Here is a 57334-nt window from a genome sequence, read left to right on the forward strand (position 1 = left end):
GCGTTCTCGACCAAGGGTGATGAGCTGACGCAGCACGCCGAGGAGCAGGACACCACCTCGAACCAGCAGTGAGCTGAGCGGTTCTTCGTCGCGAAGGCCCCGTCCCCCCGTCATCGGTGGGGGCGGGGCCTTCGCCATGCCCGGGACCATCCGGCGGGCACGTGCTCCGTCCCGCGACTCAGGCCGTGACCGTGCCGGCCTCGCGCGCGCCCGCTGTGGCCGCGATGCGACGCAGATCCTCGAGCACCCGGTCCGGCTCGGCGCCGAGCGGCAGGGTGTCCGGGTCGAGAGCGCCGTCGACCTCCCCGGGGACGTCGGTGCGGAGCCCGGCGAAGAGCGAGTCCAGCTGCGACTGCTCCGGGCCGCGCTCGGCGACCACCTCGAGGGTCAGGCCGATCGCGTCGGCCGACGTGTGGGCCGCGAGCAGTACCCGGGCGAGCTGCTCGCGGGAGATCGCGCCGTCGGCCGGGGAGCCGCCGCGCCGACCATCGCCCTGGCGGGCGACGAGCCGGTGCTCGTCCTGCGCCTCGTAGTCGAACCAGCCCGGACGCACGATCGTGCACGGCAGACCGCTGACGCGCAGCAGGCGCTCCGCGCGATGCCTCCAGGTGGCCAGACCCGTGACGCGGTCGTGCGAGGAGTCGTGCACCGTCACACCGAGCGCCGACATGAGGGTCACCCGCACCGGGTGCCCGGAGGCGAGGACGCTCTCGACGAGCACGCGGACGATCCCGTAGTCCACCGCCTCCGCCTCGCCCGGGGCGCCGTGCGAGCCGTGGACGAGGATCACCCCGCCCGCTCCCTCGAGAGCGCGCGCCATGTCCGCGGGCCTCGTCGCCTCGCCGGCCACCAGCTCCGTCTCCACGGGAAGCAGCCGGGTGGCCCGCTCCGTGCTGCGCACGAGGGCCCGCGGGTGCAGTCCTGCCTCGACGGCCCGCCTCACCACGTGGCGACCGACCCCTCCGGTCGCCCCGATCACCAGGATCGTGCCGCTGGTCATCGCTCGCCTTCCCTCGACGGATCCGCGCCGCGCAGCATCCGCGCGCGGAGATCCGAACATATCCAGAGCGGTGCGGGGGAGGGAGGAACTGCCAGTGCCTGGACGCGACGCACCCCCGTCCCGACGGCGCGGGAGCGGGGGCGGCGAAGCGGGGCCCAGCGACAGCTGGGCGCCCGGAGGTCAGCGGTAGTTGATGAACTGCAGCGCGACCTCGAGGTCCTTGCCCTTGAGCAGGGCGATGACGGACTGGAGGTCGTCGCGGCTCTTGGAGGAGACGCGCAGCTCGTCCCCCTGGATCTGGGCCTTGACGCCCTTGGGGCCCTCGTCCCGGATGATCTTGGCGATCTTCTTCGCCTCGTCGGTGCTGATGCCCTCCTTGAGCGAGGCCACCAGGCGCACCTCCTTGCCGGACTGCTTGGGCTCGCCCACGTCGAGGGCCTTGAGCGAGATCCCGCGGCGGATCAGCTTGGACTGGAGCACGTCCAGCACCGCGAGAACGCGCTCCTCGGCGTTGGCGGTCATCACGATCTCGTCGCCGCCGAGGGTGATCGAGGCGTCGGTGTTGCGGAAGTCGTAGCGCTGGCCGACCTCCTTCACGGCCTGGTTCACGGCGTTGTCGACCTCCTGGCGGTCGAGCTTGCTGACGATGTCGAACGATGAATCGGCCATCGGGTCCTCCTCCGGGCGGCCCGCGCGGGCCGCCACCACGTCGAACGGGCGGGTCTGTCCAGTGATCGTCCCACGGCCGGGCACGGAGCGCGCCCCCGGGGTCGCGGGCCGGTCCGAGCGGACGCCGGGGGCGAGCCCGTCCGGATCGCGGGGGCTGCTCGGCGGACGTCTCGGGCTCGGCTGAACGGGGGCGTCACCAGCGGCGGGACGGCTGTGACGCCTCTCATGCCCCGAGAGCCCCTTCTGGGTTCGCGCCGCGGCCAGGACCCCGCTATGCTGTTTCGAGTCCGCTTCCGGCGGCCGCGGGACGAGAGCCCGGCGGGTGGCGGGAGAGGGTCGCGGCAGATTACCCGAGCGGCCAAAGGGAGCTGACTGTAAATCAGCTGGCATTGCCTACGGGGGTTCGAATCCCTCATCTGCCACGCGGAGGATCCCTGTGATCCGAAGCACGGGGACCGCCCCTCGAATTGCCTCTGGGCAGTGAGGCGGGTAAGGTTCACCGGGTTGCCCTGATAGCTCAGTCGGCAGAGCGTCTCCATGGTAAGGAGAAGGTCAAGGGTTCGATTCCCTTTCAGGGCTCTGATGGATGCGGCGGCCCGGTCTCATTCGAGATCGGGCCGTTTCATCGGTCACGCCGGGGTAGCTCAGACGGTTAGAGCGCACGACTCATAATCGTGAGGTCGCGGGTTCGATCCCCGCCCTCGGTACCACACCGGTCCCCACCGGAGTGCAGATTCCACATCCCCCGAGCACGGGGACCCACGAGGCGCACCGCCGGGTGCGTCACCCGGACGAAAGAGGCGAACCGTGGCGAGCAAGAGCTCTGACGTGCGTCCCAAGATCACCATGGCGTGTGTCGACTGCAAGGCGCGCAACTACATCACCAAGAAGAACCGTCGCAACACCCCGGATCGGCTGGAGCTCTCGAAGTTCTGCCCGACCTGCGGCAAGCAGACGGCGCACCGCGAGACCCGCTGAGCGGTCCCGCCGCAGCATCCACGAAGGCCACCCGGCACCGCCGGGTGGCCTTCGTCATGTCCGGCCCCCGTGCCTCGCGCCGGCCGCACCGCAGGGGAGCGGAGGCGGTGAGATGATCGTGGGGACCGCATCCGTCGGCCCTCCGCCGACCCGACCTCGGGAGACACAGTGACCACCAGCCCCGATCCCGCCTTCGCCGGCCGCACCTACCCGGCGGGCCCCGTGCACACCGTCTCGGCCGCGAAGATCGTCGAGTTCGCCCGAGCCACCGGCGCACCCTCCCCGCTGCACACCGATCCCGAGGCCGCCCGCGCCGCCGGGCACGCCGACGTCGTGGCGCCGCCCACGTTCCTGGTCTCCCTCGCCCAGGCCACCGAGGCGCAGTACGTCGAGGACCCCGCCGCCGGCATCGACTTCTCCCGCGTGGTCCACGGCGAGGAGTCCTTCACCCTGCACCGTCCCGTCATCGCCGGCGACCGCCTCGTGCCGACCCTCACCGTCGAGTCGGTCCGCGCCGCCGGAGGCCACGCCATGGTCACCACCCGCGTCGACCTCGCCGACGAGGACGGCGCCGAGGTCGCCGCCGTGCGCAGCATGCTCGTCGTGCGCGGGGACTGAGCCCGCCGCCTCGCCCCGCGGCGACCCGACGCCGTCGCCCACGCACCTCGCGGCCCCGCCGCAGACGCCACACCAGGAGCACCGATGACCACCAGCCCCACCCCCGACGCCCGCCCGATCGACCTCGCCGCCCTGTCCGTCGGCGACGAGCTCTCCCGCACCGTCCACACCCTCGACCGCGATGCGCTGGTCCGCTACGCCGGCGCCTCCGGCGACTTCAACCCGATCCACTACAACGACGCCGTCGCCGAGCAGGCCGGGCTGCCCGGCGTGATCGCCCACGGCATGCTCACCATGGGCACGGCCATCACCGGCCTGCTCGAGGCCGTCGGCGACCCGACCCTGGTCACCGCCTACTCCACCCGCTTCACCGGCATGGTGCCCGTGCCGGCCACCGGCGAGGTCGCGCTCGAGGTCGTCGCGACCGTCGGCGCGATCGACGAGTCCGCGGGCACCGCACGCGTCGACCTCGCCGCCGTCGTCGACGGGGAGAAGGTGCTGGGGCGGGCCCGCGCGACCCTCGCGCTGCCGCGCCTCACGCAGGACGCCGAGGTCGGGACCGACGCGGCAGGAGCGGCATGAGGCTCGCCGACCTGACCACCCTCCGCATCGGCGGGGAGATCCGGAACCTCGTCGAGGCCCGCACGGCCGACGAGGTGATCGCCGCGGTCTCCGCCGCGGACGAGGCAGGGGAGCCGCTGCTCGTCCTCGGCGGCGGCTCGAACCTCGTCGCCTCCGACGAGCCCTTCGAGGGCACCGTCGTGCTGCTGCGCGATCCCGAGGACCCGCCGCTGCTGGACGCGACCTGCGAGGTCGGCGCCTCCGGCGAGCCCGACGGGATCCCCGTGGACCCGGCCGATCTCACCCCGCTGGACCCCACCTGCGGCGGGGCGATCGTCGAGTACTTCGCGGGCGTGAACTGGGACCGGGCCGTGCGCTACGCGATCGCCCGCGAGATGGTCGGCATCGAGGCGCTCTCCGGCATCCCCGGCACCGTCGGCGCCACCCCGATCCAGAACGTCGGCGCCTACGGCCAGGAGGTCGCCTCGACGATCTCCCGCGTGCGCACCTGGGACCGCGAGAAGGGGGCCGTGCGCACCTTCTTCGCCGCCGACTGCGACTTCGCCTATCGCGACAGCGTCTTCAAGCGCACCCGGTACAGCGGGCCCGTCCCCTCGGCGACCGGCCGCTACGTGGTGCTGTCGGTGACCTTCCAGCACACCCTCGGCTCCCTCTCCGCCCCGATCCGCTACGCCCAGCTCGCCGCGGAGCTCGGCGTCCAGGTGGGGGACCGGGTGCCGATGAGCCAGGTGCGCGAGGCGGTGCTGCGCGTGCGCGGCAGCAAGGGCATGGTCCTGGACGCCGCCGACCACGACACCTGGAGCGCCGGCTCCTTCTTCACCAACCCGATCCTCTCCGCGGCGGACGCCGCGGCCCTGCCCGAGCAGGCGCCGCGCTACGACGCGGGCGGGGGCAGGGTCAAGACCAGCGCCGCCTGGCTCATCAGCCACTCCGGGATCGAGCGCGGCCATGCGGTGGGGGAGCGGGCCTCCGTCTCCACCAAGCACTCCCTCGCGCTGACCAACCGCGGCGGCGCCTCCAGCGAGGACCTCGTCGCCCTCGCCCACGACGTCCAGTCGCGCGTGGAGGACCGCTACGGGATCCGTCTCGAACCGGAACCGGTGCGCCTCGGCCTCGCCCTCTGACCTGGGAGGACATGCCCCGGCACCCGTCCCGTGGCGGGCGGGCGCCGATCCCTGGATGCGACGTCCTCCACAGCCGTCCCCGGCCTAGAATGACGGGACGGCTGCTCGCCGCCCCCTCACACCGCCACAGGAGGCCACGTGAACGTCCTCGACAAGTCTGTCGCCGACATCGATCCCGAGATCGCCCAGGTGCTCGACCGCGAGCTGGCCCGACAGCAGGGCACGCTCGAGATGATCGCGTCGGAGAACTTCGTTCCCCGCTCGGTCCTGCAGGTACAGGGCTCGGTCCTGACCAACAAGTACGCCGAGGGCTACCCCGGCAAGCGCTACTACGGAGGCTGCGAGGAGGTCGACGTCGCGGAGCAGATCGCGATCGACCGCGCGAAGGCCCTGTTCGGCGCCGAGCACGCGAACGTCCAGCCGCACTCGGGCGCGACCGCGAACGCCGCGGTGATGCACGCCCTCGCCCGCCCGGGCGACAAGCTCATGGGCCTCTCCCTCGCCCACGGCGGCCACCTCACCCACGGCATGAAGATCAACTTCTCCGGCCGTCTCTACGACATCGTCGCGTACGAGACCGAGCCGGGCACGGGCCTGATCGACATGGACAAGGTGCGCGAGCTCGCGATCGCCGAGCAGCCCAAGGTCATCGTCGCCGGCTGGTCCGCCTACACCCGCCAGCTCGACTTCCCCCGCTTCCGCGAGATCGCCGACGAGGTCGGGGCCGCGCTGTGGGTCGACATGGCGCACTTCGCGGGCCTCGTCGCCGCGGGCCTGCACCCCAGCCCCGTCCCCTACGCGGACGTCGTCTCCACCACCATCCACAAGACCATCGGCGGCCCCCGCTCCGGCATGATCCTGTGCAAGGAGAAGTGGGCGAAGAAGATCGACTCGGCCGTGTTCCCCGGCCAGCAGGGCGGCCCGCTCATGCACGTCGTCGCCGCGAAGGCCGTGGCACTGAAGATCGCCGCCTCGGAGGACTTCAAGGACCGCCAGGCCCGCACCCTAGAGGGTGCGCAGATCCTCGCCGACCGCCTCCAGCAGGAGGACACCAAGGCGGCGGGCGTCAAGGTCATCTCCGGCGGCACCGACGTGCACCTGGTGCTCGTGGACCTCGTCGACTCCGAGCTGGACGGCCAGCAGGCGGAGGACCGCCTGCACGAGGCCGGCATCACCGTGAACCGCAACGCGGTCCCCAACGACCCGCGCCCGCCGCGGGTCACCTCGGGCCTGCGCATCGGCACCCCGGCGCTCGCCACCCGCGGCTTCGGCGCGGCGGAGTTCACCGAGGTCGCCGACGTGATCGCGCTGGCGCTGACCGGCGGGGCCGACGTCGAGTCGCTCAGGGCCCGCACCGCGAAGCTCGCCGATTCCAAGCCGCTCTACCCCGAGCTGCAGCAGTCCTGATCCCCGCGGGCGGGGTCCGGAGGCCGCGGTGCCCGGACCCCGCCCGTCCCGCATCGGCCCGCCGGTGCTCGGGGCGGGACCGCCCTAGACCAGGGCACCGGTCCCTTGGGCGGACCTCCCGGGCACACCCCACCGACCACCTCACCGAGACCCCTCATCGAAGGAGAGCGTCATGACCGCCCAGATCCTCGACGGCAAGGCCACCGCGAAGGCGATCAAGCAGGAGCTCGCCGAGCGCGTCACCCGCCTGGTCGACGCCGGTCACCCGCGTCCCGGTCTCGCGACCGTGCTGGTCGGCGACGACCCGGGCAGCGCCGCCTACGTACGCGGCAAGCACCGCGACAGCGAGCAGATCGGCCTGAACTCGATCCAGAAGCACCTCCCGGCCGACGCCACCCAGGAGGAGGTCGAGGCGGTCGTCGACGAGCTCAACGCCGACCCCGCCTGCACCGGCTACATCGTCCAGCTGCCGCTGCCGAAGCACCTCGACACCGATGCGATCCTCGAGCGGATCGACCCGGCCAAGGACGCCGACGGCCTCCACCCCACGAACCTCGGCCGCCTGGTCCTGAACGCCTACTCGCCGATCAATACGCCGCTGCCCTGCACGCCCCGGGCCGTGATCGAGCTGCTCATGCGGCACGACCTCGACCTCAAGGGCAAGGACGTGGTCGTGATCGGCCGCGGCGTCACCGTCGGCCGCTCGATCGGCGCGCTGATGACCCGCCGCTCCATCAACGCGACCGTCACCCTCACCCACACCGGCACGACGGACCTCCCCGCGCACCTGCGCCGCGCCGACGTGATCGTCGCCGCCGCGGGAGTCGCCCACCTGGTCCGGCCCGAGGACGTCAAGCCCGGCGCGATCGTGCTCGACGTCGGCGTCTCCCGCCAGGAGGACCCCGAGGGCGGGAAGGCGAAGCTCGTGGGCGACGTCGACCCGGCCGTCGCCGAGGTCGCCTCGTGGATCAGCCCCAACCCCGGCGGCGTCGGCCCCATGACGCGCGCGCTGCTGGTCAACAACGTCGTCGAGGCGGCCGAGCACGCCGCCGGCATCGAGGCCTGAGGCCCCGGAGTCCTGACACCCCGGTGGGGCGGGCAGGGACGCCCGCCCCGCCGCCCGCGTCGCGGCCGTCCGGCCCCGCTGACATACTGGTGGGCATGACTTTCACCCTCGCCACCGTCAACGTCAACGGCCTGCGGGCCGCGGCCCGCAAGGGCATGGCCGACTGGCTCGCGACCACCGCGGCCGACGTCATCACCCTGCAGGAGGTGCGGGCGCCGGAGGAGCTGCTCGCCGATCTGGTGGGGGAGGACTGGACCATCGTCGGCGAGGCCTCCGAGCTCAAGGGCCGCAACGGCGTCGCGATCGCCGCCCGCACCTCGCTGGAGAGCATCGACCTCGAGGGCGTCCGCCGCGGCCTGCCGGGCCTGACCGAGCCCACCCACACCGGCCGCTGGCTCGAGGCCGACCTCGAGGACCCGCTCGGCGACGACACCGGCCTCACCGTCATCTCCTGCTACATGCACTCCGGCAACACCGAGAAGCCGCAGACGATGATCGACAAGTACGCCTTCCTCGACGTGGCGATGGAGCGTCTGGACGCGCTGCGCGCCGACGGCCGTCACGTGGTCCTCACCGGCGACCTCAACATCGCCCACGCCAACAACGACATCAAGAACTGGAAGGGCAACCTGAAGTCCGCCGGCTTCCTGCCCGAGGAGCGCGCCTATCTCGACCGCCTGCTGGTCGAGGGCGACTGGGTGGACGTCCAGCGCCGCCTCGCCGGCGACGTGCCCGGCCCGTACACCTGGTGGTCCCAGCGGGGAAAGGCCTTCGACAACGACTCCGGCTGGCGCATCGACTACCAGCTGACCACCCCGGCGCTCGGCGAGAAGGCGACCGCGGCCCAGGTCGATCGAGCCCCCAGCTACGACACCCGCTGGTCCGACCACGCACCGCTGGTGGTCACCTACTCCTGAGCCCGCACCGGGCACCGTCGGCGCGGCTCTCCCGGCCGACGGCACCCGGGCCGCCCAGCGCTCGTGACCGTGCGCAGGCGCGGGCGGGACCGCGGACCGCGGGCCGAACCTGTCGCCGATCGCCCTTCTCCTCGTCCGGGCACGGTCCTACGCTGTGCCCATGGAGGCCCGCACCCTGTCCCTGCCCGACGCCGAGATCGTCCATGAGGTGCACGGCCCGCTGCCCCCGGCCGACGGCAGAGAGGTGCTGCTGGTCATCGGCCAGCCCATGACCGCCGACGGCTTCGCCGACCTGATCGCCGAGCTCCCGGACCGCACCGTCGTCGCCTACGACCCGCGCGGGCTCGGCCGCAGCACCCGCAGCGACGGCAGCACCCTGAACGACCCGTCCCTGCAGGCGGAGGACCTCCACGCCCTGATCACCGATCTCGGCGCGCCGGTGCAGATGTTCGCCAGCAGCGGCGGCGCCGTCGCCGTGCTCGCCCTGCTCACGGCGCATCCCGAGGACATCAGCCGGGTCGTCGCCCATGAACCTCCCGTCACGGGCGTCCTGCCCGATGCGGAGTTCGCCGAGCGCGCGAACGACGCCGTCGGCCGTGCCTACCAGGAGCGCGGCTGGGGCGCGGGGCTTGCCGCCTTCCTCGCCATGAGCATGTGGCAGGGCGAGTTCACCGAGGAGTTCCTCGCCCAGCCCCTGCCCGATCCCGCCCGGTTCGGCCTGCCCGATCAGGACGACGGCACACGGGAGGACCCGCTGCTGTGCGGGACGAGCGCGCCCGTGACCTCCTATCAGCCGGACCTCGAGGCGCTGCGCGCCGCGGGGGACCGTCTGGTCCTCGCCGTGGGGGAGCAGACGGGGGAGGCGATCACCGCCCGCACGACGCGCGCCCTCGCCGAGGCGCTCGGCACCGAGCCTCTCGTCTTCCCGGGCGACCACGGCGGCTTCGCCGTCGGCGACCCGTCCCATCCGGGCGACCCCGCCGCCTTCGCCGCCCGGCTGCGCGAGGTCCTAGCCGCCCGCGGCTGACCGCACCGACGACGACAGGGGCCCCTCCGCCGCGGCGGAGGAGCCCTGTCGTCGTGCTGAGCGCGGGATCAGACGCGGCCGCGGATCACGGCCTGCTTCACCTCCGCGATCGCCTTGGTCACCTGGATGCCGCGCGGGCACGCCTCGGTGCAGTTGAAGGTGGTGCGGCAGCGCCACACGCCCTCCTTGGAGTTCAGGATCTCCAGGCGCTGCTCGCCCGCGTCGTCGCGCGAGTCGAAGATGAAGCGGTGCGCGTTCACGATCGCGGCCGGGCCGAAGTACTGCCCGTCGGTCCAGAACACGGGGCAGGACGAGGTGCACGCGGCGCAGAGGATGCACTTGGTGGTGTCGTCGAAGCGCTCGCGCTGCTCCGCGGACTGCAGGCGCTCGCGGCTGGGCTCCTGACCGCCCGCGACCAGGAACGGCATGACCTCCTTGTAGGAGTCGAAGAACGGCTCCATGTCCACGATGAGGTCCTTCTCCACCGGCAGGCCCTTGATCGGCTCGACCGTGATCGGCTTCGAGATGTCGAGGTCCTTCAGGAGCGTCTTGCAGGCCAGACGGTTGCGGCCGTTGATCCGCATCGCGTCCGAGCCGCAGACGCCGTGGGCGCAGGAGCGGCGGAAGGTCAGCGAGCCGTCCACGTGCCACTTGATCTCGTGCAGGGCGTCGAGCACACGGTCGGTGCCATGCATCGTGACGGTGAAGTCCTCCCAGTGGACGCCCTTGTCGTTCTCCGGGGTGAAGCGTGCGATGCGCAGCGTCACCTCGAACGAGGGGACCGCACCGGCATCGGACTCGGCCTGGGGCTTCTCGGCGACGGCAGTCATCAGAACGTGCGCTCCTTCGGCTCGTAGCGGGTGATCACGACGGGCTTGGTGCCCAGACGGATCGGGGTGCCCTCGACGCCCTCCTCACCCGGCAGGGTGCGGTAGGCCATGGTGTGCTCGAGGTAGTTGACGTCGTCGCGCTTCTCGAAGTCCTCGCGGAAGTGGCCGCCGCGGGACTCCTTGCGGTTCAGCGCGCCGAGCGCCACGATCTCGGCCAGGTCCAGCAGGAAGCCGAGCTCCACGGCCTCCATCAGGTCGAGGTTGTAGCGGCGGCCCTTGTCCTGGATCGCGACCGTCTCGTAGCGCTTCTTGAGGTCCTTGATGCCGGCCAGCGCGGTGCGGCAGGTCTCCTCGGTGCGGAACACCTGGACGTTGGCGTCCATCAGCTCCTGCAGGTCGGTGCGGATGTTCGCGATGCGGTCCTCGGTCGCGGGCCGGTCGCGCAGGCGCTCGAGCAGCTCGACGGTGGGGGTCTCCACGCCCTCGGTAAGCTCGGGCAGGTCGACCTCCGCGGCGTGCTCCGCGGCGGCGATGCCGGCGCGGCGCCCGAAGACGTTGATGTCCAGCAGCGAGTTGGTGCCCAGGCGGTTGCCGCCGTGCACGGACACGCACGCGGTCTCGCCGGCGGCGTACAGGCCGGGGATCACGTCGGTCGCGTTGGCGAGGACCTCGCCGCGGATGTTCGTGGGGATGCCGCCCATGCCGTAGTGCGCGGTCGGGAAGACCGGCACCGGCTCGGTGTACGGCTCCACGCCCAGGTAGGTGCGCGCGAACTCGGTGATGTCCGGGAGCTTCGCGTCGATGTGCGCGGGCTCGAGGTGGGTGAGGTCGAGGTAGACGTAGTCCTTGTTCGGGCCGGCGCCGCGGCCCTCGCGCACCTCGTTCGCCATCGCGCGGGCGACCACGTCACGGGGGGCGAGGTCCTTCAGCGTCGGGGCGTAGCGCTCCATGAAGCGCTCCATCTCGCTGTTGCGCAGGATGCCGCCCTCGCCGCGCGCCGCCTCCGACAGCAGGATGCCGAGGCCTGCCAGGCCCGTCGGGTGGAACTGGAAGAACTCCATGTCCTCCAGCGGGATGCCGCGGCGGAACGCCATTGCGGGGCCGTCGCCGGTGAGGGTGTGGGCGTTCGAGGTGGTCTTGAAGATCTTGCCGAAGCCGCCGGAGGCGAACACGACCGACTTCGCGCGGAAGACGTGGATCTCGCCGGTGGCGAGCTCGTAGGTGACCACGCCGGAGGCGCGCACTCCCTCGTCGGAGCGGGGATCGCCGGTCATCAGCACGTCGAGCACGTAGTACTCGTTGAAGAACTCCACCTGCTGCTTCACGCAGTTCTGGTAAAGGGTCTGGAGGATCATGTGGCCGGTGCGGTCCGCGGCGTAGCAGGCGCGGCGCACGGGCGCCTCGCCGTGCTCACGGGTGTGCCCGCCGAAGCGGCGCTGGTCGATGCGTCCCTCGGGGGTGCGGTTGAAGGGCAGGCCCATCTTCTCCAGGTCGAGCACCGCGTCGATGGCCTCCTTGGCCATCACCTCGGCGGCGTCCTGGTCCACCAGGTAGTCGCCGCCCTTGACGGTGTCGTAGGTGTGCCACTCCCAGTTGTCCTCCTCGACGTTGGCGAGGGCCGCGCACATGCCGCCCTGCGCCGCGCCGGTGTGGGAGCGCGTGGGATAGAGCTTGGTGACGACCGCGGTGCGGGCGCGCTTGGAGGACTCCAGCGCCGCGCGCATCCCGGCGCCGCCGGCGCCGACGATCACCACGTCGTAGTTATGGGTCTGCATGTCGGGTGACTGCTCCGTTCCGGGAAGACCGTGAAGTGCGTGAGGAAGAGGAGGGGCGGCCGGGGGTCCGGCCGCCCCGGGGGCGTCAGCCCTCGCAGAAGGAGGGCAGCAGGCTCGGCTCGGCGCCGACGGGGCAGGGATCGAAGGTGAAGATCACCAGGGTGCCCAGCACGATCGTGACGACGACCGCGAAGTACAGCAGGGCCTTCAGGACCATGCGGGTGCGGTCGCCGCGGGCGTAGTCGTTGATGATCGTGCGCACGCCGTTGCCGCCGTGGATGAGGCCCAGCCACAGCATCAGCAGGTCCCAGACCTGCCAGAAGGGGGAGGACCACTTGCCGCCGACGAAGGCGAAGTCGATGCCCTTGACGCCGTCGCCGAGCCACAGGTTCACGAAGAGGTGGCCGAAGACGAGGATGACCAGCAGCGCGCCGGAGCCGCGCATGAACATCCACGAGAGCATCTCGGCGTTCAGGCCGCGCTGCCCGGTGCGGCGGTAGCGGGTGGAGGGATCCGGGATCGAGGTGGTGGAGGTCGACATGGGGATCACGCTCCGAACATGTGCATGAGGTGGCGGGGGAGGAAGCCGGCCATCAGGACGGCCCACACGATCACGACGCCCCAGAAGAGCTTGCGCTGGTGCACGGTCCCCTTGGACCAGAAGTCCACGAGGATGATGCGCAGGCCGTTGAGCGCGTGGAAGAGCACGGCGCCGACCAGGCCGACCTCGCCGAGGCCGAAGACGACGGTCTTGTAGTGGCCGATGACCTCGTTGTACGCCTCGGGCGAGACGCGCACGAGCGCGGTGTCCAGGACGTGCACGAGCAGGAACAGGAAGATCGCCATTCCTGAGATGCGGTGGGCGACCCAGGACCACATGCCCTCGCGTCCGCGATAGAGCGTCCCGGATTGGGCGGAAGCCACGGAGTTCCTCCAGAAGCGTCGGTATGTCGCCGGGAGCTCGACGGTGCTCCGCGGCGCGCGGCGCGGGACCCCGGGGACCGAGGTCCCCGCGGCCGTTGCAGCGCTCGGCGCCCTCGGGCGGCCGTTTCGCGACACGGCGACATCATCATCGCCCCCGACAGGGGCAGGTTCAGCGTAGCACCAGGCAGGAGGCGGGCGGGCCCGTCCCGGCCGCGTCGGCGGACGGTCCCCAGGGGCCCGTCGAAGGCTGGATACGCTGGCTTCATGCCTGAAGCCCCCTTCGTCCCCGTGGTGCCCGCCGGAGGCTCCGGCACCAGACTGTGGCCGCTCTCACGTCGCGCCCGACCCAAGTTCCTGCTGGACCTCACCGGGCAGGGCCGCTCCCTTCTCCAGCTCACCCTCGACCGCCTCGCGCCCCTCGCGGACCGGCCCCCGATCGTCGTCACGGGCCGCGCCCACGTCGCAGCGGTGCGCGAGCAGCTCGACGAGGACGTGCGCCTCCTCGCAGAGCCCTCGGCCCGCAACTCCATGCCCGCGATCGCGCTCGCGGCCGCGCAGGTGGAGCGCGAGTCGCCGGACGCCGTGATCGGCTCCTTCGCCGCCGACCACCTGATCGAGGACGAGGCCGCCTTCGCCCGCGCCGTCACCTCCGCGCGGGCCGCCGCCGAGCTCGGCCTCCTCGTCACCCTCGGCATCGCCCCCACCTCGCCGTCGACCGGCTTCGGCTACATCGAGTCCGCGGCCGATGGGGCGGCCGACGGGACAGCCGACGGGACGCTCGTCGCAGCCGCCGGCGGGGAGACCGACGCCGCGCTCACCGCGCGCCTGCGCGCCGTCGGCGCCGAGCCCGTCGTCCGCTTCGTCGAGAAGCCCGACCGCGAGCGGGCCGAGGCCTTCGTCGCCGCGGGCCTGCGCTGGAACGCCGGCATGTTCGTGGTGCGCGCTTCGGTGCTGCTCGACGAGCTCGCCGTCCAGATCCCCGGCCTCGCCGCGGGCGCGCGCGAGATCGCGGCCGCGCACGGCACCGCCGAGGAGCAGGAGGTGCTCGAGCGCGTCTGGCCCACGATGACCGCGATCGCGATCGACCACGCCCTGGCCGAGCCGCTCGCCGCGCAGGGGAGGGTCGCCGTGGTCCCGGCGGAGTTCGACTGGGACGACGTCGGCGACTTCGCGGCGCTCGCCCGCCAGCTCCGCGACCGTGACGGCGAGGTGCGCCGCGGCGAGGACGACACCGAGGTCCATGTGGTGGGAAGCGCGAGCGTCGATGCCCTCTCCTCCCGGGCCACGGTGTACGGTTCCACGGATCGCCACATCGCCCTGGTCGGGCTCGAGGGCATCAGCATCGTCGACACCGAGGACGCGCTGCTGGTCCTCGCCGACGAGAAGGCGCAGGCCCTCCAGCAGCTCGTCGGCCGGCTCGACGAGCAGGGGCTGGGCCGGCTGCGCTGACCCGCACCGCCTGCCCCGCGGCGCCGTGGGAAGCGCACGGCGGACAGGGCGGTCGAGGACAGGACAGGACAGGAGCGGACGCGTGGAGCAGTCGCAGCAGACGCTGGTCGGGACCTCGCAGCAGCGGGCGATGCTCGGACCGGAGGGGCTGATCGCCCGCACCGTCGCCGAGCACGGCGACGCCCTGCGCGAGGTGCGCCGTCACCTCCACCGCCATCCCGAGCTCTCCCACCAGGAGCACGCCACCACCGCCTACGTCGCCGAGCAGCTCACCGCCCTCGGGCTCGCGCCGAAGCGGATGGCCGCCACCGGCCTGATCTGCGACATCCCCGGCGCAGACCCGTCGCTGGAGCTGATGGGGCTGCGGGCGGACATGGACGCGCTCGGCATCCCCGAGCTCAGCACCGTCCCCTACCGCTCCGCCGTCGAGGGCGTCTCCCACGCCTGCGGCCACGACGTGCACATGAGCGCCGTGCTCGGCGCGGCGACCGCGCTGGTGCGGGTGGCGGAGGAGGGCGCGCTGCGCCGCGGCGTGCGCCTGGTGTTCCAGCCCGCCGAGGAGATGCACCCCTGCGGTGCGCTCGAGCTGATCGGGCAGGACGTCCTGGACGGCGTCGACTCGATCATCGCCCTGCACTGCGACCCCGGGGTCGACGTCGGCCACGTGGGCCTGAAGTCCGGCCCGATCACCTCGGCCACCGATCCGGTGCGGATCCAGGTGCGCGGCGCGGGCGGCCACACCTCCCGCCCCCATCTCACCCAGGACCTCGTCTACGCGCTCGGCTCGATCGCGACGCAGCTGCCGGCCGCGCTGACCCGGCGCATGGACCCGCGTTCCGGCGTGAACCTCACCTGGGGCTCGATCCACGCCGGCTCCGCCTTCAACGCGATCCCGAGCGCGGGCACCCTCGAGGGCACCCTGCGCTGCCTGGACCACGAGGCCTGGGACCGGGCCGAGGAGCTGCTCGAGGAGGTCCTGGCCGATCTCGTGCGTCCCTGGGGCGTCGAGGCGCGCGTCTCCCACGACCGCGGGGTGCCGCCGGTCTCGAACAGCCCCGCGAGCGTCGAGGTGCTCGCCGCCGCGGTGCGCGGGGTGCTCGGCCGGGAGAACCTCGACCCCACCGCCCAGTCCCTCGGCGGCGAGGACTTCGCCTGGTACCTCGAAAAGGTGCCCGGGGCGCTGGCCCGCCTCGGCACCCGCACCCCCGGCGGGCGCACCTACGACCTCCACATGGGCGATCTCATGATCGACGAGCGCGCGATCGGCATCGGCGCGAGCGTGCTCGCCGCCGCCTGCGTGCAGCGGGACCTGCAGACCGTCTGAGCCCGACGGCCGGGCGGTCGGGGCGATCCGGGCCCGCCTGGCGAGGGACGATCCGAGCCCGTCGGCCGGAGGGCTGATCCGAGTCCGTCGGACGGGCCGCGTGCAGGGCGCCGTCGCTCCGTCCGCCTCCGCGCCGGTGTTCACCGGCGCGACACCTCCGCGTCGATTTCATAACGGTTCGCGGGCGGACGCTCACGTCGTGCTCACGATGCGTCGCGCGGGGCTATCGTCCAATCGCACTGCGACAGCGACGTCGCCCGGACCCCCGGGGCGCGAACGGCCCCGCACTCCCACCGGAGGAACCACCCATGAAGAGCATCACGCGTGCCCTCGCCCTCGCCGGCGCCGGGGCTCTCACCCTCGCCGCCTGCGGCAGCGCCCCCGAGGAGACGGCCGGCGGCGGCAGCGACGCCGGCGGCGGCGCCGCGAGCGACTACAAGGCCTGCATGGTCTCGGACTCCGGCGGCTGGGACGACAAGTCCTTCAACGAGTCCAGCTACAACGGCCTGCTGAACGCCGAGAAGAACCTCGGCATCCAGAAGCAGGCCGCGGAGTCCACCACCGACTCCGACTTCGCCCCGAACATCAACAACATGGTCACCGAGGGCTGCGACCTGATCATCACGGTCGGCTTCCTCCTCGCCCCCGCCACCGGCACCGCCGCCCAGGCCAACGAGGGCACCGACTTCGCCATCGTCGACTCCACCGCCCAGGACGCCGACGGCAACCCGATCGAGCTCGAGAACGTCAAGCCCCTCGAGTTCGACACCGCCCAGGCCGCGTTCCTCGCCGGCTACCTCGCCGCCGGCATGAGCGAGACCGGCAAGGTCGCCACCTACGGCGGCATGGACATCCCCACCGTCACCATCTTCATGGACGGCTACGCCGACGGCGTCGCCCACTACAACGAGACCCACGGCACCGAGGTCGAGGTGCTCGGCTGGAACAAGGAGACCCAGCAGGGCTCCATCGTCGGCACCTTCGAGGACCAGTCCAAGGGCAAGGCCGTCTCGGACGAGTTCTACAACGCGGGCGCCGACATCGTCATGCCGGTCGCCGGCCCCGTCGGCGCCGGCACCCTCGCCTCCGCCAAGGAGGGCGAGGACCGCAAGGTGATCTGGGTCGACGCCGACGGCTACGAGACCAACTCCGCCGACCCCGAGGCGCAGTCCACGATCCTCACCTCCGTCATGAAGGAGATGACCGTGGGCGTCGAGGACGTCATCACCGGTGCGGCCGGCGGCGAGTACGACGCGACCCCGTACGTCGGCACCCTCGAGAACGGCGGCGTGGGCCTGGCCCCCTTCCACGATTTCGAGGATGATGTCCCCGCCGAGCTCAGCGAGGAGATCGAGACCCTCAAGCAGGAGATCATCGACGGCAAGGTCGTCGTCGAGTCCGAGGCCTCGCCCGCGGGCGCCTGAGCCGATGTCATGAGCGCGGTCCCCGCCCCGAGGGCGGGGACCGCGTCCCATGTCCCACACCGCACGGCCGAGCAGCTCGGCCGGCACCGACGGAAGCGAGTGCTGTGAAGCTCGAACTGCGCGGCATCACGAAGACCTTCGGGTCCTTCGTGGCCAACGACGCGATCGACCTGGTCGTCGAACCGGGGGAGATCCACTCCCTGCTGGGGGAGAACGGCGCGGGCAAGTCCACCCTGATGAACGTGCTGTACGGGCTGTACCGCCCCGACGGCGGCCAGATCCTCCTGGACGATCGCCCCGTCTCCTTCTCCGACCCGGGCGAGGCGATGGCGGCCGGCATCGGCATGGTCCACCAGCACTTCATGCTCGTGCCCGTCTTCACCGTCGCCGAGAACATGGTGCTCGGCAACGAGCCCACCCGCGGCGGCCTCCTGGACCTCGCCGCCGCCCGGAAGCTCGTGCGCGAGATCTCAGCCCGCTTCGGCTTCGACCTCGACCCTGACGCGCTGGTCGAGGACCTCCCCGTCGGCGCCCAGCAGCGCGTCGAGATCATCAAGGCCCTCAGCCGCCGTGCCGAGGTGCTCGTGCTGGACGAGCCCACCGCCGTGCTCACCCCGCACGAGACCGACGAGCTGATGACGATCATGCGCCAGCTGCGCGACGAGGGCACCTCGATCGTCTTCATCACCCATAAGCTCCGCGAGGTCAAGGCCGTCTCCGACCGGATCACCGTGATCCGTCGCGGCAAGGTGGTCGGCGAGGCCGATCCGTCGGCCGACCAGGCCGAGCTCGCCTCCCTGATGGTCGGCCGCCAGGTCTCCCTCGCCCAGGAGAAGGCCCCCGCCGCCCCCGGTGAGATCGCCCTCGAGGTCGCGGACCTCCGCGTCACCGACGAGGCCGGCACCCGCACCCTCGACGGCGTCTCCTTCGAGGTGCGCCACGGGGAGGTGCTCGGCATCGCCGGGGTCCAGGGCAACGGCCAGACCGAGCTCACCGAGGCGCTGCTGGGCCTGCAGGATACCGTCGCCGGCTCCGCCCGCCTCGAGGGGAAGCAGCTGGTGGGCCGCTCCACCAAGCAGATCCTCGACGCCGGCGTCGGCTTCGTCCCCGAGGACCGCACCCACGACGCGCTGGTCGCGGACTTCTCCGTCGCCGAGAACCTCGTGCTGGACCAGCACGACCGCGCGCCCTTCGGCACGGCGGTGTCGATGTCGTTGAAGGCCATCGCCGAGAACGCGAAGCGGCTGATCCCCGAGTTCGACATCCGCACCGGATCGGCGACGTCGGCCGCGTCCACGCTGTCCGGCGGCAACCAGCAGAAGATCGTGATGGCCCGCGCGCTGAACCGCGAGCTGGCGCTGCTGATCGCCTCCCAGCCCACCCGCGGCGTGGACGTCGGCTCGATCGAGTTCCTCCACCGCCGCATCCTCGACGAGCGCGACAAGGGCACCCCCGTCGTGATCGTCTCGACCGAGCTCGACGAGGTCACCCAGCTCGCCGACCGCATCGCCGTGATGTACCGCGGCCGCATCCTCGGCATCGTCCCCGGCGACGAGGATCGCGACGTGCTGGGCCTGATGATGGCCGGCTACACCGCCGAGGCCGCCCGCGAGGCCGTCGCCGCCGGCGCCCGCACCACCGACTCCCAGCTCGCCGACGAAGGAGACATCGCGTGATGAGCACCCTCTCCGAGACCGGCGCCGCCGGCTCCGCGCCCGGCGTCGGCGCGGGCGCCGCCGACACCCCGCCCCCGCCCGAGGAGCGCGCCGAGACGGCGCTGGCCCGCACCCTCCATTCGATCGCGCGCAGCGACCTGCTGGTGGTCGTGATGAGCTTCGTGTTCGCCTTCCTCATCGGCTCGGTGCTGATCGTCATCGCCGACGAGGAGGTCCGCACCACCCTCGGGTACTTCTTCGCCCGCCCCTCCGACGCGCTCACCGCGATCTGGCAGTCCGTCACCCACGCCTACGGCGCGATGTTCCGCGGCGCCGTCTTCGACGGTCAGGGCTTCTCCCGCGTCGCGGAGGACGTGCGCGAGGCCGGCGGCTCCGGCACCTACGTGCTCTTCCCCGCGCTCGCCGCCGGACTGCGCCCCCTCACCGAGACCCTCACCGTTGCGACCCCGCTGATCATCGCCGCGGCCGGCATGGCCGTGAGCTTCCGGGCGGGCCTGTTCAACATCGGCGGCACCGGCCAGCTGATCGTCGGCGCGATGGCCGCGGGCTACGTCGGCTTCGCGGTCCAGCTCCCCGTCGTGCTGCACCTGCTGGTCGCGCTGCTCGCGGGCGTGCTCGCCGGCGCCGTGTGGGGCGGGATCGCCGGCTTCCTCAAGGCCCGCTTCGGCGCCAACGAGGTCATCAGCACCATCATGCTGAACTGGATCGCGACCTACCTGCTGTTCTTCGCGTTGAAGACCACCGCGTTCACCGGCGCGAACCAGTCCCAGCCCACCTCCCCGTCGGTGGGGGAGAACGCGACCCTGCCGCTGCTGCTCGGCGGCGGGTTCCGCCTCCACGCGGGCCTGTTCCTCGCCGCGGGCGCCGCCGTGCTGCTGTGGTGGCTGATGAGCCGCTCCACCCTCGGCTTCCACTTCCGGGCCGTCGGCTCGAACCCGCGCGCCGCCCGCGTCGCCGGCATCTCCCCGGCCCGCACCGCCTTCCTGGTCCTCGCTGTCGCGGGCGCCCTGGTGGGCCTCGCTGGGGCCGTGCACGTGCTGGGCACTGAGCGCCGCCTCACCGAGGGCGTCGCCGGCAACATCGGCTTCGACGCGATCACGGTCGCGCTGCTGGGCCGCTCCGGCCCCGTCGGCATCGTGCTGGCCGGCCTGCTCTTCGCGGCCCTGTCCACGGGCGGACGCTTCATGGAGACGAACCAGGGCGTGCCGCTGGACCTCGTGCAGGTCATCCAGGTGCTCGTAGTGCTCTTCATCGCCGCGCCGCCGCTGGTGCGCACCCTGATCGGCCTGCGCCGCATCGACCACCCCGGCGCCGGGGCGCGCCGCGCCCGCCGCACCCGGGCCGTCGAGGTCCCTGCGACGGTCGGCGCCGCGGCCGGTGCCTCGACCGCCTCCGGCGCCGCCGGCACCATGGCCGACGGGCCCGCCGCGGGCGGGGCCGACGGCGACTCCTCCGGCGGCGCCCATCGCGCCGACGTGCCCGTCGACGGGGGAGCACCGCCCGGCGAGGCGCCGCCGGCCGGATCCTCCGGGACCGGCACGCACGCCCGACAGGATCCGTCCGAGGGGACCGCCCCCGCGTCCGAGCGCGGCGAGGACACCACCGATGCGCAGGAGGACCACCGATGAGCACCGCCCCCGTGGTCGTCGCCGACGACTCCGTCGTCGAGAAGCGCCTGGACGACTCCCGCCCCGCCGGCTGGTGGCACCTGCCCGCCGCCACCACCGTGCTCGGACTGATCGCGCTGGTGTTCTTCGGGCTGCGCGGCCTGCCCGGCGCCGAGTCGGTGTTCGCGCTCGCCCGCGAGACCGACCTCAACCCGCTCGGCCTTGTCCCCGAGCGCATCACCCTGCCCTCGCAGGGCGGGGCGATCGCCCTGGCCGTCGTCGCACTCGTCGCCTCCGCCGGCCTCTGGGCGCTCCATACCCGGCAGGCACGGCCCTCGAGGCGCCTGCGCATCACCCTGATCGCCGTGTTCGCGGTGGCATGGATCCTCGCCTTCATGACCTGGGTGATCTCCCAGCGCTCGCTCGACGTGACCACGCTGCTGCAGGGCACGATCGTGCTGGCCGTGCCGCTCGCCTTCGGGGCGCTGTCCGGAGTGCTCTCCGAGCGCGCGGGCGTCATCAACATCGCGATCGAGGGACAGCTGCTGTTCGGCGCCTTCGGCGCGACGCTGGTGGGCTCCCTCACCGGGAACGTGTGGCTGGGACTGCTCGCCGCTCCTTTGGTCGCCCTGATCATGGGAGCCCTGCTGGCGCTCTTCGCCGTCGGCTACCAGGTCCAGCAGATCATCGTCGGCGTCGTCCTGAACGTGCTCGCCATCGGCGTGACCTCGTTCTTCTTCGGCACCGTGATGCGGGACAACCCCGGGCTGTTCAACGCGCCGCTGCGCCTGCCCACCCTGCGGATCCCGGTCCTGGCCGACATCCCCGTGATCGGCCGGGTCCTGTTCGAGCAGAACATCCTCGTCTACCTCATGTGGATCATCGTCGCGGGGCTGACCGTCGCGCTCTTCCGCACCCGCTGGGGGCTGCGCGTGCGCGCCGTCGGCGAGCACCCCAAGGCCGCGGACACCGTCGGCATCGCCGTGAACCTCACCCGCTGGAAGAACGTGCTGCTCGGCGCCGCCGTGGCGGGCCTGGGCGGTGCGACCCTCACCATCGGCACCGGCGTCGCCTTCGGCGAGGAGATGAGCGCGGGCAAGGGCTACATCGCGCTGGCCGCGATGATCCTGGGCCGCTACCACCCCGTCGGCGCGCTGCTGGCGGCGCTGACCTTCGCCTTCGCGGACTCGCTCCAGCTGCGCCTGGGCACCATGTCCGCCGCCGAGGGCGGGGTCTCCATCCCCGGCGACTTCCTGCTCATGCTCCCGTACGTGGTCGCGCTGTTCGCGGTCGCGGGCGTGGTGGGCAGGGTGCGGGTCCCCGCGGCCGACGGGCAGCCCTACGTCAAGCAGTGACCTCGCGCCGCCCCGCCGGGCGGCACCGCGCCGCCGCGTCCCGCACTCCCGGGGCGCGGCGTCGCGCATCGCGTCCCGTCGTCCCGGGGAGCGGCGCCGCACGTCGCGCTCCACCCTCCCTGGGCGGCGCGTTCCTCCCTTCCCGAGCCCCCGCAGTGAGAGCATCGAGCACATGACCGCGAATGACCCCGCGCCCCCGGCGCCTACCGCCCCTGCCGAGTTCGAGACGCTCCTGGCCGAGGCGCGTGCGATCGCCGAGCGCGCCTACACCCCGTACTCCCGCTTCCGGGTGGGCGCCGCCGCGCTCGCCGAGGACGGCCGCCTGCTGCGCGGCTGCAACGTGGAGAACGCCGGCTACGGCGTGACGCTGTGCGCCGAGTGCGGCCTGATCAGCGACCTCGTCGCCGGCGGCGGCGGGAAGCTGCACCGCTTCGTGTGCGTCGGCGGCGACGAGTCCCTCGCCCGCGACGAGCGCGCGGTGGTCATGCCCTGCGGGCGCTGCCGCCAGCTGCTCTCCGAGCACGCCGGAGATGACCTCGTGATCCTCACCCCCGAAGGGCCGTGCACGATGGCCGAGGTGCTGCCGCAGGCCTTCGGCCCCTCCGACCTCGCCCTCTGACCCCGGCCTGTGAACCCGGCCGCGCCGATCCCGACCGCTCGCCCCGCCCGCTGATTGCTGCCGCCCTCCACCACCCCAGGAGCACGCCATGACCGACCAGACCTCCCGCCCCGCCGTCGAGCCCTTCGACGCCGTCGACGTCATCCGCACCAAGCGCGATCGGCAGCGGCTCAGCCCCGAGCAGATCGACTGGGTCATCGACGCATACACCCGCGGCGTCGTCGCAGAGGAGCAGATGGCCGCCCTCGCCATGGCCGTGTTCCTCAACGGCATGGAGCGGGGCGAGATCGCCCGCTGGACCGCCGCCATGATCGCCAGCGGCGAGCGGATGGACTTCTCCTCCCTCGCCAAGGCCACCACCGACAAGCACTCCACCGGCGGCGTCGGCGACAAGATCACCCTCCCGCTCGCCCCGCTGGTCGCCTCCTTCGGCGTCGCGGTGCCGCAGCTGTCCGGGCGCGGGCTCGGCCACACGGGCGGCACCCTCGACAAGCTCGAGGCGATCCCCGGCTGGCGCGCCTCGCTCAGCAACGACGAGATGATGCGTCAGCTCGCGGACGTCGGCGCCGTGATCTGCGCGGCCGGCTCCGGCCTCGCCCCGGCGGACAAGAAGCTCTACGCCCTGCGCGACATCACCTCCACCGTCGAGGCGATCCCGCTGATCGCCTCCTCGATCATGTCCAAGAAGATCGCCGAGGGCACCGCCGCGCTCACCCTGGACGTGAAGACCGGCGCCGGCGCCTTCATGAAGGACGAGGCCGACGCCCGCGAGCTCGCCCGCACCATGGTCGACCTCGGCACCGATGCGGGGGTGCGCACCGTCGCCCTGCTCACTGACATGTCCGCGCCGCTGGGCCGCACCGCCGGCAACGGCCTCGAGGTGCGCGAGTCGCTCGAGGTGCTCGCCGGCGGCGGTCCCGCCGACGTGGTCGAGCTGACCGTCGCGCTGGCCCGCGAGATGCTCGAGGCCGCCGGGGTGCGCGATGCCGACGTCGAGGCCGCGCTGACGGACGGCCGCGCCATGGACACCTGGCGCGCGATGATCGCCGCCCAGGGCGGCGACGCGGACGCGCCGCTGCCGGTCGCGGCGCACGTCGAGGAGCTGCGCGCCACGGAGGACGGCGTGGTCACGGGCCTGAACGCAATGGGCGTGGGCGTGGCGGCCTGGCGTCTGGGCGCGGGCCGCTCCCGGCCCGGCGAGGCCGTGCAGGCCGCCGCCGGCGTCGAGATCGAGAAGCATCTGGGCGAGGAGGTCCGGGCCGGTGACGTGCTCGCCCGGCTCCACACCGACACCCCGGAGCGGATGGGCCGCGCCCTCGAGTCGCTCGAGGGCTCCTGGACCCTCGCCGCACCCGGCACCGAGGTCCCCGAGCACCGGATCGTGCTGGACAGGATCGCCTGACCCCGGCGGGCCCGGCCCCGCCCGCTCGACATGTCCCTCTCCGTCGAGACGTGGCCATGTGCCGGAACGAGGCTCCATAGGAGCAGAACGCCACGTCTCGTGCGGGGCCGCGGCCTGGCCGCGGCCCCCGGGACCCGGCGCCTCAGGAGCCGCGCAGCGCCGGAAGGATGTGCTCGGTCATGAGCGGGGCGAGCCGCACGCCCGCCGGCGTCCCGGACAGCGGGAACCAGCGGTGGTCGGCGAGCTCGGCCCGCACCTCGAGCGGCTCCGGGAGGGACTGCCGGCAGACGAAGACCGTCGAGCGCACCCGGGTGCTCGGCTCGTTGGCGGCGACGGCCTCGAAGTCGCCGAGCGGGGCGAGTCCTGCCGGATCGAGCCGCACGCCGAGCTCCTCCTCCACCTCGCGCACCGCCGCCTCGAGCGCGGACTCACCCGGCTCGAGCTTGCCGCCCACCTGCATGTAGGAGCCGGTGCCGCGCTTGCGCACCGCGAGCAGCTCGGCCCCGCCCTCGCCCTCGCGCAGGAAGGCGACCGCGGTGATCTCGAGGACCGTCCCGGCGCCGTCCGCGGCCGGTCGCTGGTGCCGCTCGGCCGCGGCGAGGGCGGTGAGGCGACGCATCAGTCGCGTGCCCTCGCGCAGGCCCACCGGGCGCATCCCCGCCGCCTTCCAGCGCTCGATGTCCCCGCGCTGGTCACGGGCCAGGCCCCAGCCGCGCCGCAGCAGGGTCAGCGGCGGCTTGCGGCCCTCGCGCAGGTCCCGGGCCAGCCGCAGCGCGAACACCACCGGGGTGGGGCGCTGCAGCACGATCGCGTCGGCCAGCAGCCCCATCTCCCGCAGCGGCGCGATGAGCTGCGCGGCGAAGATCCCCTCGGCGATCAGCAGCTCGGCGTCCTCGGCGCGCAGCGTCGCGGTGCCGGTGCGGCGGGAGAGCGGGATCGAGTAGACGGGCACCTCGGCGACCCCGTCATGGGCGAGGGCGACGAGTGCCTCGAGCGCGGCTCCCGCGTTCCAGGAGGCCGGATCGTCCCAGTCCACGATCCCGAAGCGGTGGGGGAGGGAGGGATCGTCGTGGTCGCGGTAGAACTCGTCCAGCGGCACCGTGGGCAGGCCCGCGCGGCGGGACATCACGCCCTTGCCGCTCCCCGAGGGGCCGGCGACGATCACGATGCGGCGCGGGGGACGGGGGAGCGCGGAGGGGCCGGTCATGGAGGACGATTCTACGGCCGGCGGACAGCCGCTCGACCGCCGCGGGCCCGCCGACGAGGTGTCGACGGGCAAGCGGACGGTGCGGCCGGCGATCCCGACCGGAGGGGGCGCCGGGCCCGGCGGCTCGGTCCGACAGGTCGGCCCGGCCGGACGGTGCGGCGCGGCCGTCAGGCGAAGGTGAGCACGACCTTGCTCGAGCCGCGGCCGGCGGCGGCCTCGAAGGCGGCCTGCGCGTCCTCGAGCGCGAACTCGTCGCTGATCACCTGCTCCGCGACCTCGCTGCGCGCGAGCAGCTGGACCGCCTGCTCGATCTCGGCGACGAAGCGGTAGGTGCCGCGGTACTCGAGCTCCTTGGACACCACCGGGCCGAGGGTCACGCTGACCGGGGTCGGGGGCAGGTTCCCGACCTGCACCACGATCGCGGCGCGGGCGATATTGCGCAGGATCCCGTCGAGGGAGGCGGGGGCGCCGGAGGCCTCGAAGGCCACGGAGATCCGCTGGTCCATGCCGTCGGTGGACTCCAGCGCCTCGTCGGCCCCGATCGCGAGGGCGCGCTCGCGGGCGGCCTCGGCGAGGTCGACGGCGGTGATGTGCGCGGCGCCCGCGGCGCGGGCCGCGAGCACGACCAGCAGGCCCACGGGGCCGCAGCCGCTGACCAGCACGTGCGTGCCGGTGAGGTCGCCGGCACGGGTCACGGCGTGCATCGCCACGCCCAGCGGCTCGGCGAGCACGGCGCGGCGGGTCGACAGCCCCTCCGGCAGCGGCACGATCTGATCCGCGCCCACGGTGAGGGACTGGGCGAAGGCGCCGTCGGTGTGCGGGTCCTGTGCGGCGGAGCCGAAGTAGGTCAGGTCCGGGTGGAGGTTCTCCCGACCCACCAGCTCCTCCGGCAGCGGGGAGTGGGTGCGGGCGGGGTGCACGGTGACGCCCTGGCCGACGGCGAGGCCGGCGACGCCCTCGCCGAGCTCCTCGATGCGGCCGGAGATCTCGTGGCCCAGCACGAAGGGACGCTTCATCACCGCGGTACCGGAGACGCCGGTCCTCCAGTAGCCGAGGTCGGAGCCGCAGATGCCGCCGTACTCGACGGCGAGGCGCACCTGGCCGGGGCCCGGGGCGGTCGGCTCCGTCTCGACGAGGCGGAGGTCGCCGGGGGCATGGATCTCGAGAGAGCGCATGGTCAGTCCTTTCGATGCGGACGCTCGCGGCGGCGCTCGCCGTGCGGTCCGGGGTGACGGGGTGGGAGGTGCAGGGGAGGGCGTCTCGACGAGGCCGGTCAGGCCGGGCTCGTCGAGGATCCCGGGGCGGCGGGGGAGCGGTCCACGGCCTCGACGGCGCGCATGTGCTCCGCCATGGCGGCGCTCGCCGCGTCCTCGTCGCCGGCGAGGATCGCCTCGACGATGCGGACGTGCTCGGCGTGCTCGGCGCCGACGAGCCCGCGCGCCTCGCGGGTCACGCGCAGCTCGCGCATGGCGCGGAACAGCGGGGCGCTGACCGCGTCGAGCACGCCGTGGAGGGCGGGGCTGTCGGCGAGACGGGCGATCTCGGCGTGCAGTCGCATGTCCAGGCGGGGGTAGGCCTCGGAGTCGCCGAGCGCCTCGCCCATCTCCTCCAGCAGCCGGCGCAGCTCGCGGGCTCCGTCGGCCGACGGGCCCGCCGCGCCGATCCGGCGGGCGGCGAGGGCGGCGGCGCGCACCTCGAGCGGGGAGCGCAGGTCCATGAGGGTGGCGAAGCCCTCGCCGGGGGAGGTGCGGATCGTGCGCGAGAGCGAGAAGCGCACCAGGGAGCTGTCGGTCGGGCGCACCCGGGCGGCGCGGCCGTTGGAGATCTCCACGATCCCGAGCGCGTCCAGGGCGCTGAGCGCCTCGCGCACCACGGCCTTGGAGACCGCGAAGCGCTCCGCGAGCGCCCCGGTCGAGGGGAGCGGATCCCCGGCGTCGAGGCCCTCGTCGTCGATCAGGTCGAGCACGGCCTGCCGTGCCCGGCCCACGAGGGTCTCGCGGCTCAGTGCCCGGTCGGACGGGTCGACGGGGGAGGTGAGGTGGCGCCAGGCGGTGTCGCCGAGGCTCGCGGCGCGGGGCTGCCCGGAGGGCGGGGCCTGCTCAGAGGACATGGTCTGCTCAGAAGGCATTGACGAGCCCGATCACTCCCACGGCGATGATCGCCGCGGCGGAGATCCACAGCATGATCTCGGTGGGGCGGCCGTCGCGGATCCGCGGGTCGGTCTGCGTGCGGGCCAGGAACACCGTCGCGATCGCCGCGCCGATGAGGTACACGGCGTTGAGGATGCCGGCGATGATCACGAGCAGCAGCGGGGAGGAGGCGATCGTGCCCAGCAGGCCCCAGCCGATCGGCAGGACGATCATGATGACGCGCTGCCAGCGGTCGCGTGCGGCCTGGTCGTTCCAGTCGTACGCGCCGAAGACGGCGAGGGTCTGGCCGGAGATGCGGCTGAGGCTGGGGACGTTGGCGAGGATCGTCTTGAACAGCGCGAGCCCCGCGCCGATGAGGAAGAGCACGCCGCCCCAGGTGCCCACGGCGGAGTCGAAGATCGAGGAGATGGTCACCATCACCTCGTTGCCCTCCGGCACCAGGTCCTGCGGGTGCAGCACGGCGGCGCCGAGGATGTAGAACGCGGCGGTGGAGGCGGTGTAGATGACCCACGAGACCCACGCGTCGACCTTCATCACGGAGATCCAGCCCTTGGCGCGGGAGACCCAGCCCTCGGAGCCGTCGTTGGGGCCGGTCCAGGCGGCGTAGCCCTTCTCGACGACCCAGTAGGTGTAGGCGGTGGTCTCGCCCGCGCCGACGCCGGTCATGCCGAACATCGCGATCGCGACGCCGATCGCCCCGGCCGCGAGCTGGAAGCGCATGCCGCCGGCGAGGTCGCCGGCGCTCCATGCGAACTCGGTGCTCTGCAGGAGGAACACCATCACGATCGCGAAGAGGGTCACCAGCAGCACCAGCACGGTGGAGATCCGCTCGACCACGGCGTAGCGGTTCAGCGAGTGGATGGCGATCGCGACGACCACCAGCAGCGCGACCCAGACGCCGATGGACAGCAGCGAGTAGGGCTCCCCGCCGATCGGCATCAGGCTCGAGAAGGCGAAGGCGGAGGCGCTGATCACGCCGGCCTGCCCGATGAAGAACTGCATGATCATCAGCAGCTGCAGCCAGGAGATCCAGCCGCGCTTCCCCAGCCGCGGGGGCACGTCGTCGTAGCCGTCGACCGCGGTGCGGCCGGTGGAGATGGACCAGCGGGCCAGCTCGATCTGGACCCACACCTTCAGGAAGGTGGAGACCAGCACCAGCCACAGCAGCATGAAGCCGACGGTCGCTCCGAGGGCGGTCGCGGTCAGCAGCTCGCCGGAGCCGACGACGGCGGCGGAGGTGATCATGCCGGGGCCGAGGAACTTCAGCCGGCCGCGCAGGGTGGTGGGCGGCTCGGCGATCTGGGAGCCGTCGACCACGTAGGGGTCCACGCCCTTGGCGAGCACGGTGCGGGTGGGGAGGTCGGGGCTCGGCTCCGGCGAGGCGGGGGTTCCGCTCGGCGTCGAGCTGGGGGACGTCGTCATCGACGGGTACTCCTTCATACGGTCTGGGCGCGAGGAGCGGGGGAGCCGCACCGCGCCGGATGCCGGACAACCTATCAGATAGGTGGATAGGTGGTGGCGAGGCGTCGATCACGAGCGCGCTCGTGGGAGGATTCCGGACATGACCGCACTCGAGAACGCACAGCTCGCCCAGCTCATCGACCACACCCTGCTCAAGCCCGAGGCCACCCGCGCCGACGTCGACGCCCTCGCCTGCGAGGCCGAGGCCCTCGGCACCTACTCGATCTGCGTCTCGCCCTCGATGCTCACGGTCGAGACCTCCGTGAAGGTCGCGACCGTCTGCGGCTTCCCCTCCGGCCAGCACAGCGCCGAGGTGAAGGCCTTCGAGGCGCGCGAGTCCGTGGACAAGGGCGCCGACGAGATCGACATGGTGATCAACGTGGGCCTCGCCCGCGCCGGCAAGTTCGACCAGGTCGAGCACGAGATCCGCGCCGTCCGCGACGTCGCGAAGGCGCCGGTGCTGCTCAAGGTGATCATCGAGTCCGCCGCCCTGGACGACGAGCAGATCGTCGCCGTGTGCCAGGCCGCCGAGCGCGCCGGCGCCGACTTCGTGAAGACCTCCACCGGCTTCCACCCCGCCGGCGGCGCCTCCGAGCACGCCGTGACGCTCATGCGCGAGACCGTCGGGGACCGCCTCGGCGTCAAGGCCTCCGGCGGGATCCGCACCCGCGAGGCCGCCGAGGCCATGGTCGCCGCGGGCGCGAGCCGGCTGGGCCTGTCCTCCTCCAAGGCCATCCTCGAGGGCGGCACCGGCTCCGGCTACTGAGCATCGCGGCGTCCCCGCGCGGGGACACCCCAGGCCGCATCGCACGAGGCCCGGCGGGGAGGATCCTCCCTGCCGGGCCTCGTGCCGTCCACCGACGGGACGCGCCGCTCGGGCGCCCGTGAGCTCGGTGCTCAGGCGCCGGTGAGCGCGGCGCGCATGTCCTCGGTGATCCGCTCCAGGTGCTCGGAGGCGGCGCGGCGCACCGCGCCGAGCGCGGCCTCGTCGGCCCCCGCGGGGACCGCCTCGCACACCTCGATGTAGCACTTGAGCTTGGGCTCCGTGCCGGAGGGGCGGACGATCACGCGCGCGTCGTCGGCGGTGGCGAGCAGCACGCCGTCGGTCGCGGGCAGGCCGGTGGTCTCCGCGGAGCCCTCGGCGAGGTCCTGCACGTCGACCACCTCGGCGTCCGCGAGGGCGGCGGGCGGCTCGGCGCGCAGCCGCGCCATCATCACGTCCCGCTCGGACAGCTCCGTGACCCGCAGCGAGAGCTGCGAGGTCGCGAACAGGCCGTGATCCCGGGCGAGCTCGTCCAGGCGTCCGACGAGCGTGGTGCCCTCGGCACGGGCGAGCGCCGCCATCTCGGCGACCATCAGCGCGGCGGAGAGGCCGTCCTTGTCGCGCACCACCTCGGGCAGCACGCAGTAGCCGATCGCCTCCTCGTAGCCGAAGGCGATCCCCGGGGCGCGGGCGATCCACTTGAAGCCCGTCAGCGTCGTTGCGGCCTCGAGGCCCGCCGACTGCGCGATCCGGCCCAGCCAGCGGCTGGAGACGACGGAGTTCGCGATCGTGCCCGCACAGCCGTGGCGGCGGATCAGGTGATCGCCCAGCAGCACGCCGAGCTCGTCGCCCGTCAACATCCGCCAGTCGCCGAGGTGCGGGTCGAGCACCGCGGCGGCGCAGCGGTCGGCGTCGGGGTCGTTGGCGACGACCACGTCGGCCTCGAGGGTGCGGGCGAGCTCGAGGGCGAGGTCGATCGCGCCGGGCTCCTCCGGGTTCGGGAAGGCGACGGTGGGGAAGTCGGGATCGGGATCGGCCTGCTTCGCGACCGGGTGCACCTCGGCGAAGCCGGTGCGGTGCAGGGCCGCGAGCGCCGTCTCGGTGCCCACCCCGTGCATCGCGGTGTGCACGATCCGCACCTGACGCGGCCCCTCCGGGTCCGGCAGCGTGCAGATCGCGGCGAGATAATCCTCGCGCAGCTGATCACCGAGCACCGCCCAGCCCTCGGCGCGGGGGATCTCCCGCACGGGGCCGACGGCGGCAATGCGGGCCGCGATCTGCGCGTCCGAGGGCGGCACGATCTGCACGCCCTGCCCGTCGGGCGCGGAGGCACGGCCGCCGAGGTAGACCTTGTAGCCGTTGTCCGCCGGCGGGTTGTGGGAGGCGGTGACCACGATCCCCGCGTCGGCGCCGAGGTGGCGGACGGCGAAGGCGATCAGCGGCGTCGGGCCGTGCCGCTCCAGCAGATGCACGCGGCAGCCGGCCGCCGTCATGATCGCGGCGGAGGCGTGGGCGAAGTCCTCGGAGCGGTGGCGGGCGTCGAAGCCGATCACGACCAGCGGCTGCTCGAGGCCGAGGTCTCCGGTGAGGTGGTCGGCCAGGCCGCGGGCGGCGCGGGAGACCACGGCGAGGTTCATCCGGTGCGGTCCCGGGGCCATGCGACCGCGCAGCCCGGCCGTGCCGAACTCCAGGTCGCCGGAGAAGGCGTCGCGGATCTCCTCGGCGGCCGCGGCATCGCCGGCATCCGCCTGCTCCAGGAGGTTCTCCAGCGCCGCCCGGGTGACGGGATCGGGGTCGTCGGCGATCCAGGCGGTGACCCGGGCGCGCAGCTCGGCGTCCGGGCCGGGGGCGTCGCCGGCCGGACCGGCGACGCCTGCCTCGCCGGCGGTCGTCCGGTCGTCGGCGGGGCCGGGGGCAGGAGCGGGCTCGGGGCTCATGCCGCGCCCCCGTCGGACCCGGCCGGGGAGCCCGCGCCGTCGGCCGCTCCCGCGGTGATCCGCCGCACCGTCTCGGCGAGCAGGCGCGAGATGCGCGGCCCGGCCTCCCGGCCCGCCTCGAGCACCTCCTCGTGGCTGAGCGCCTCCCCGGAGATGCCCGCGGCGAGGTTCGTCACCAGCGAGATGCCCAGCACGTCCAGGCCGGCCTCGCGGGCGGCGATCGCCTCGAGCGCGGTGGACATCCCGACCAGGTGCGCGCCGATGGTCCTCGCCATCTGCACCTCGGCCGGCGTCTCGTAGGTGGGGCCGGAGAACTGCATGTACACGCCCTCGTCGAGGGAGGGGTCGACCTCCTTCGCGATCGCGCGCAGCGCCGGGGTGTACAGATCGGTGAGGTCCACGAAGTTCGCGCCCACCAGCGGGGTCGCGCCGGTGAAGTTGATCTGGTCGCGGATCAGCACCGGCGTGCCCGGGCGCCAGGACGGGTCGATGCCGCCGCAGCCGTTGGTCAGCACCATCGTGCGCGCGCCCGTCGCGGCGGCGGTGCGCACGCCGTGCACGACCGCGTCCACGCCCGCGCCCTCGTAGAAGTGGGTGCGGGCCCCGAGCACGAGCGCCCGCGCGCCGGTGCCCTCCACGCGGATCGAGCGCAGCGTGCCGACGTGGCCGGCGACGGCCGGCGGGCGGAAGCCGGGGATGGAGGTCGCGTCGGCCTGCCAGACGGTCTCGCCGAGGAGGTCCGCGGCCCCGGCCCAGCCCGAGCCGAGCACCAGCGCGAGGTCGTGGGCGGGGACGGAGCTGGCCTCGGCGATCGCGGCGGCGGCGTCGCGGGCGAGCTGGTACGGATCGGTGCTCGATGCAGTCATGGACCGAAGGTAGCGCAGGGACGGGACACGACGAAGCCCCGCGGCTCATGCTCCCGGAATCGGCCCCTGACGTCACAGCTCATGCCACGATGGCGGGGTGAGCGATCCGAGCACCGCCCTGCCGCCCGACCCCCGCCGGGTGCCCCGCAGCGACGACGACGTCCAGGTGGTGATCATCGGCGGGGGACCCGGCGGCTACGAGGCCGCGCTCACGGCGGCCCGCCAGGGCGCCCGCACCACCCTCGTCGCCGATCGCGGCGTCGGCGGCGCGGCGGTGCTCACCGACGTGGTGCCGTCCAAGACCCTCATCGCGACCGCCGAGGTGCTCGACCTCGTCGCCGGCTCCCGGGAGCTCGGGATCCGGGACGCCGACGACGGCGCCGCCCCCACAGCCGAGACCCTCGACGTCGACCTCGACGCGGTCAACACGCGCGTGCGCCGACTCGCCGACGCCCAGTCCGCCGACATCCGCCAGAGTCTCGTCGCGGCCGGGGTCGAGGTGCTCGACGGGCGCGGCCGCCTCGACGGCCCCGACCGGGTCGAGGTGAGCGGCGCCGACGGGGAGACCCGCGTGCTCGAGGCCGACGTGATCCTCCTGTCCGTCGGCGCCCGCCCCCGGGAGCTCGGGACCGCGCCCTTCGACGGCGAGCGGATTCTGAACTGGACCCAGCTGTACTCGCTGCAGGAGCTGCCCGAGCACCTGATCGTGGTCGGCTCGGGCGTGACCGGCGCCGAGTTCGCCAGCGCCTACCGCGCCCTCGGCAGCGAGGTCACCCTCGTCTCCTCGCGCGAGAAGGTGCTGCCGGGCACCGACGCCGACGCCGCCGACGTGCTCGAGGACGCCTTCGCGCGCCGCGGCGTCACCGTCCGCTCCCGCTCCCGGGCCGCCGGGGCGCGGCGCACGGCCGACGGGGTCGTCGTCACCCTCACCTCGGGCGAGGAGATCGAGGGCAGCCACGCGCTGATGGCCCTCGGCGGGGTCCCCTGGACCTCGGACCTGGGACTGTTCACGGCGGGGGTGCGGGTGCGCGAGAGCGGCCACATCGAGACCGACCGGGTCTCGCGCACGTCCGTGCGGGGCATCTACGCCGCGGGGGACTGCACCGGCGTGTACCCGCTCGCCTCGGTCGCGGCGATGCAGGGACGGATCGCGATGCACCACGCCCTCGGCGAGGCGGTCTCCCCGCTGATCGCCGCACAGGTCTCCTCCGCGATCTTCACCAGCCCCGAAATCGCGGTGGTCGGCGTGAGCGAGCAGGAGGTCGCCTCCGGCCAGGTGCGGGCCGAGGTGCTGCTGCTGGGCCTGGAGACGAACCCGCGCGCGAAGATGCAGGGCATCGACGAAGGCTTCGTGAAGCTGCTGGTGCGCCCCGACTCCCACACGGTGCTCGGCGCCGTGGTGGTCGCGCCGCGGGCGAGCGAGCTGATCCTGCCCTACACCCTCGCCGTCGCCCATCGCCTGACCGCGGAGCAGCTCGCGGGCACCTCCACCGTCTACCCCTCGCTGACCGGCTCGCTCGCCGAGGTGGCGCGGCAGAAGGTGCTGGCCGGCGGCAGCCCCTGAGCCCACCAGGGCAGGGCGCAGCGCACACCGATGCGCCCTGGGCGCACCAGGGCAGGGTGCAGCGCACACCGATGCGCCCTGAGCCCACCGGGGCAGGGCGCCGCGCACACAGAAGCGCTCCGGGCGTGACCTCAACGCCGCTACGGTGCTGAGGTCACGCCCGGAGCGCAGAATTGTGCGGGGGCGGGCCGGTGGCGCCCGAGCCGGATCAGTCCTCGATCGAGCAGAGCACCGCGCCGGCGGAGACGGTCGCGCCGATCTCGGCGTTCAGGCCCTTGACCACGCCGGAGCGGGAGGCGGTGATGGGCTGCTCCATCTTCATCGCCTCGAGCACCACCAGCACATCGCCGTCGGCGACGGTCTGGCCCTCCTCGACGGCGACCTTCACGATCGTGCCCTGCATCGGCGCGGTCACGCCGTTGCCGCCCGCGGCGCCCTCGCCGGCACCGCGGTGCTGGCGCTTGCGGCGCTGGCGCACCGCGGCCTGCGGGGCGCGCAGGGAGGCGGGCAGGCTGATCTCGACGCGACGCCCGTCGACCTCGACGACCACGGACTCGCGGTCCTCGGGCTCCTCCGGCTGCGCCGGCAGCGGCGCGGCGGGCAGGTCGCCGGTGAACTCGGTCTCGATCCAGGTGGTGTGCACCGAGAAGGGCTCCTCGGCGTCCTCCGGGGTGAAGGCCGGGTCCTCCATCACCGCGCGATGGAAGGGCAGCACGGTGGGGATGCCGTCGATGCGGAACTCGGCCAGGGCGCGGCGGGAGCGCTCGATCGCCTCCTGCCGGGTCGCGCCGGTGACGACGAGCTTGGCGAGCATCGAGTCGAAGGCGCCGGAGACCTCGTCGCCGGCGCGCACGCCCGACTCGATCCGCACGCCCGGGCCCGAGGGCACGTCATAGCGCTGGATGCGGCCCGGGGCGGGCATGAAGCCGCGGCCAGGATCCTCGCCGTTGATGCGGAACTCGAAGGAGTGCCCGCGCGTGACGGGGTCCTCCTCGCTGACCCGCTCCCCGGCCGCGATGCGCAGCTGCTCGCGCACGAGGTCCACGCCCGCGACCTCCTCGGTCACGGGGTGCTCGACCTGGAGGCGGGTGTTGACCTCGAGGAAGGAGATGGTGCCGTCCTTGCCGACGAGGAACTCGCAGGTGCCGGCGCCGACGTAGCCGGCCTCGCGCAGGATCGCCTTGGAGGAGGAGACCAGCTGGGCGCGCTGCTGGGAGGTGAGGAAGGGCGCGGGCGCCTCCTCGACGAGCTTCTGGTGGCGGCGCTGCAGGGAGCAGTCACGGGTGGAGACGACCTGCACGTTGCCGTGCATGTCGGCCAGGCACTGGGTCTCGACGTGGCGGGGCGAGTCGAGGAACTGCTCCACGAAGCACTCGCCGCGGCCGAAGGCGGCGACGGCCTCGCGCACCGCGGAGTCGAACAGCTCGCGCACCTCGGACTCCTCGCGGGCGACCTTCAGACCGCGCCCGCCGCCGCCGAAGGCCGCCTTGATCGCGATCGGCAGGCCGTGCTCGCGGGCGAAGTCGACGACCTCGTCGGAGTTCTTGACCGGGTCCTTGGTGCCGGCGACCAGCGGGGCCCCGGCCTTCTGGGCGATGTGGCGGGCTGAGACCTTGTCGCCCAGCTTCTCGATCGCCTCGGGCGGCGGGCCGATCCAGGTCAGGCCCGCGTCGATCACGGCCTGGGCGAAGTCGGCGCGCTCGGAGAGGAAGCCGTAGCCGGGGTGGATCGCATCGGCGCCGGAGCGCTTGGCGATGTCCAGGATCTTGTCGACGACGAGGTACGAGCTCGCCGCGGTGCTGCCGCCGAGCGCGTACGCCTCGTCGGCGATCACGGTGTGCAGCGCGTCGCGGTCCGGGTCGGCGTACACGGCGATGGACCGGAGGCCGGCGTCCTTGCAGGCCCGGGCGACGCGCACCGCGATCTCCCCACGGTTGGCGATGAGCACCGTGGACAGGGGGCGGGGCTTGGCGGGTCGAGGGGCCATGAGGCGGAGGTTCCTTCCGGGGAGTGCAGCAGAGGTCGAGTGTAGTACCGCGGACCCTCAGTCAGCGGCAGGCCGTGACCGGTCGGGCACGTCGGGGACGGGCGCTGGCTCGCCCTGCGGCGCAGAGCCCTCCGCGGAGCCTTCGTCGACCGGTGTCCACAGCTCGTGGATCCCCAGGCCGATGTCGGCGAGCAGACGGCGCAGCAGCGGCAGCGAGAGCCCCACCACCGCGTGCGGGTCCCCCTCGACGGACTCGACGAAGGGGCCGCCGCGGCCGTCGCTCGTGAAGCCGCCGGCGACGCCGAGCGGCTCGCCGGTGGCGACATAGGCGTCGATCTCCTCGTCGGAGAGGTCCGCGAAGGTCAGGGCGCAGGACGCGGTCGCGCCGAAGGTCGCCCCGGTGCCGCCGTCCTCCGGATCGCGGTCGTCCACGATCCAGTGGCCCGAGTGCAGCACCCCGGTCCGTCCCCGCATCGCGCGCCAGCGCGCCGCAGCCCGTGCCGGCTCGTGGGGCTTGCCGACGACCTCGCCGTCGATCTCCAGCATCGAGTCGCCGCCGAGCACCACGTAGCCGCCCTCGCTGCGCGCGGTCGCCGCGAGCGCCTTCTCACGGGCCAGCAGCAGCACCTCCTCGGCAGGGGCGAGCGGGGCGTCGCCGGCGGCCTCGCGGGCCGCGGCGAGGATCCCGTCCTCGTCGAGGTCGACAGGCAGGGTCCGGTGCTCGATGCCGGCCGCGGCGAGGGTCGCGCGGCGTCCGGCGGAGGCCGAGGCCAGCAGGAGCAGCGGCTCGTGCTCCTCCACGCCGGCCGACGGGTCGAGCATCGGGTCAGCGCTCCGAGCGCTCGCCGCTCCGGCCGACGGGTCGTGCGCGGCGGCGCTCACAGCGCACCCTCCAGCACCGACAGGGGCAGGCTGCCCAGCTCGAGCGCGCGGCGGTGGAAGTCCCGCACCGCGGCGGGGGAGGAGTCGGCCGCGGTGGCGCGCTCGCGCAGCTGCTCCCAGGTGCGCTGGCCGAGCTTGTAGGAGGGGGCCTGGCCGGGCCAGCCCAGATAGCGGTTCAGCTCGAAGCGGCGCTCGGCCTCCTCCACGCCCCAGTTCTCGGTCATGAACTCCCAGGCGGTGCGCTCGTCCCAGGCACCGCCGTCGGCGCCCGGCAGGCCGGTCGGCATCGCAAGGCCCAGGTGCAGGCCGATGTCGAGCACCACGCGCCCGGCGCGCAGGCGCTGGGCGTCCAGCATGCCCATCCGGTCGCCGTCGTCCTCGAGATAGCCCAGCTGCTCCATCAGCCGCTCGGCGTACAGCGCCCAGCCCTCGCCGTGCCCGGAGACCCAGCAGAGCATCGCGCGCCAGCGGTTCAGGGTGCTCGCCTGGAGGGTCTGGATGCCCACCTGCAGGTGATGGCCGGGAACTCCCTCGTGGTAGACGGTCGTGGTCTGCTCCCAGGTGCGGAACTCCTCGGCCCCGGCCGGGACGTCCCACCACATGCGGCCGGGCCTGGTGAGGTCCTCGCTGGGGCCGGTGTAGTAGATGCCGCCGGAGCCGGTGCGGGCGATGCGGCACTCGAGGCGGTGCAGCGGCTCGGGGATGTCGAAGTGGGTGCCGGCGAGGTCGCGGATCGCGGAGTCGGAGAGCTGCTGCATCCACGCCTGCAGGGCGTCGGTGCCGTGCAGCAGTCGGGCCGGGTCGGCGCTGAGCGCCTGCCTCGCGGCGGCGACGGAGCTGCCGCCGCCGGTGGCGTAGCGCTCGTTCAGCCGAGCGGCGACCTGCTCCTGCTCGGCGATGATCGCGCGCAGCTCCTCCACGCCCCAGGCGTAGGTCTCCTCGAGGTCGATCTCGGTGCCGAGGAAGGTGCGGGAGTGGAGCTGGTAGGCGTCCCGGCCCACCGCGTCGGCCTCCGGCGCCTGCGGCACCAGCGACTCGAGCACGCCCGCGATCTCGCGGTAGGCGGTGCGGGCCTGCTCGGCCGACGCGCGCACGTGCGCCTTCTGCGCCTCGGTGCCGACGGCCTCGCCCGCGAAGGCGTCGAAGAAGCCGCCGTCGGCCGCGTAGCCGCGCGCCTGCTCCGCACCGAGCAGCAGCTGGCGGCGCGCCGAGACGGTCCCGGCGGCTGCGGCCTCGCGCAGGGACTCAGCCCAGCTGCCGAGCGCACGGGGGAAGCCGGCCATCCGCTCGGCGAGCACCTCCCAGTCCTCGGCGGTGTCGGTGGGCATCTGGTCGAGCACGTCGCGGGACTGCAGCACCGAGGCGAGGTTGTTGACGGCGGCGATGTCCAGGCGTTGCTCGGCGCGCTCGAGGTCGAGGCCGAGCCGCTCGGAGAGGGCGGCGCGGGTGACGGCGTCGACCTCATCGGCGTCGGGCACCTCGGCGATCGCGGCGAGCAGCTCGCGGGCGAGGTCCTCCCGTGCGGCGACCGCGGCGGGGGAGTAGTCGGTGACCTCGCCGTCGTGCCCGGCGATGCCGAGCTCCGTGGCGAGGAAGGGGTCCTGCGCGGCGAGGTCGTCGACGTAGCGGTCGGCGAGCGCGTCCAGGGCGGAGGGGGTGCGGGCCGGGGTCGGGGAGGACATGTGCCGCAGTCTAGGTCGTGCGGCGGGGCTCCCGGACCGGGCCCGGCGGGACGGCGGTCCGGACCGATCGGCGGGTCGCCGGGTCAGCGGTCGGTGAAGGTCCAGCAGGTGCTGGAGGGGCGCAGCCGCTCGGTGTGGCCGCCGACGTGGGTGTGCACCGGGGAGCTCCAGGCGCTCGCCCCGCCGACGCCGTCGGCCAGGGAGCGCTCCTCCGCCTCGAGCCGGCTGGTGACGCTCATCGCGGAGACGACCACGGCGATCGCGGCGAGCTCGTCGGGCGCGAGCCGGCCCGCGACCAGGCGCACGTCGGACGGCGTGACTGCACTGCCGGACGCCCCGGCGCCCTGCGCGGCCTCGGCCGCGCTCGCGGCGGTCCTCGTCCCGGCGCTCACAGCGGGATGTTCCCGTGCTTCTTGGTGGGCAGCGAGTCGCGCTTGGTGCGCAGCGCGCGCAGCGCCCGGGTGATCTCGATGCGGGTCTCGGCCGGGCGGATGACCCCGTCGATCCAGCCGCGCTCGGCCGCGGTGTACGGGGTCGCGAACTGCTCCTCGTACTCGGCCTCGTAGCGCCGGCGCTCGGCGGCGACGTCCCCGCCCTCCTCGGCGACCCGCTTCAGGTCGCCGCGGTGGAGGATGTTCACCGCGCCCTGGGAGCCCATCACCGCGATCTGCGCGGTGGGCCAGGCGAGGTTGATGTCCGCGCCGAGCTCCTTGGAGCCCATCACGATGTAGGCGCCGCCGTAGGCCTTGCGGGTGATCACGGTGATCAGCGGCACCGTCGCCTCGGCGTAGGCGTACAGCAGCTTCGCGCCGCGACGGATGATGCCGCCGTACTCCTGGTCGGTGCCGGGCAGGAAGCCGGGCACGTCCACGAAGGTCAGCACCGGGATGTTGTTCGCGTCGCACAGGCGCACGAAGCGGGCCGCCTTCTCGGAGGCGTCGATGTCGAGGGTGCCGGCCAGGTGCGAGGGCTGGTTGGCGATGATGCCGACGCTGTACCCCTCGATGCGGCCGAAGCCCACCACCACGTTGCGCGCGAACAGCGGCTGCACCTCGAGGAACTCCTCGTCGTCGAGCACCGTGCGCAGCACCGTGAGCATGTCGTAGGGCTGGTTGGGGGAGTCCGGCACGAGGGAGTCGAGCGCGGCGTCCGCCGCGTTCGGGCTCTCCTCGACCTGCACCGGGAAGGCCGGGGCGGGGGTGAGGGTGTTGGCCGGCAGGTAGCTGAGAAGGTCCTTGACGTACTCGATCGCCTCGGCCTCGTCCGGCGCCATGTAATGGGCCACGCCCGAGCGGCTGGAGTGGGTGCGCGCACCGCCGAGCTCCTCGAAGCCGACGTCCTCGCCCGTGACCGTGCGGATCACGTCGGGGCCGGTGATGAACATGTGGGAGGTCTTCTCGACCATCACGATGATGTCGGTCAGCGCGGGGGAGTACACGGCGCCGCCCGCGGCCGGGCCCATGATCAGGGAGATCTGCGGGATCACGCCCGAGGCGCGGGTGTTGCGTTTGAAGATCCCGGCGAACATCGCCAGCGACGCGACGCCCTCCTGGATGCGGGCGCCGCCGCCGTCGAGGATCCCGATGATCGGCACGCCCGTGCGCAGGGCGAGGTCCTGGATCTTCTGGATCTTGCGGCCGTGAGCCTCGCCGAGGGAGCCGCCGAAGACGGTGAAGTCCTGCGAGTACACGCACACCTGGCGGCCGTCGATGGTGCCGTAGCCGGTGACGATGCCGTCGCCGTCGGGGCGCTTGGCGTCGATGCCGAAGCTGCTGGCCTGATGGCGCACGAAGCGGTCGGTCTCCACGAACGAGCCGTCGTCCAGGAGGTCCGCGATCCGCTCGCGGGCGGTCTTCTTCCCTCGCGCATGCTGCTTTTGGACGGCGAGGTCGTCCGCGGCGGAGACCGCCGCGGCATCCCGCTCGCGCAGGTCCTCGAGTCGCTGTGCGGTGGTGAGCGGCCGCGGGGCGTCGGTCACGGGACCTCCTGCGACGGCCCTGCGGCCGCCTGAAGCTGTGGGGGATTCGAACACCGGGATACTACGCTACGCAGGTCCGACGGCGGCCGACCCCGGCCGGGGCGCCGCGCCCGGCACGGAGCATCCGTCCACGCCGCTCCCAGGAACGATGCAGTGGGCGGCGCGACGATGGAGCGATCCGTCACGCAGGTCTCGCAGGAGGAGGAGCGCATGGACGTCCCGGCACTGCCCGACACCTCCGCGGAGGGGACGGGCGCCGCGTCGCCGCGGATCCACCGCCTCGGCGCGGTCCGCTCGACACAGGACGAGGCCTCCGCGCTCCTGCGCGCCGGGCACGCGCCGCCCTTCGCCGTCACCGCGACGCGGCAGACCTCCGGGCGGGGCCGCCTCGGCCGCGCCTTCGCGAGCCCGGACGGGGCGAGCCTCGCCCTCACCTTCGCTCATCGCACCTCCCTCGACCCCGCCCGGCGCGGCTGGTTCCCGCTGGCCGCGGGGCTCGCCGCCGTCGCCGCCCTCGGGCGGGTGGTGCCCGCCGCCGCCGGCGAGCAGCGGATCGGCCTGAAATGGCCCAACGACCTCCACACAGCCGACGGCCGCAAGCTCGGCGGGATCCTCGTCGAGGCGCGCGGCGGCGAGGACCTGCTGCTCGGCATCGGACTGAACCTCCGCGGCCCCGTCCTCGACGAGGACGGGGAGCCGGTGCCAGGCGCCGCCTGGCTGCGCGGGGAGGCCGGCCTCCGCCCCGATGCCGGGACGGCGGAGGACCGGGGACTGCGGGAGGCGCTCGAGGAGGCGCTCGTCGCCGCGCTCGGCGAGGAGCTCGCCGCGCTCGAGTCCGCCCAGGGGGACGGTGACGCGGCCGGCACCCGGGACCGCTACACTATGACCTGCCTCACACTGGGGCGGACGGTGAGGGTCGACCCCCTGGGGGAGGCCGCAGCGGGAGCGGATGTCGACCTCGCCCTGCGCGGCACCGTCCTGGACGTCGACGAGCACGGGCGACTCGTGCTCGACCGCGCGGACGGGGAGGGGCGGATCGCCGTCGACGTCGGCGACGTGCGGCACCTGCGGCCCGCGGCGCCCTGACCCCGCGGCCGGGGCACGACCCCACCACACCGACCACGAGCACACGAGCAGGAGCAGGCATGGAGAAGCCGGGCATTCGGAAGCGAGGGACCGCGCTGTGACCGACGGGATGGACGAGCGAGGGGAGCGCGAGGCGCTCGAGGGTGCGGACGACGCCCGCGAGACCCGCATCCCCACCGGGACCGTCGACGTGGTGTCGACGCAGACCCAGGAGCTCCCGGACCTCTCCGCGGAGGACGCGGAGCTCACCGCCCTCGACGAGCAGGAGATCCTCGACCTCAACCGCCGCTTCTCCTCCGTGCGCCGCAGCGTCGGCGCGCTCGAGAAGGTCCTCCTGCAGGGGCCGCGGAGGTACTCGCGCCGGGACCTCGCCGAGCAGCACGGGATCGCCGAGCGCCTCACCTCCGTGTACTGGCGCTCCCTCGGCTTCACCCCCGTGGACGAGGACACCGTGGTGTTCACCGACGAGGACGCCCAGGCGATCGGCGACCTCGCCGCGATCGTCGAGGACGGGGTGCTCTCCGAGCGCGCCTTCGCGAGCATCTCCCGCGGCATGGGCTTTCACATGGGACGCCTCGCGATGTGGATCACCGAGGCGCTGGTCGACGAGGCCAAGCACGCCGACGGGCTCGACGACGCCCGGGCCCGCCAGCAGATGCTCGACGAGATCCCCGAGCTGCTGGAGACCTTCGAGTCCCAGGTCATGTTCACCTTCCGGCGCCAGCTCGCCGCCTACGCCGCCCGCGCCGGCAGCGAGGTGCTCCACCGCGACACCGACGAGCTGTTCCCGCTGCACCGGGCCGTCGGCTTCGCAGACCTGGTCCAGTTCACGCGCCTGGCCCAGGACATGCCCGGCACGCAGCTCGCCGACATGGTGGGTCGCTTCGAGTCGCTCAGCCGCGACATCATCTCCGTCGGCGGCGGACGGGTGGTCAAGACCGTCGGCGACGAGATCATGTTTCTGGCCGACACGCCGGAGGACGGCGCCCAGATCGCGGTCAGCCTCTCCGAGACCATCGGCGCCGATCCCGACCTCCCGCCCGTGCGGGTCGGCCTCTCCTGGGGCTCGATGTTCTCCCGCTACGGGGACGTGTTCGGACCCACCGTGAACCTCGCCGCCCGGATGGAGTCCGTCGCCCGGCCGGGGGCGGTGCTCGTGGACTCCGACACCGCCTCCGCGATCGCGAAGGCGCTGCCCGGCGGCTTCGTCCTCGGGGAGGGTGAGGAGGTCGACCTCCACGGCATCGGCACGGTCCGGGTGCACGAGATGAGCCGCGACGGCTCCGCCCCCCTGGATCTCGGGCTCTGAGGCGGGACGTACTATGGCTGACGTGACACGACTGCTTCTCGTCGAGGACGACTCGGCCATCGCTGAACCGCTCTCCCGGGCCCTGGACCGGGAGGGATACACCGTCACGCGCGCCTCCCGAGGGATGGACGCGCTCGGGATCGCCGCCGGACCGGACCCGATCGACCTGGTCATCCTGGATCTGGGTCTGCCCGATCTCGACGGCCTCGAGGTCGCGCGGCGCCTGCGCAAGGGCGGGCTCGAGTCGCCGATCCTGATCCTCACCGCCCGGGCCGACGAGGTCGACGCGGTGGTGGGCCTGGACGCCGGAGCCGACGACTACGTCACCAAGCCTTTCCGCCTCGGCGAGCTGCAGGCGCGGATCCGCGCCCTCATGCGGCGCTCCCAGGCGACCGAGGAGTCCGGCGACAACTACGACGTCAACGGCGTCACCCTCGACGTCTCCGCCCGTCGCGCCTACGCCGACGGGGAGGAGCTCAGCCTCTCCGCGAAGGAGTACGACCTGCTCACCGTGCTCGTGCGCGAGTCCGGCAGCGTCGTCACCCGCGACGACCTCATGCGCGAGGTCTGGGGCGCGGAGTGGTGGGGCTCCACCAAGACCCTCGACATGCACATCTCGTGGCTGCGCCGCAAGTTGGGTGACGACGCCACGGACCCCCGGCGGATCACCACGGTGAGGGGAGTCGGCTTCCGCTTCGAGACCGGCACGGAGAGCTGACCCGTGCGGCAGCGCGTGCTGCAGGCCACCATCATCACCGTGGTCCTCGTCGTGCTGATGCTCGGCATCCCGCTGGGCATCTCGTGGCTGCAGCTGGCGAACCAGAACCTCGCCAACCAGGCCAGCCTGATCGTGGACCGGGTGCGCATCGACACCGAGACCCGCCTCCAGGAGAACGGGACCATCGACGAGGCGCTCCTGCAGCGACGGGTCGACGAGCAGACCGACCTCAACATCGCCGTCACCGTCGTCTACGACGGGGAGACCACCACCGCCGGCGATCCTCCCGGCGAGAACCCGGTGAAGTCGAACACCACCGGTGCCTCGGGGCAGCTGATCACCGTGTTCATCCCGCAGTCCGACGTGCGCGCCCACACCGCGAGCGCCTGGGTGCTGATCACGGTCGCGGGCCTGTCCGCGCTCTCGATCGGCGTCTCGGTCGCGCTGTGGCAGGCGCAGCGCATCTCCCTGCCGCTCGCGAGGCTGTCGAGGCGCGCCGAGGAGATGGGCTCCGGCCGCGCCCGCGGCCCCTGGCAGCCCTCCGGCATCGCGGAGATCGACGAGGTCGCGATCGAGCTCGCCCGCTCCGGCGCGATGCTCAACGAGCGCCTCGAGGCCGAGTCCCGCCTCGCCTCCGACGCCTCCCACCAGCTGCGCACCCCGCTGACCGCGCTGTCGATGCGGCTGGACGAGATCCTCGCGACCAGCACCGAGGAGTGGGTGCGCGACGAGGCCCGGATCTCGCTCGAGCAGATCGACCGCCTCACCGAGGTGGTCCACGACCTGATCAACGCTCCCCGCTCCTCCCAGCGACGCACCCCCGGCGTGGTCGAGCTCGGCACCGTGCTCACCCAGCAGAGCGAGGAGTGGTCCCCGGCCTATCGACGCGCCGGCCGCGAGCTGCACATCCAGGTGCCGCGCAGCGCCGCCGTGTGGGGCTCGACCGGACCGCTCACCCAGGTGATCGCCACCCTCATCGAGAACGCGCTCACCCACGGCGGCGGGCGCACCTCCGTGAAGGTGCGGCGCAACGACCACTCCACCGTCGTGGAGGTCACCGACGAGGGCGGCGGCATCGACCCCGAGCTCGGCGCACGGATCTTCGAGCGCTCTGTCTCCGGCCGCTCCTCGGGCGGCACCGGGGTCGGGCTCGCGCTCGCCCGCACCCTCGTCGAGGACGACGGCGGCCGCCTCGAGCTGCTCACCGAGGACCCCGCCACCTTCGGCGTCTTCCTCATCTCCGCCCCCGGCGAGGAGCCGGAGGACGAGCACGGGGCGCAGCCCGGCGGGGAGCCGGGCCGCCGTGAGAAGGCCGGGCGACGTCCCCGCGGCCAGCGCGCGGACATGACCCCCAGCGGCGTCTCCGGTGGCCGCCATGCCGCAGGCGGCGACGACCTCGACTCCCTCCCGCAAGGGTCCGTGGTGCGGCGCCGCCCCCGGCCCCGCGCCTGACCTCAGTACACTGGCGGCCGTGTCTGCGATCCCGCCCCGCCCCGCTCAGCCCGCCGCTTTCGAGGAAGCTCCCGCCCGTCGGATCGGGGTGGTCGGAGCAGGTCAGCTGGCCCGCATGATGCTCGGCCCCGCGATCGAGCTGGGCCTCGACCTCGAGGTGCTCGCGACCGCTCCGGACGAGAGCGCCGCCGCCGTCGCCGCGACCGTGCGGCTGGGCCGGCACGACGACGAGCAGGCGGTGCGCGGCCTCGCCGACGGCGTCGACGCGCTCACCTTCGACCACGAGCACGTGCCCACCGCGATCCTCGAGGCGATCACGGGGGAGGGGCTCGCCGCCGTGCGCCCCGGACCCGGCGCCCTCGTCCACGCCCAGGACAAGCTCGTCATGCGCGAGCGGCTCACCGCGCTCGGCCACCCCTGCCCCCGCTGGTGGCGGATCGGGAGCCTCGCCGCGCTCGAGGAGGCGCTCGCCGAGGCCGGCGGCCGGCTCGTGGTGAAGACGCCGCGCGGTGGCTACGACGCCCACGGGGTGAGGATCGTCTCGGCCGCCGAGGAGGCCGCGGACTGGCTCGAGACGCACGGCGAGCTGCTCGCCGAGGAGCTCGTCCCCTTCACCCGCGAGCTCTCCGCCCAGGTCGCGCGCCGGCCCGGGGGAGAGGCGAGCGCCTATCCCGTGGTGCAGTCGCTCCAGAAGGACGGGGTCTGCTACGAGGTCGTCGCCCCCGCGCCCGGCCTCGACGACGCCGCCCAGCAGCGCATCCAGGCCCTCGCCCTCGCGATCGCCGAGGACCTCGACGTCACCGGCATGCTCGCCGTGGAGCTCTTCGAGACGGCGGACGGCCGGGTGCTCGTCAACGAGCTCGCCATGCGCCCCCACAACACCGGCCACTGGTCCATGGACGGCGCCGTCACCGGCCAGTTCGAGCAGCACCTCCGCGCCGTCGCCGACCTGCCGCTCGGCGCGACCGCGCCGCTCGCCCCCGTGGCCGTGATGGTCAACCTCCTCGGCGGCAGCGCCGAGGACCTCGCCCCCGGCACCGCCGCGGCACTCGCCGAGGAGCCGCAGCTGAAGGTCCACCTGTACGGCAAGTCGGTGCGCCCCGGCCGGAAGATCGGCCACGTCACCCTGCTCGGGGACGACGCCGAGGACCTCCTCGCCCGCGCCCACCGCGCCGAGCGACTCATCATCGACGGCCCGGGCGCGGCCGCCGAGCCCAACGCCCCCACCCCCGAGGGAGACCCCCGATGACCGCCGACGCCGCACCCCGCCCCCTGGTCGGGATCGTGATGGGCTCCGACTCCGACTTCCCGGTGATGCGGGCCGCGGAGGAGGCGCTCGCCGAGTTCGGGATCGAGGTGGAGGTCGACGTGGTCTCCGCCCACCGCATGCCCGAGGACATGGTCGCCTACGGCCGCGGCGCCGCCGAGCGCGGCCTGCGCGTGCTGATCGCCGGCGCCGGCGGCGCCGCCCACCTCCCCGGCATGCTCGCCTCCCTCACCCCGCTGCCCGTGATCGGGGTGCCGGTGCCGCTGAAGCACCTCGACGGCATGGACTCCCTGCTCTCCATCGTGCAGATGCCGGCCGGGGTGCCGGTCGCGACCGTGTCCATCGGCGGGGCCCGCAACGCCGGGCTGCTCGCCGCGCGGATCCTCGCCGCGGGCGGGGACCAGCACGCGGCGCAGCTGCGCGAGCGGATGGTCGCCTTCCAGGAGGAGCTGCGCGAGATCGCGATGGCCAAGGGCGAGGCGCTGCGCGCCTCGCGGTGAGCGCCGCGGGGCGTGCCCGGAGGCGCAGGATGTCCCCCGGGCGACGCCCGGGTGAGGATTCTGTGCACGATGTCCCAGTCCGCGCGTGACAGGGCGTTCCTCCCGGGCCGACCGGCGCGGGCGCGGTATCGTCGCTCCCATGACTGACACCCCTTCCTACCGGGTCGCCCCGGGGGCGGATATCTCTGACGACGCGATCATCGGGGACGGCAGCGCGATCTGGCATCTCGCGCAGGTGCGCGAGGGCGCCCGGCTCGGCGCAGGCTGCATCGTGGGCCGTGGCGCCTACATCGGCTCCGGCGTGAAGATGGGCGACGGCTGCAAGGTGCAGAACTACGCCCTCGTGTACGAGCCCGCGAAGCTCGCCGACGGGGTGTTCGTGGGCCCCGCCGCGGTGTTCACCAACGACCACTTCCCCCGCGCCGTGAACCCGGACCTCACTCCGAAGTCCGCGGCGGACTGGGAGGCCGTGGGAGTCACCTGCGAGACCGGTGCGTCGATCGGTGCCCGCGCAGTCTGCGTCGCGCCCGTCACGATCGGTGCCTGGGCGATGGTCGCGGCCGGGGCGACCGTCGTGAAGGACGTGCCGCCGCACGCCCTCGTCGCGGGAGTCCCCGCACGCCGCCTGGGCTGGGTGGGCAGGTCCGGCGAGAAGCTGGTGCCCGCCTCCGACGGCACGGACGCCTGGACGTGCCCCACCTCCGGGGAGCAGTACCTCCCCGACGAGACCACGGGCGGGCTCCGGCTCGCCCCCGCACCGTCGGCCGCTGACGCGCAGCCGGCTGCGCCCGCCACCGCAGACCTCCACGACGAACAGGACGGACCCATCGCATGAGCACGGAACTCGACTTCATCCCCCCGGCGAAGCCGATCATCGGCACCGAGGAGCGGGAGGCGGTGGACCGCGTTCTCGCCTCCGGGATGGTCGCGCAGGGCCCTGAGGTCGCCGCCTTCGAGCAGGAGTTCTCGACCGCGCTGGTGGGCGGGCGCGAGGTCGTCGCAGTGAACTCGGGCACCTCCGGCCAGCACCTGGGGATGCTGGCGCTCGGTCTGAAGCCCGGCGACGAGGTCATCGTCCCCTCCTTCACCTTCGCGGCGACCGCGAACTCGGTGGCGGTCTCCGGCGGCGTGCCGGTGTTCGTGGACGTCGACCCCGAGACCTTCGCCGTGGACCCTGCGGCGGTCGAGGCCGCGATCACCGAGCGCACCGTCGGGATCCAGCCGGTCCACCTGTACGGTCACCCCGCCCCGATGGACGCGCTCGTCGAGATCGCACAGCGCCACGGTCTGTGGCTCTTCGAGGACGCCGCCCAGGCGCACGGCGCGACCTGGAACGGCGCCCAGGTGGGCACCTTCGGCGATGCGGTCATGTACTCGCTGTACCCGACCAAGAACATGACCTCGGGCGAAGGCGGGATGGTCGGCTGCGCTACGAGCGAGACCGCGCGACAGGTGCGGCTGCTGCGCAACCAGGGCATGGAGAAGCAGTACGCGAACGAGGTCGCCGGCTACAACAACCGCATGACCGACATCCACGCCGCGATCGGCCGGGTCCAGCTCGGCAAGCTCGCCGGCTGGACCGCGACGCGTCAGCAGAACGCGGCGTTCTTCGATGCGCATCTCGAGGGAGTCCTCACGCCCGTCGTGCGCGCGGCCGCCAGCCACGTCTACCACCAGTACACGGTCCGCATCGAGGGCGCCACCGCCACGGAGCGCGATGCCTTCGCTACGGCGCTGCGCGAGGAGCACAAGGTGGGCTGCGGCGTGTACTACCCCACGCCGGTGCACCGTCTGGAGACCTTCGAGGTCGACCTGGACCTCCCCGTCACCGAGATGCTCGCCCGTGAGGTGCTCTCACTGCCGGTGCATCCCTCGATCACCGACCAGGACCGCGAGCGGATCGTCGCGGCCGTGAACGCCGTCGCGAAGGCAGGAGCCTGATCATGTCGACCACGACTCTCCGTGCAGGGCTCATCGGCCTGGGAATGATGGGGCGACACCATGCCCGCAATCTGCGGTCCCTCGAGGGCGTCGACCTCGTCGCGGTCGCCGATGCACAGGGCGACCCGCACGGTGCCGTGCCCGGCCTCGAGGTGCTCCCCGACGTCGACGCGCTGATCGCGGCCGGCATCGACTATGCGGTCGTGGCGGTCCCCACCCAGTTCCATCGCGACGTCGCGCTCACCCTCGCCGAGGCCGGGGTCCATACACTGGTCGAGAAGCCGCTCGCCTTCGACATCGGCGAGGCGGAGGAGATCACCGCCGCGTACGAGAAGGCAGGCCTGGTAGGAGCGGTGGGCTACATCGAGCGGTACAACCCTGCGCTGCAGGAGATGCGCCGACGCATCGCCGACGGCCAGCTGGGCGAGATCTACCAGATCGTCACCCGTCGCCAGGGAGGATTCCCGGCCCGGATCGCGGACGTGGGCGTGGTCAAAGATCTCGCCACCCACGATCTCGACCTCACCGCCTGGGTCGCGCAGTCCCAGTACGCGCAGGTCGCGGCGACCTCGACTCGTCGTTCCGGCCGGAAGGACGAGGACATGGTCTCCGTCGCCGGGCGCCTCGCGGACGGCACGATCACGAACCACCTCGTGAACTGGTTGACCCCTTTCAAGGAGCGGGTCACGGTCGTGACAGGCGAGAAGGGCGCTCTCGTGGGTGACACCCTGAACGCCGACCTCACCTTCCACGCGAACGGCGAGAGCACGACGAACCTGTGGGAGTCGATGGCGTCGTTCCGCGGAGTGAGCGAGGGCGACTCGGTCACCTATGCCCTGAAGCGCAAGGAGCCGCTCGCGACCGAGCACGAGGCATTCCGCGACGCAGTCCTGGGGGACACCTCGAACATCGTCACGATGCGCGAGGGCCTGCACACAGTCCGCACCGTCGAGGCCGTGCTCGAGAGCGCGCGGGACGACCGCGTGGTGAGCTTCGACTGAGTCCGCGCCGTCGCGATCCCGCCGTCGCCCGCCCCCGTTCCCGAAGGACGATCCAGACCATGCACATCCTCTTCACGCCGTCCTGGTACCCCGAAACCGCCGAGAGCTTCGCGGGGAGCTTCTTCCGCGAGCAGGCCGAGGCGTTCGTCCAGGACGGCCACCAGGTGGGGGTCCTCGCTCTGAAGACGGTCCCGATCTACGAGCCCAGGAAGTACTTCTCGTCCCCCTACCGCAGCACGCAGAGCGCGGAAGAGGACGGTGTGAGGGTGCTGCGACGGACCCGACTCTCCCCGGTCCCGAAGCTGCATCGTGTGAACAACTCACTGGCCATCCGGGACCTCACCCGGATGTTCCGTGAGTACGAGTCCGTGCACGGGACCCCCGATGTGCTCCACGCACACTCGATGTTCGACGGCGGCATCTGGACGGCAGCTCTCTCACGGGCCACCGGCATCCCCTTCGTGCTGACCGAGCACCGGCCCTCCTCGATCGGACGGACCAGGGTGAAGGGCTGGCGCGGACCTGCGATGAGAGCGGCCACCGAGGCGCGAGCGCTCATCGCCGTTGCGAAGGGATTCGTCCCCGAGCTGAACGCCGCTTACGGCGATGCGGCGTCGGGACGCTGGCAGTACGTCCCCGGACTGCTGTCGCCTCAGTTCGAGGACATCGAGATCCGCCGCGAGGGGAACGAGCGCTTCGTCTTCGGGCACGTCTCGCATCTCGCACCGGGAAAGCGAGTCGACCTCCTCCTCCGGTCATTTGCACGGATGGTGCGGGAAGGCCTGTCGGCCGACCTGCGTGTCGTCGGAGGATCCGAGTCCCTTCCCGACCTCCGTCGGCTCGCTGCCCAGCTCGGGATCGACCAGCACGTGACGTTCACCGGACCGGTCGCCCGAGAGCGGATCGTGGACGAGTTCCAGAAGATGGACGCGTTCGTGCTGCCCAGCGTGGCCGAAGCCTTCGGCACCGTGCTGTGGGAGGCGATGGCGTGTGGTCTCCCCGTCGTCTCGACGCGAACCTGGGCGGGCGGGAACGCCGTCCAGGAGGGAATCACCGGGGTCACGGTGCCCATCGACGACGAGGCGGCTCTCGCGGAGGCGATGGAGTCCATGATCAGCTCACGCGATCTGTACGACCCCGCCACGATCCGGGAGGCGTGCCTCGCCCACTGCGGGCATGACGAGTTCACCCGTCAGTATCTGGAACTGTATCGATCGTGACTGCGGGGAGGGCCGGGGGAAGCTCCCCGTCGCAGGCGGTGATCTCGAAGACCGTTGCGCCGCCGCCGCTGTCGACCTCCTCGAACCCATAGGAGGTGTCGACGTCGTACAGCCCCGGGGTCCGCTGCGACTGGAACACCTTGTTGTAGACGCGATCCGCATCCGCGTAGTAGTACCCGATGTTGTACTCCTCCAGGAGCCGGCACACCTCTGGATCGGAATGGATGTCGTTGAAGTCCTCGGCGAGGAAGACACCGTCGGAGTCGGGGCCGAGAGCCGTGCCGAAGCCGTTCTGACGGTAGACGACGTCGACGTTCGCATAGCTGGGCAGGTACGCCGCGCCGCTCGACGGGGTGCCGATCACCAGCGCATCGGACGGGATGCGGTCCTCCAGCCGCTTCATCATCGCCAGCTCGTCGTCGTCGACCATGTACGTCTCCGCGGACTCCTCGGGCTCGAACAGCGCAGCCGCGTCCCGCACCCTGACCACGTCGGCCACGGCGCTCGCGAGGACCATGCCGAGGACCAGCCCGCTCACCGTCACGACGCGACCTCCCGCGGACCCGGTGTCGATCCGCCGGCGCAGACGGGCCAGCACAGGGGTCGTCACGAGGATCAGCTCGTTGACCACGAGCGGGATCGAGAGCATGAGCGTATACGGCACCAGGCGGTAGATGCCGTAGTACCAGACGCTCGTGACCTGGGTGAGGGGGAAGAGCGGAAGGACTGTCCCCACGGTGAAGAGGAAGATCGCGATCCACGCCACTGCGACGGGTCTGACGGCCTCCGAGCGCAGGCCTCGGATCACTCCGATGACGGTGGCGAGCGCATAGGCCAGGAGCGCGACGCGGAACGGGATCGACCCTCCACCGGCTGGGTACTGCATCAGGAGCGACCACACGGTGAACACCGGCGATCCTGAGTCCGGGAGGTGCCATTCGACGAACCTCGCCCGGAGCCCTCCGGAGAGGAGCAGCGGACCGAAGAGCGCGAGGACGAAGGGGAGCGACACCACGAGGACCCGGAGTGGTCGACCGCTCGGAAGCCATCGTCGGGCGGGAAGACCGATCGCCGCACCGACCGCCAGTCCTCCCAGGACCACGACCATGGCGAAGTACACAGAGGCGTAGGTGCCGACGAGGCCGGCGATGGCCGGGAGGATCGTCAGCAGCGCGATCACGGCGTCCTTGATCCGGTGGTCGCGACGTGAACGCAGGCTCCGGACCGCGACGATGATGACAGCGAGGATGCCCGGGAGCAACGCGATGCCGAGCGCGTTCGGCCAGATGCTTACACGGTTCAGCAGATAGACGGGGAAGCTCGGATGGAACTGCGCGAACACGATGGTGACCCATGGCGCCCACTTGACGGTGGGAAGGACGGCGCTGCACAGCCCGGCGACGCCCGCGATCCAGACCACGCAGATCCCCAGCAGGAACAGCTTGGTCGCAGGGATCACGGTCGCGGTGGTGGCGAACAGGGCCACGAACTGATGGAAGACGTTCGGGTACACCACCGCGACGTCCTCCGGACCGTACATCCGACTGAACGCACCCAGAGGTGAGGCGTTGCCGGAGTGCAGGATCGACCACACCCCGGAGCTGTGGAAGAGGGCATCGTTCTGCTGGGCCGGTGCATCGGGGGCATAGGACCCGAAGCTACGCCACCACATGACGGCGGCGTTCGCGATGACCGTGACGCCGAAGATGCTGCCCCAGAGCACGTGCGCGCTCCGGCGGGAGCTGCCGACCCCGTCGGGCGTCGGGATCGCGACCTGGTGCGTCGAGCGATGCACGAGGAGTCCCACGAGTGCGCAGAGCAGGACGCACACCAGCTGGACGACGAGCACCGGGCCGAGTGAGAAGCCGACCCCGAGGGCGCTCAGGATGAGGGAGGCCAGCAGGACTGTGCCCGCGCTCCATGCGGGGGCCAACAGCCACCGGGAGAAGCCCGTCACCCCGAATCCGATGAGGCAGAGAAGCCCCGGCAGATAGAGCAGCAGGAGCCCGAGCCCGAGGTCGGACAGGTGACTGCTCCATTCCGTCAGCACGGTGATCTCCTCGGGGGTGTCCGGTGGGCGGTTCGGCGGCAGGGGACGTGGTGGGCGGTCATGAGGCGCGCGACGCCAGGTGCGGCGGCGATCTCATGTGATCTGCTCAGGGGTCGACGGTGTCCGTGGTCTCCTGGTCCGCGGCGACCCCGCGATCGTGTCGCCGGCTGACATGGAGGGTAAGGACGATCAGGAAGCACAGCAGCACGGCCTGGGCGAGTGCCATCCAGCGCGCCAGCTCGGGGAGAGGGATGCTCCCGTCGTTCAGCCAGATGATCGACAGCGGAGCCGACATGTAGACCAAGGAGAACATGAGCATGTGCTGCTGGGAGTTGGTGACCACGAAGACGGTGGAGATCGGCGACGTGGTGAGAACGAGATAGAGCCAGGGGATGATCGCCTGCGCGATGAGCCCGGCCTCATGCCACTGGTCGCCGAGGAAGGCCGGGACCAGCCAGGGGGCGAGGAACCACAGTGCGGTGAACGGGACGAGTCCGACGACAAGGGTGAAACCGACCGAGCGGAGTGCGAGACCGGCGAGCTCGCCGCGCTTCGCCGTGGCGAACTTCTGGTAGAAGACCTGGTTCATCGCGCCGCCGATGAGGGTGACGGGGGCCTGCATCAGGACCCACGCCTGCTGGAACTGGCCGACGGTCGACACCTGGTAGGTGAAGCCCAGCAGCAGGATCATCCCCTGGGTCCGCAGGGAGTCCACCAGGATGTTGGGCGCGTTCAGCAGGGGCATCTTGCGATAACGGCGCAGGAGTGTGCGGAGCGGGGTGCTCGACTCGGTCCGGCGCGGCAGGGGGTGTCGGCGGGCCCTGCGCGCCATGTAGGCGGAGGCCAGGACGAAGGACGCCACCTGGGAGGCCACCAGCGCGAGGAAGGAGGCGAAGCCGGCGAGCGCGAGTCCGATCCGGCTCACAGCGTTAGTGGAGGTCGTCACCACGTTCTTGAGCGCGATGCCGCTGAAGTCTGCGTGGCGGTTCAGCCAGAAGGCGAGGATCGTGTTCGAGGCGATGAGGAAGGCCACCGGGCCCATCAGCCAGGCCCAGGGCGCGAGCGCGGGCTCGCCGACGTACTCCGCAATGGCGTCGCGCCCCAGCAGCCCTACGAGGGCGAGGAGAGTGGAGACCGCACCGGAGAGGAGCAGCGAGAAGCGCAGGAGGGTGCCGGCCTCGCTGTTCTCCTTGGGCAGGACGATCGCCATGTCATAGCGCAGCGAGGACACCGAGGCCACGATCGTCGGTATGGCCATGAAGGTGGCGAGCAGCCCCAGATGCGAATCCGTGTACAGGCGGGCGACCACTGGCTGGGTGAGCAGCGCGATGAGCTGGGCGATCATCGTGCCCGTCATCATCTTGGACAGGTTGCCGAGGATGGGGTACTTCGTGAGGAGTCGAGGCCGGGGCGCAGTGGCCATGAAGTCTCCCTTCGCAGTGGTTGCCGTCCCGGATTCTCCTCCGACACCGCGCCGGACCGCGACGCGGTCGGCCAGTGATCCTAGGGCGTTGCGGGAGGGACGGAAAATCGAGAGATCGACGTCACGGGCGGGGTGCTCCAGGTGGCGCTGTCGGACCATCGGTAATGGGGGTTCCACCGGTCCTCGAGGAAGGCTTCCGCGTACACCCCGAGGGGGGAGCAGCGGTGTGCCAGCGCCGTGAGGTACTCACGACGCGAGGGGGCGTAGGCCTGGAAGGCCATGGGGTGGTGGAGGTTTCTCAGCAGTCCGCGGGCGGAGCGGATAAGGGGGCGCGCGCTCCGGAGACGACCGCGGGCACCATTGCCGGGGGCGGAGGGACCCGACGGGCCGGCACCGGCGAGCTCCAGCCCGTGCGCCCGGTTCCCGGCGAGGCGGTTCATCTCCCGGTCGGTGAGGGAGTGGTACCAGTGCTTCGTCCTACGGACGCTCCAGTCGATCTGGCCGAGTGCGCTGTGGCACCTACCGCTCAGGAGCGGCATGGACCAGCGCGCCCCGTGGTGCTCATAGGTGCGCACCGAGTTCAGGATGTACTTCACCTGCCGGTGCTGGATGTTGAAGCGCTGTATGAGGCGGGCCGCGGCGAGCTCGTCGAAGTGACCCTCGCTCGAGGGGAGCTCCGCCGAGAGGGCGGGGACGAGGAGGGAGCGCACCGGCTCGGTCGTGGGCACGTCACCGCGCTGGTTGAAGTGCTGAGCGAGGAGAGCGTCCAGGAGCTCTCCGCGGCCGTACATCCCGTCCTTCGGCGGGGCGGCGGGGGGCGAGTAGGTGCGGGCTGCCGTGTGCCCGGGCAGCACGATCGAGTCCGAGGTGAGCGTCCCGCGCTCGTGCAGCAGTGCGATCGCGTACCAGTCCTGGACGTGCGGCAGCGCGTTCCCCGCGTGGGCATGGGCGAGGAACGGGGCGTTCGCCGCGGACCGCCAGCGGCGGCGAATGTCCCGAGGCGACATCTCGAGCGCGGTCCAGGGAATGCCGAGGGCCTCGGCGACCGCCCGGGACGTCCTCGTCTCCGCGGAACGGCTGGTCCCGTAGGTGAAGGCGACGGTGCGATCGGGAGCGACATCGCACAGAGCGGCGGCGAGCAGACGGGAGTCCGAGCCGCCGCTGAGCGGAAGCAGGAACGTCGCCGCTGGATTCTGCGTCGCGAGGTCGTCGACCGACTCGCGCAGCGCATCGTAGAAGACCGTCCCTGCCTCTTCCAGGTCGGTGAGTGGCCCGTGCCCCGGCAACGAGATTCGCGAATGATCCCACCGCTCAGCATGCACAGTGTCCACACGGATCTCTGCGTCCGCCGGCGCGCAGTGGACACCCTCGTACATCGTACGCGTGCCGACGGTGAAACCCGCATGGGCGAACTCTCGGACGGAGGAGGCCGAGCCCTCTCCGGGCGCGGCGGCGGCGAGCACTCGATGGTCATCTGATGCCGTCACGAGGTCCCCGGAACGGCGCCAGTAGAGCGGGTACGAGCGGTTCGCATCGGTGTGCAGGCGGAAGCCGTCGTGCGGGTCGTGCGTGAACGCGGCGAGCTCGGTGCGGTGGGCGAGAGCGTCGATCACGCCCCGTGCGGTGCCGTTCGACGCGAGGACGTGCCGGTAGGTCGGATCGTCCAGCTGCGGGGCGAGCACGCCGAGGGTGCAGCCCCCGACGTCGTCGATCCTCCACTCCTTCCTGGTCGCGAGGAACTCCACGGTCGACCCTGTACGGTCCGACGGCTCGGCGAGATCGGTCACTGCATCACTCCTGTCCTCGTCCTGCCCTCCGCCCGGCTGGCGCGCCTGGCCTCTGTGCAGCACGGCGGGCACTCGCCACCGGGCCCGCCCGTGGCGGGATCAGGCGGCCTGACACTCCGAGCATCGTAATGCGGTTCCTCGTCGGTACTGCGCTAGGGTGCGCTGAGACATGACGAGAGGGAGCCAGCACATGGCGATGGTCTTTTACGCGCCCTACCCGGTCGTGCCGGGAGGAACGGGCTCATCGGCACGTCCGCCGCGGATGCTGCAGGCGTTCCGCGACCTCGGGTACGAGGTGCTCGACGTGGTCGGCACAGGAGCGGAGCGGGCGCAGCGTCTCCGGGCGCTGCGGCGACGCGTGGCCGAGGGAGCCCGGATCGAATTCGCCTACGGCGAGAGCTCGACGATGCCGACCCTGCTGACCGAATCCCATCACCTGCCCACGCATCCGCTGGTCGATCTGCAGGTGCTGCGGCTCATGGAGCGGGAGGGCATCCCCACTGGATTCTTCTACCGCGATGTGTACTGGCGGTTCCCGGCCTACGACGAGAGCGTCCCGCGCCTGGTCGGAATCGGCACCAAGTCCCTCTATCATGCCGAACTGCTGGTGATGGGGCGTCTGCTCGACCGTTTCTACTTGCCGTCCCGCGCCATGGCGGAGTACGTGCCGCACATCGATCGCTCCTCGGTGAAGGCGCTGCCGCCGGGCGGTTCCGTGGTCGACGTCCCGCGTGCGCCTCGGAAAGACGGGACTGTGACGCTCCTCTACGTGGGAAACATCAGCGAGTACTACCGGATGCACGCGCTCTTCGAGGCGGTCGGGCGCGTCGACGGGGTCCGGCTTCTCTTGTGCACCCCCGAGAGCTCGTGGGCAGCGGTGCGCCACGAGTACGAGCATCTGCTGACCGACTCGGTGGAGATCGTCCATGCTCGCGGCGCCGAGCTCGAGCCGCTCTTCGCCCGGGCGGATGTCTGCACTCTCGTGGTCGAACCTGCCGAGTACCGGGACTTCGCGGCGCCCATCAAGCTCTATGAGTACCTCGGACACGGGAAGCCCGTGCTGGCCAGTGCGGGGACGCTCGCCGGGACCACGGTCAGCTCGGCCGGCATCGGGTGGGAGGCCCCCTACGGCGTCGACTCGGTGGCAGCGGCGCTGGTCGCGCTGCGAGATGACCCCGCAGGGCTCGAGGCCACCCGGCGCGCGACCGTCGCAGCGCGCGAGGAGCACACCTGGACCTCGCGAGCACGGCAGGTCGCGGAGGACCTCACCGCGCTGCGGTGAGGACGGCCCGCTGGTAGACCTCGGAGTATCCTACGCCGACGGAGGCGC

Annotated in this window: 50 protein-coding genes and 3 tRNA genes (1 of these 53 cut by a window edge); 32 read left to right on the forward strand and 21 right to left on the reverse strand. The window is 72.5% G+C overall.

Annotated features, from left to right (window positions below):
• Positions 1-178 precede the first annotated feature (178 nt).
• Both A4A78_RS12810 and A4A78_RS17990 read right to left on the reverse strand, forming a co-directional pair.
• Complete coding sequence (locus A4A78_RS12810; RefSeq protein ID WP_062949913.1) at positions 179-1000, reverse strand: SDR family oxidoreductase; 822 nt, start codon at positions 998-1000, stop codon at positions 179-181.
• A gap of 180 nt (positions 1001-1180) precedes the next feature.
• Positions 1181-1669 (reverse strand): YajQ family cyclic di-GMP-binding protein, encoded by a 489-nt coding sequence (locus A4A78_RS17990; RefSeq protein ID WP_062949915.1) that lies wholly within the window; start codon positions 1667-1669, stop codon positions 1181-1183.
• A 340-nt stretch (positions 1670-2009) separates the two neighbouring features.
• Between A4A78_RS17990 and A4A78_RS12820 the strand changes: the two genes are divergently transcribed.
• The 11 genes from A4A78_RS12820 (at position 2010) to A4A78_RS12870 (ending at position 9388) form a co-directional block, all read left to right on the forward strand.
• Positions 2010-2091: transfer RNA gene (locus tag A4A78_RS12820), tRNA-Tyr, on the forward strand.
• 84 nt (positions 2092-2175) lie between these two features.
• Positions 2176-2248 (forward strand) — tRNA-Thr (locus A4A78_RS12825).
• A gap of 54 nt (positions 2249-2302) precedes the next feature.
• A tRNA-Met gene (locus A4A78_RS12830) sits at positions 2303-2379 on the forward strand.
• Positions 2380-2476: 97 nt separating this feature from the next.
• Positions 2477-2647, forward strand: coding sequence for a 50S ribosomal protein L33 (gene rpmG / locus A4A78_RS12835; protein WP_029360274.1), 171 nt, complete (start codon positions 2477-2479; stop codon positions 2645-2647).
• A 168-nt stretch (positions 2648-2815) separates the two neighbouring features.
• Positions 2816-3265, forward strand: a complete 450-nt coding sequence (locus tag A4A78_RS12840; protein WP_062949917.1) for a MaoC family dehydratase N-terminal domain-containing protein — start codon at positions 2816-2818, stop codon at positions 3263-3265.
• An 84-nt stretch (positions 3266-3349) separates the two neighbouring features.
• Positions 3350-3847, forward strand: coding sequence for a MaoC/PaaZ C-terminal domain-containing protein (locus A4A78_RS12845; RefSeq protein ID WP_062949919.1), 498 nt, complete (start codon positions 3350-3352; stop codon positions 3845-3847).
• A complete protein-coding gene (locus A4A78_RS12850; protein ID WP_062949921.1) occupies positions 3844-4971 on the forward strand; it encodes a UDP-N-acetylmuramate dehydrogenase in 1128 nt (375 codons plus the stop codon). The genes A4A78_RS12845 and A4A78_RS12850 overlap by 4 nt, the downstream gene beginning before the upstream one ends.
• 138 nt (positions 4972-5109) lie before the next feature.
• Entirely contained in the window at positions 5110-6378 is a 1269-nt protein-coding gene (gene glyA, locus A4A78_RS12855) for a serine hydroxymethyltransferase (protein WP_062949923.1), read from the forward strand.
• A 172-nt stretch (positions 6379-6550) separates the two neighbouring features.
• On the forward strand, positions 6551-7444 hold the full coding sequence (locus A4A78_RS12860) for a bifunctional methylenetetrahydrofolate dehydrogenase/methenyltetrahydrofolate cyclohydrolase (RefSeq protein ID WP_062949925.1): 894 nt from the start codon (positions 6551-6553) through the stop codon (positions 7442-7444).
• 95 nt (positions 7445-7539) lie between these two features.
• On the forward strand, positions 7540-8361 hold the full coding sequence (locus A4A78_RS12865; RefSeq protein ID WP_062949927.1) for an exodeoxyribonuclease III: 822 nt from the start codon (positions 7540-7542) through the stop codon (positions 8359-8361).
• A 160-nt stretch (positions 8362-8521) separates the two neighbouring features.
• Entirely contained in the window at positions 8522-9388 is an 867-nt protein-coding gene (locus tag A4A78_RS12870) for an alpha/beta fold hydrolase (RefSeq protein WP_062949929.1), read from the forward strand.
• A 68-nt stretch (positions 9389-9456) separates the two neighbouring features.
• Here A4A78_RS12870 and A4A78_RS12875 read toward each other — a convergent pair whose 3' ends face one another.
• The 4 genes from A4A78_RS12875 to sdhC all read right to left on the reverse strand — a co-directional run bounded on the left by A4A78_RS12875 (position 9457) and on the right by sdhC (position 12917).
• Positions 9457-10218, reverse strand: coding sequence for a succinate dehydrogenase iron-sulfur subunit (locus A4A78_RS12875; protein WP_062949931.1), 762 nt, complete (start codon positions 10216-10218; stop codon positions 9457-9459).
• The gene (gene sdhA, locus A4A78_RS12880; RefSeq protein ID WP_062949933.1) at positions 10218-11993 is read right to left on the reverse strand and encodes a succinate dehydrogenase flavoprotein subunit; all 1776 of its coding nucleotides are present in this window, start codon (positions 11991-11993) and stop codon (positions 10218-10220) included. The genes A4A78_RS12875 and sdhA overlap by 1 nt, the downstream gene beginning before the upstream one ends.
• Before the next feature lie 85 nt (positions 11994-12078).
• Positions 12079-12534, reverse strand: a complete 456-nt coding sequence (locus tag A4A78_RS12885) for a succinate dehydrogenase hydrophobic membrane anchor subunit (RefSeq protein WP_010549861.1) — start codon at positions 12532-12534, stop codon at positions 12079-12081.
• A gap of 5 nt (positions 12535-12539) precedes the next feature.
• Positions 12540-12917: a succinate dehydrogenase, cytochrome b556 subunit gene (gene sdhC, locus A4A78_RS12890; protein WP_010549860.1), complete on the reverse strand. Its 378-nt coding sequence runs from the start codon at positions 12915-12917 to the stop codon at positions 12540-12542.
• 264 nt (positions 12918-13181) lie between these two features.
• Here sdhC and A4A78_RS12895 point away from each other — a divergent pair, with 264 nt between their 5' ends.
• The 8 genes from A4A78_RS12895 to A4A78_RS12930 all read left to right on the forward strand — a co-directional run bounded on the left by A4A78_RS12895 (position 13182) and on the right by A4A78_RS12930 (position 23773).
• Positions 13182-14366, forward strand: a complete 1185-nt coding sequence (locus A4A78_RS12895; protein WP_062949935.1) for a mannose-1-phosphate guanylyltransferase — start codon at positions 13182-13184, stop codon at positions 14364-14366.
• An 82-nt stretch (positions 14367-14448) separates the two neighbouring features.
• Positions 14449-15690, forward strand: a complete 1242-nt coding sequence (locus tag A4A78_RS12900; RefSeq protein WP_062949937.1) for a M20 family metallopeptidase — start codon at positions 14449-14451, stop codon at positions 15688-15690.
• A 308-nt stretch (positions 15691-15998) separates the two neighbouring features.
• Positions 15999-17114, forward strand: a complete 1116-nt coding sequence (locus A4A78_RS12905; protein WP_062949939.1) for a BMP family protein — start codon at positions 15999-16001, stop codon at positions 17112-17114.
• A 104-nt stretch (positions 17115-17218) separates the two neighbouring features.
• Positions 17219-18790, forward strand: a complete 1572-nt coding sequence (locus tag A4A78_RS12910) for an ABC transporter ATP-binding protein (protein WP_062949941.1) — start codon at positions 17219-17221, stop codon at positions 18788-18790.
• Positions 18790-20418, forward strand: coding sequence for an ABC transporter permease (locus tag A4A78_RS12915; protein ID WP_062949944.1), 1629 nt, complete (start codon positions 18790-18792; stop codon positions 20416-20418). Before A4A78_RS12910 ends, A4A78_RS12915 begins: the two co-directional genes overlap by 1 nt.
• Positions 20415-21752, forward strand: a complete 1338-nt coding sequence (locus A4A78_RS12920; RefSeq protein ID WP_062949946.1) for an ABC transporter permease — start codon at positions 20415-20417, stop codon at positions 21750-21752. The genes A4A78_RS12915 and A4A78_RS12920 overlap by 4 nt, the downstream gene beginning before the upstream one ends.
• A gap of 172 nt (positions 21753-21924) precedes the next feature.
• Positions 21925-22371 (forward strand): cytidine deaminase, encoded by a 447-nt coding sequence (locus A4A78_RS12925; protein WP_062949948.1) that lies wholly within the window; start codon positions 21925-21927, stop codon positions 22369-22371.
• An 88-nt stretch (positions 22372-22459) separates the two neighbouring features.
• On the forward strand, positions 22460-23773 hold the full coding sequence (locus A4A78_RS12930; RefSeq protein WP_062949950.1) for a thymidine phosphorylase: 1314 nt from the start codon (positions 22460-22462) through the stop codon (positions 23771-23773).
• Between the two features lie 142 nt (positions 23774-23915).
• Here A4A78_RS12930 and A4A78_RS12935 read toward each other — a convergent pair whose 3' ends face one another.
• The 4 genes from A4A78_RS12935 to A4A78_RS12950 all read right to left on the reverse strand — a co-directional run bounded on the left by A4A78_RS12935 (position 23916) and on the right by A4A78_RS12950 (position 28552).
• Positions 23916-24980 carry an NUDIX domain-containing protein gene (locus A4A78_RS12935; protein ID WP_062949952.1) on the reverse strand — a complete coding sequence of 355 codons (1065 nt, stop codon included), beginning with the start codon at positions 24978-24980 and terminating at the stop codon, positions 23916-23918.
• Between the two features lie 167 nt (positions 24981-25147).
• A complete protein-coding gene (locus A4A78_RS12940) occupies positions 25148-26155 on the reverse strand; it encodes an L-idonate 5-dehydrogenase (protein WP_062949953.1) in 1008 nt (335 codons plus the stop codon).
• Positions 26156-26253: 98 nt separating this feature from the next.
• A complete protein-coding gene (locus A4A78_RS12945; RefSeq protein ID WP_062949955.1) occupies positions 26254-27090 on the reverse strand; it encodes a FadR/GntR family transcriptional regulator in 837 nt (278 codons plus the stop codon).
• Positions 27091-27097: 7 nt separating this feature from the next.
• The gene (locus tag A4A78_RS12950; protein WP_062949957.1) at positions 27098-28552 is read right to left on the reverse strand and encodes an Nramp family divalent metal transporter; all 1455 of its coding nucleotides are present in this window, start codon (positions 28550-28552) and stop codon (positions 27098-27100) included.
• Positions 28553-28691: 139 nt separating this feature from the next.
• Here A4A78_RS12950 and deoC point away from each other — a divergent pair, with 139 nt between their 5' ends.
• Positions 28692-29357, forward strand: coding sequence for a deoxyribose-phosphate aldolase (gene deoC / locus A4A78_RS12955; RefSeq protein WP_062949963.1), 666 nt, complete (start codon positions 28692-28694; stop codon positions 29355-29357).
• A gap of 131 nt (positions 29358-29488) precedes the next feature.
• On the opposite strand, the gene A4A78_RS12960 is transcribed toward deoC, so the two are convergent.
• Both A4A78_RS12960 and A4A78_RS12965 read right to left on the reverse strand, forming a co-directional pair.
• Positions 29489-31291, reverse strand: coding sequence for a phospho-sugar mutase (locus A4A78_RS12960; RefSeq protein ID WP_082835331.1), 1803 nt, complete (start codon positions 31289-31291; stop codon positions 29489-29491).
• Entirely contained in the window at positions 31288-32157 is an 870-nt protein-coding gene (locus tag A4A78_RS12965) for a purine-nucleoside phosphorylase (protein ID WP_062949965.1), read from the reverse strand. The genes A4A78_RS12960 and A4A78_RS12965 overlap by 4 nt, the downstream gene beginning before the upstream one ends.
• Before the next feature lie 97 nt (positions 32158-32254).
• Between A4A78_RS12965 and A4A78_RS12970 the strand changes: the two genes are divergently transcribed.
• A complete protein-coding gene (locus A4A78_RS12970; protein ID WP_082835332.1) occupies positions 32255-33721 on the forward strand; it encodes an NAD(P)H-quinone dehydrogenase in 1467 nt (488 codons plus the stop codon).
• A 208-nt stretch (positions 33722-33929) separates the two neighbouring features.
• On the opposite strand, the gene A4A78_RS12975 is transcribed toward A4A78_RS12970, so the two are convergent.
• The 5 genes from A4A78_RS12975 to A4A78_RS12995 all read right to left on the reverse strand — a co-directional run bounded on the left by A4A78_RS12975 (position 33930) and on the right by A4A78_RS12995 (position 40250).
• Entirely contained in the window at positions 33930-35708 is a 1779-nt protein-coding gene (locus A4A78_RS12975) for a biotin carboxylase N-terminal domain-containing protein (protein ID WP_062949967.1), read from the reverse strand.
• A 57-nt stretch (positions 35709-35765) separates the two neighbouring features.
• A complete protein-coding gene (locus tag A4A78_RS12980; RefSeq protein ID WP_062949969.1) occupies positions 35766-36530 on the reverse strand; it encodes a nucleoside triphosphate pyrophosphatase in 765 nt (254 codons plus the stop codon).
• A 56-nt stretch (positions 36531-36586) separates the two neighbouring features.
• Positions 36587-38272: a DUF885 domain-containing protein gene (locus tag A4A78_RS12985; RefSeq protein ID WP_062949971.1), complete on the reverse strand. Its 1686-nt coding sequence runs from the start codon at positions 38270-38272 to the stop codon at positions 36587-36589.
• Positions 38273-38355: 83 nt separating this feature from the next.
• Positions 38356-38664 (reverse strand): hypothetical protein, encoded by a 309-nt coding sequence (locus A4A78_RS12990; RefSeq protein ID WP_062949973.1) that lies wholly within the window; start codon positions 38662-38664, stop codon positions 38356-38358.
• Positions 38661-40250 (reverse strand): acyl-CoA carboxylase subunit beta, encoded by a 1590-nt coding sequence (locus A4A78_RS12995; RefSeq protein ID WP_062949975.1) that lies wholly within the window; start codon positions 40248-40250, stop codon positions 38661-38663. Before A4A78_RS12995 ends, A4A78_RS12990 begins: the two co-directional genes overlap by 4 nt.
• A 210-nt stretch (positions 40251-40460) precedes the next feature.
• On the opposite strand from A4A78_RS12995, the gene A4A78_RS13000 reads away from it, so the two are divergent.
• The 10 genes from A4A78_RS13000 (at position 40461) to A4A78_RS13045 (ending at position 50744) form a co-directional block, all read left to right on the forward strand.
• Positions 40461-41336, forward strand: a complete 876-nt coding sequence (locus tag A4A78_RS13000; RefSeq protein ID WP_231881047.1) for a biotin--[acetyl-CoA-carboxylase] ligase — start codon at positions 40461-40463, stop codon at positions 41334-41336.
• A gap of 97 nt (positions 41337-41433) precedes the next feature.
• The gene (locus A4A78_RS13005; RefSeq protein WP_231881048.1) at positions 41434-42645 is read left to right on the forward strand and encodes an adenylate/guanylate cyclase domain-containing protein; all 1212 of its coding nucleotides are present in this window, start codon (positions 41434-41436) and stop codon (positions 42643-42645) included.
• Between the two features lie 22 nt (positions 42646-42667).
• Entirely contained in the window at positions 42668-43363 is a 696-nt protein-coding gene (locus tag A4A78_RS13010) for a response regulator transcription factor (RefSeq protein WP_029360261.1), read from the forward strand.
• A gap of 3 nt (positions 43364-43366) precedes the next feature.
• A complete protein-coding gene (locus A4A78_RS13015; protein ID WP_062949977.1) occupies positions 43367-44815 on the forward strand; it encodes an ATP-binding protein in 1449 nt (482 codons plus the stop codon).
• Between the two features lie 115 nt (positions 44816-44930).
• On the forward strand, positions 44931-46064 hold the full coding sequence (locus A4A78_RS13020) for a 5-(carboxyamino)imidazole ribonucleotide synthase (protein ID WP_062950496.1): 1134 nt from the start codon (positions 44931-44933) through the stop codon (positions 46062-46064).
• Positions 46061-46582: a 5-(carboxyamino)imidazole ribonucleotide mutase gene (purE, locus tag A4A78_RS13025; RefSeq protein ID WP_062949979.1), complete on the forward strand. Its 522-nt coding sequence runs from the start codon at positions 46061-46063 to the stop codon at positions 46580-46582. Before A4A78_RS13020 ends, purE begins: the two co-directional genes overlap by 4 nt.
• A 139-nt stretch (positions 46583-46721) precedes the next feature.
• Positions 46722-47417, forward strand: a complete 696-nt coding sequence (locus A4A78_RS13030; protein ID WP_062949981.1) for an acyltransferase — start codon at positions 46722-46724, stop codon at positions 47415-47417.
• Positions 47414-48523, forward strand: a complete 1110-nt coding sequence (locus A4A78_RS13035) for a DegT/DnrJ/EryC1/StrS aminotransferase family protein (protein WP_062949983.1) — start codon at positions 47414-47416, stop codon at positions 48521-48523. The genes A4A78_RS13030 and A4A78_RS13035 overlap by 4 nt, the downstream gene beginning before the upstream one ends.
• Positions 48524-48525: 2 nt before the next feature.
• Positions 48526-49524 (forward strand): Gfo/Idh/MocA family protein, encoded by a 999-nt coding sequence (locus A4A78_RS13040; protein WP_062949985.1) that lies wholly within the window; start codon positions 48526-48528, stop codon positions 49522-49524.
• 59 nt (positions 49525-49583) lie between these two features.
• Complete coding sequence (locus tag A4A78_RS13045) at positions 49584-50744, forward strand: glycosyltransferase (RefSeq protein WP_062949987.1); 1161 nt, start codon at positions 49584-49586, stop codon at positions 50742-50744.
• On the opposite strand, the gene A4A78_RS13050 is transcribed toward A4A78_RS13045, so the two are convergent.
• The 3 genes from A4A78_RS13050 to A4A78_RS13060 all read right to left on the reverse strand — a co-directional run bounded on the left by A4A78_RS13050 (position 50710) and on the right by A4A78_RS13060 (position 56004).
• Positions 50710-52794 (reverse strand): DUF6541 family protein, encoded by a 2085-nt coding sequence (locus tag A4A78_RS13050; protein WP_062949991.1) that lies wholly within the window; start codon positions 52792-52794, stop codon positions 50710-50712. The genes A4A78_RS13045 and A4A78_RS13050 overlap by 35 nt on opposite strands.
• A gap of 106 nt (positions 52795-52900) precedes the next feature.
• The gene (locus tag A4A78_RS13055) at positions 52901-54217 is read right to left on the reverse strand and encodes an oligosaccharide flippase family protein (RefSeq protein ID WP_062949993.1); all 1317 of its coding nucleotides are present in this window, start codon (positions 54215-54217) and stop codon (positions 52901-52903) included.
• Between the two features lie 80 nt (positions 54218-54297).
• Positions 54298-56004 carry an asparagine synthase-related protein gene (locus A4A78_RS13060; RefSeq protein WP_062949995.1) on the reverse strand — a complete coding sequence of 569 codons (1707 nt, stop codon included), beginning with the start codon at positions 56002-56004 and terminating at the stop codon, positions 54298-54300.
• Between the two features lie 190 nt (positions 56005-56194).
• Between A4A78_RS13060 and A4A78_RS13065 the strand changes: the two genes are divergently transcribed.
• Positions 56195-57286, forward strand: coding sequence for a glycosyltransferase (locus A4A78_RS13065; RefSeq protein ID WP_062949997.1), 1092 nt, complete (start codon positions 56195-56197; stop codon positions 57284-57286).
• Here A4A78_RS13065 and A4A78_RS13070 read toward each other — a convergent pair.
• Positions 57270-57334, reverse strand: the end of a protein-coding gene (locus A4A78_RS13070) for a glycosyltransferase (protein ID WP_062949999.1). The gene runs 1054 nt beyond the window's last position; 65 of the gene's 1119 nt are visible here — the last part of the coding sequence; its start codon lies beyond the right edge, outside the window — the gene reads right to left on this strand; it ends in the stop codon at positions 57270-57272. The genes A4A78_RS13065 and A4A78_RS13070 overlap by 17 nt on opposite strands.

This window comes from Brachybacterium sp. sponge (genome assembly GCF_001613775.1).
Lineage (GTDB): Bacteria > Actinomycetota > Actinomycetes > Actinomycetales > Dermabacteraceae > Brachybacterium > Brachybacterium conglomeratum.

Excerpts from the sequence above, each read along its gene's own strand:
- A4A78_RS12945 (WP_062949955.1), bottom strand. The coding sequence starts at position 27,090 with ATGTCCTCTGAGCAGGCCCCGCCCTCCGGGCAGCCCCGCGCCGCGAGC.
- A4A78_RS12920 (WP_062949946.1), top strand. The coding sequence starts at position 20,415 with ATGAGCACCGCCCCCGTGGTCGTCGCCGACGACTCCGTCGTCGAGAAG.
- A4A78_RS13020 (WP_062950496.1), top strand. The coding sequence starts at position 44,931 with ATGATGCTCGGCCCCGCGATCGAGCTGGGCCTCGACCTCGAGGTGCTC.
- A4A78_RS12905 (WP_062949939.1), top strand. The coding sequence starts at position 15,999 with ATGAAGAGCATCACGCGTGCCCTCGCCCTCGCCGGCGCCGGGGCTCTC.
- A4A78_RS12885 (WP_010549861.1), bottom strand. The coding sequence starts at position 12,534 with ATGTCGACCTCCACCACCTCGATCCCGGATCCCTCCACCCGCTACCGC.
- A4A78_RS13030 (WP_062949981.1), top strand. The coding sequence starts at position 46,722 with ATGACTGACACCCCTTCCTACCGGGTCGCCCCGGGGGCGGATATCTCT.
- A4A78_RS13000 (WP_231881047.1), top strand. The coding sequence starts at position 40,461 with ATGGACGTCCCGGCACTGCCCGACACCTCCGCGGAGGGGACGGGCGCC.
- A4A78_RS12960 (WP_082835331.1), bottom strand. The coding sequence starts at position 31,291 with ATGAGCCCCGAGCCCGCTCCTGCCCCCGGCCCCGCCGACGACCGGACG.
- A4A78_RS12925 (WP_062949948.1), top strand. The coding sequence starts at position 21,925 with ATGACCGCGAATGACCCCGCGCCCCCGGCGCCTACCGCCCCTGCCGAG.
- purE (WP_062949979.1), top strand. The coding sequence starts at position 46,061 with ATGACCGCCGACGCCGCACCCCGCCCCCTGGTCGGGATCGTGATGGGC.
- A4A78_RS13035 (WP_062949983.1), top strand. The coding sequence starts at position 47,414 with ATGAGCACGGAACTCGACTTCATCCCCCCGGCGAAGCCGATCATCGGC.
- A4A78_RS12810 (WP_062949913.1), bottom strand. The coding sequence starts at position 1,000 with ATGACCAGCGGCACGATCCTGGTGATCGGGGCGACCGGAGGGGTCGGT.
- A4A78_RS12870 (WP_062949929.1), top strand. The coding sequence starts at position 8,522 with ATGGAGGCCCGCACCCTGTCCCTGCCCGACGCCGAGATCGTCCATGAG.
- A4A78_RS12915 (WP_062949944.1), top strand. The coding sequence starts at position 18,790 with ATGAGCACCCTCTCCGAGACCGGCGCCGCCGGCTCCGCGCCCGGCGTC.
- sdhA (WP_062949933.1), bottom strand. The coding sequence starts at position 11,993 with ATGCAGACCCATAACTACGACGTGGTGATCGTCGGCGCCGGCGGCGCC.
- A4A78_RS12895 (WP_062949935.1), top strand. The coding sequence starts at position 13,182 with ATGCCTGAAGCCCCCTTCGTCCCCGTGGTGCCCGCCGGAGGCTCCGGC.
- A4A78_RS13055 (WP_062949993.1), bottom strand. The coding sequence starts at position 54,217 with ATGGCCACTGCGCCCCGGCCTCGACTCCTCACGAAGTACCCCATCCTC.
- A4A78_RS12975 (WP_062949967.1), bottom strand. The coding sequence starts at position 35,708 with ATGGCCCCTCGACCCGCCAAGCCCCGCCCCCTGTCCACGGTGCTCATC.
- A4A78_RS12985 (WP_062949971.1), bottom strand. The coding sequence starts at position 38,272 with ATGTCCTCCCCGACCCCGGCCCGCACCCCCTCCGCCCTGGACGCGCTC.
- A4A78_RS12980 (WP_062949969.1), bottom strand. The coding sequence starts at position 36,530 with ATGCTCGACCCGTCGGCCGGCGTGGAGGAGCACGAGCCGCTGCTCCTG.
- A4A78_RS13065 (WP_062949997.1), top strand. The coding sequence starts at position 56,195 with ATGGCGATGGTCTTTTACGCGCCCTACCCGGTCGTGCCGGGAGGAACG.
- A4A78_RS17990 (WP_062949915.1), bottom strand. The coding sequence starts at position 1,669 with ATGGCCGATTCATCGTTCGACATCGTCAGCAAGCTCGACCGCCAGGAG.
- A4A78_RS13040 (WP_062949985.1), top strand. The coding sequence starts at position 48,526 with ATGTCGACCACGACTCTCCGTGCAGGGCTCATCGGCCTGGGAATGATG.
- A4A78_RS12850 (WP_062949921.1), top strand. The coding sequence starts at position 3,844 with ATGAGGCTCGCCGACCTGACCACCCTCCGCATCGGCGGGGAGATCCGG.
- A4A78_RS12845 (WP_062949919.1), top strand. The coding sequence starts at position 3,350 with ATGACCACCAGCCCCACCCCCGACGCCCGCCCGATCGACCTCGCCGCC.
- A4A78_RS12950 (WP_062949957.1), bottom strand. The coding sequence starts at position 28,552 with ATGACGACGTCCCCCAGCTCGACGCCGAGCGGAACCCCCGCCTCGCCG.
- A4A78_RS12875 (WP_062949931.1), bottom strand. The coding sequence starts at position 10,218 with ATGACTGCCGTCGCCGAGAAGCCCCAGGCCGAGTCCGATGCCGGTGCG.
- A4A78_RS12940 (WP_062949953.1), bottom strand. The coding sequence starts at position 26,155 with ATGCGCTCTCTCGAGATCCATGCCCCCGGCGACCTCCGCCTCGTCGAG.
- A4A78_RS12965 (WP_062949965.1), bottom strand. The coding sequence starts at position 32,157 with ATGACTGCATCGAGCACCGATCCGTACCAGCTCGCCCGCGACGCCGCC.
- deoC (WP_062949963.1), top strand. The coding sequence starts at position 28,692 with ATGACCGCACTCGAGAACGCACAGCTCGCCCAGCTCATCGACCACACC.
- A4A78_RS12865 (WP_062949927.1), top strand. The coding sequence starts at position 7,540 with ATGACTTTCACCCTCGCCACCGTCAACGTCAACGGCCTGCGGGCCGCG.
- A4A78_RS13045 (WP_062949987.1), top strand. The coding sequence starts at position 49,584 with ATGCACATCCTCTTCACGCCGTCCTGGTACCCCGAAACCGCCGAGAGC.
- A4A78_RS12935 (WP_062949952.1), bottom strand. The coding sequence starts at position 24,980 with ATGACCGGCCCCTCCGCGCTCCCCCGTCCCCCGCGCCGCATCGTGATC.
- A4A78_RS12860 (WP_062949925.1), top strand. The coding sequence starts at position 6,551 with ATGACCGCCCAGATCCTCGACGGCAAGGCCACCGCGAAGGCGATCAAG.
- A4A78_RS12930 (WP_062949950.1), top strand. The coding sequence starts at position 22,460 with ATGACCGACCAGACCTCCCGCCCCGCCGTCGAGCCCTTCGACGCCGTC.